The following is a 54,262-nucleotide window of genomic DNA, read 5'->3' on the forward strand; positions in this document are numbered from 1 at the left end:
TACACCGTCTGCGTTTTCGATTTTAGCAATGATGCGGATTTTGTGGCAATCGTGCTTCTCAAGCTCTGCACGCAGATCGAGAATATCTTGGGCTGTACGTGTAAAGGAAGCCGCGATAAAGTCAAATCCTTGTTCGACACCAAAGGCAATATCCTCCCGGTCTTTATCGCTGATAAAGGGCAGGGAGAGATGGGCGCCCGGCACATTAATTCCCTTGTGGGAAGAAACTACGCCACCATTGACAACCGTGCACACGATGTCTGTGTCGGTACAGGATTCTACGCGCAGTTCAATCAAACCATCGTCAATCAGAATTTTGGATCCCTGCGAAACTTCCTGTGGTAGGCGTGGAAATGTGATGCTGACAATGTTTTCATCGCCAACTACGTCACGTGTCGTCAGGGTGAATGTATGTCCTTCTTCCAACGTGACCTTAGACTTAGAGAAATTTCCGGTGCGGATTTCCGGGCCTTTGGTATCCAGGAGAAGCGCAATGGGAAGTTTCAGTTCTTCACGAAGTTTTTTAACCATGTCGATACGAACTTTTTGCTCTGCATTGGTTTGATGGGAAAAATTTAGTCGAGCGACATCCATACCCGCGAGCATCAATTCCCGCAAAACAGATTCATCATCCGTCGCGGGGCCAAGCGTACAGATAATTTTTGTTTTTCTCATAATAACGCCATCCTTATTGTTGAAAGATCGGATTTCAAAATTTTTTCAATATATAGTATACAAGATATGATGTCAAGAAAGCAATCCCATTTTACTTTTTCCATTTCCTGTACAAGGAAACGCAGTTTTATTGAAAAAATTTGGAATTGGCGTTACAATAGAGTATAAAAAGACTAAAATGCCAGAATGAAGGAGCGGAAGGGATGCGCAGAAATAAGGGAGAAAAAGTTGTAAAAACGCGTGCAAGCTGGAGAAAAGCGGACCAGGTGCGCAAAATCAAAATTGTAATGACATTTGTGGTAGTTGCCCTATGTATTTCTGTGGCAGCCGGAGCAGTTTTGGCTTGGATTGAGATTCAACATCCTTTTGATACCTCTTCGAGCAGTGTTCCAGTCTCTTCACAGCCATCAGTCTCTTCGGAGACAGAATTGCCGGTATATGATAATACATTTAATCTGGTGGTTGTGAATGCAGATTCACCACTTTCTGAAGACTTCGTGGTGCAATTAGAAAAATATGAAGGGGTGCCTTTTGAAGAACGAATTGTGGAGGCACTTGAGCGGATGGTTGAAGATGCAAGAAATGCTGGTTGCACACTAAAAATTGCCAGCGGTTACGTTTCCAAGGAAGACCAGGATGCACAATACCATGCGAAGATTCAGCAATTGATGGAACAGGAAGGGTACAGCCAAGTGCGCGCCGAGGATCAAGCGCAAAAGACGATTGGACGTGGCGGTTACAATGAGCATCAAACGGGGATGCTGGTGGAGTTTGCAGCTTCGGAGGAGGGTGTTCCGTTTGAACAGTCACAGGCATATCAGTGGCTGATGAAGAACAGCGTAAATTATGGCTTTGTACTCCGCTATCCAGAAAATAAAACCAGCATCACTGGGACCGATTATACGCCGTCTTGCTTTCGTTATGTCGGAACGGACAATGCGATCAAAATGCGGGAATATTCCATGTGTTTGGAAGAATATGCACAGTATGTTAGACAGCAAGCGGCAAATTGAAATACAGAAAAATTGTGCCGGAACTACTTGCATTTTTAGTCGTTCTATGTTAAAATTCAAACGTTAGGTTGCAGTTTGGGTGAAAGAGGTGACATAAATGAAGGAAGCGATCCATCCGAAGTATAAAGAAACGACGATTACCTGCGCTTGTGGCAACGTGATTGAGACGAGATCCACGAAGGAAAACATCCGCGTTGAAATATGCTCCAAATGCCATCCGTTCTTTACCGGTAAGCAGAAGCTGGTCGATACGAGCGGTCGTGTTGATATGTTTAAGAAGCGTTATGGCATGCAGGACAAAAAATAATTCGGGTTTCTTTTTGATGAACTGGGCGGCGCAAAGAGATTTTGCGTCGCCTTCTGTTTTGTCTGAACCAATCGGAGGCGCATTATGACAGAATATAAAACAGTCTTAAAACGGGCGGAAGACGAATTTGTCGAACGCCGGTCGCGTTTTATTGGCCATGCAGCCCCTGTAAAAACAGAAGAAGAAGCAATTGCCTTTATCAATGAAATGAAGGCAATTTACTGGGACGCCACCCACAATGTTTATGCCTATTCTTTGCGCGATGGACAGATCAAACGTTATTCGGATGACAGTGAACCGCAGGGAACGGCAGGAATCCCGACATTGGATGTACTGCAAAAATCCGGCGTTACCGATGTAGTCGTTGTTGTCACGCGCTATTTTGGCGGTGTTTTGTTGGGAGCAGGCGGCTTGGTACGCGCTTATTCGCACGGAGCGTCCATTGCATTAGAAGCGGCGGGGATCGTTACGATGCGCGAATGCATCTTATCGTCGCTTTCTTGTGACTATAATCAGTATGGACGTTTACAAGCGCTGATTCCGGAGTGCGGAGGGATCATTGACGATGCAGACTTTGGCGAGCGTGTGACCATAAACTTCCATATGAGCGATATAGATTTGGATCGGATGCGGCCAAAACTGGCGGACGCAACCTGTGGTTCCGTGGAGATCCAGGAGGAAGGAAAAAAATTTTTTGAGATTTTTAAATAATGATGCAGGAAATCCGCACTTTGCCGCATATATAATCAATAACGACAGGTTCTTTGAAACCGTGTGCGCTCTGTAGAAGAAAGAAACAGAATTCTGCGCAATCTTTCATGGAACCGGTCAATCTTTTGGGAAAGAAGGTGCGCCGAATGATGAATGTTAGAGAACGAACGCAGCAGATTGAAGAACAGATTCTCTCACCCTATGCCTCCCTTTCACGCAATACTAAGGGCAGAGACCGACCGGAAGAGGAATGTGATCTCCGGACTCCCTATCAGAGGGATCGGGATCGAATTATCCATTGTAAAGCATTTCGCCGTTTGAAACGAAAAACACAGGTCTTTTTGTCGCCAGAAGGCGATCACTACCGGACGCGCCTGACCCATACATTGGAGGTCGCACAGATCGCGCGTACAATCGCCCGGGCATTGCGGCTGAATGAGGATTTGACAGAGGCAATCTCCTTGGGACATGACTTGGGGCACACGCCATTTGGACATGCGGGAGAGCGCGCATTAAACGAAATTTTTCCTGGGGGTTTCCGCCATTATGAGCAAAGTGTTCGTGTAGTGGAAAAACTGGAAAAAAACGGCTTGGGCCTTAACCTTACAAAAGAGGTGCGTGACGGGATTCTGCACCATACACATGGCCAGGAGGCTTCCACATTAGAGGGGCAAATTGTGCGCTATGCCGATCGCATAGCGTATATCAACCACGATATTGACGATGCAGAGCGCGCAGGCGTGTTAGAAGAATCCCAAATTCCAAAGGAGATTACCAATCTTTTGGGAACAAGCAAATCTGCAAGAATCAATTGTTTGGTCAATGCTGTGGTGGACAATAGCCAAGACGGTCAGATTCGTATGGACCCAGCGTGTAAAGAAGCCTTTGATGAATTGAATTCTTTTATGTATCAGCGGGTTTATTACAATCCTTATGCAAAAGGGGAAGAAAAAAAGGTTCCAACGCTGATTGAAATCCTTTTTACCTATTTAAAGAATCCTGCACATCTTCCGGATGATATGCGGCGGATAGCAGAGGAAGAAGGCTGCGAACGAGCTGCCTGCGATTATCTAGCGGGAATGACGGATCATTATGCGATCCGGCTCTTTCAAAATATCTATATTCCCGAGGCTTGGAGCCATTATTGACAGAAGAAAATGGGGGAATTGCAATTATGCCCTTGCCGGAAGCTTTTCTGCAGGAACTGAAGATGCGCAGCGATATTAGCGATGTGGTGTCTTCCTATGTCGGCCTGCGGCGCAGCGGCAGGAATTTGGTGGGATTGTGTCCCTTCCACAATGAAAAGACGCCGTCCTTTAATGTGTACCCGGAGAACGGTTCGTTTTATTGCTTTGGGTGCGGCGTTGGAGGGGATGTTATCACCTTTATCCGCCGTATAGAAAACTTGGACTATATGGAAGCAGTGCGATTCCTGGCACAGCGCGCCGGTTTGCAGGTCCCTGAAAATCGGGTAGACGATGGGATGGCCAAACTGCGCGCACGGGCACTGGAGATCAACCGTGAGACGGCTCGGTTTTACCACGCGATGTTGATGTCGGAACAGGGGAGACCGGGGCTTGCTTATCTTCAAGGCCGTGGATTGACGCAGGCGACCATTCGTCACTTTGGGTTGGGGTATTCCCCGCCCTCCCGCTATGCTTTGGTGGACTACTTGGCTCAGAAAGGGTACCAACCGTCGGAAATGATTCAAGCGAATGTCGCTTTTAAAGGACGTAGTGGCCGTGCGGTAGATCGTTTTTCCGGCCGGGTCATGTACCCGATCATCGACCTGCGGGGTAATGTCATTGCCTTTGGCGGGCGGGTGCTTACCGATGCCAAACCCAAATATTTAAATACTTCGGATACCCTGGTTTTTCGGAAGAGCGATGCGCTCTTTGCGCTGAACTTTGCAAAAAACCAAGGAAGCCAACAGTTGATTTTGGCCGAGGGATATATGGATGTAATTGCGTTGCACCAAGCGGGATTTTCCAATGCAGTGGCCACGCTAGGAACTGCATTGACAACGGATCAGGCGCGATTGATGTCCCGTTATGCCAAAGAAGTGGTCATCTGCTACGATGCCGATGAAGCGGGACAAAAGGCGACCGCTCGAGCGATTCCGATGTTGCGCGATGCGGGATTGCTGGTGAAAGTGCTTAACATCGTAGGAGGAAAAGATCCGGATGAGTACATACGTTCCTATGGCGAACAGGGCCCGGCCCGGTTTAAACAGCTTTTGGATGCCTGCGGAAATGATGTCGAGTACCGCCTAGCGAAAATTCGAAGGTCCTGCAATATGGAAAGTGCGGACGGACGAGTTGCCTATTTGACGGGGGCGGCAGAACTGTTGGCAACCTTGGAAAGCCGGATGGAACAGGAAGTTTATGCAGGAAAACTGGCGGAAGAGATCGGCATCGATCGTTCGGCCATTATGATGCAGGTGGATAAAAACAGCAAGAAGCGCCAAAAACAACAGCAGCAGAGACAATTTCGCGCATTTCAACAGCAGACAGCGGGGATTGGCGACGACATCAATCCTGACAAGGCAAAGAACTTGCGGGCTGCTAGTGCGGAAGAAGCGTTGCTTGCGTATCTTGTCAAATATCCGGATCGTGCAGAGGAGATTTATGGACGTTTGCCGCCTGAAAAATTTTCCACTTCCTTTAATCGCCGCGTATATCAGGTGATTATGGGGAAAATTATGGATGGCAAGGACTATAGCCTTACAGATATTTCGGGGGAATTTTCCGTCGATGAGATCGGCGCGATTGCCCGAATTTTTGCCAAACATCACGATGCATCCGCCACTTGGAAGGATGCACAGGAATATATAAACGTGATTGAAGAAGAACATGCAAAACTCCGTGTGGAGGATGTGGCCGCCGTTCCGACCCAGAGTATCGAAGCATACCTGGCGGAACTGAAGGCTAAGAAGAAATAGGGGGATGTACAATGGGAACTGGAGCAACACCGGACAAAAAAACGGTCATTCGAGAATTGATTGAACAAGGGAAGGCGAAAGGGCAGCTCTCGACAAAAGAGATTCTCGATGCTCTTGGAGAGCTGGACTTTGAGCCAGAGCAGATCGAAAAGTTCTATGATACGTTGGAAGCGCAGGGCGTTGAGATCATTGAAGATTTTGCAGACGCTCCCTTGGACGACATCGATTTTGCCGCAGAGGCCGTCTCCGATGAGAATTTGGAGTCCAGCCTAAGCACGGAGGGCATTGCGATCGACGATCCGGTCAAAGTGTATCTCAAGGAAATTGGCCGTGTGCCGCTGCTTTCTCCAGAAGAAGAAATTGACCTTGCGATTCGAATCAAAGACGGCGACGAGGCGGCTAAAAAGCGTCTTTCGGAGGCGAACCTGCGTCTGGTTGTCAGCATTGCGAAGCGTTATTTGGGGCGTGGAATGCAATTTTTGGATCTGATTCAAGAGGGAAATCTGGGCCTTATCAAAGCAGTCGAGAAGTTTGATTATACGAAGGGATTTAAATTTTCAACCTATGCGACCTGGTGGATTCGGCAGGCGATTACACGCGCCATTGCAGACCAGGCAAGGACGATCCGAATCCCGGTTCATATGGTGGAAACCATCAATAAGGTAAAAAAGGTTTCCAGCCAGTTATTGCACACGAACGGCCATGAACCGAGTGCAGAAGAAATCTCTGCGGAGTTGGACATGCCGGTGGATAAGGTGCGGGAGATTATGCGGGTGGCGCAGGAACCGGTTTCTTTGGAGACGCCGATCGGTGAAGAAGAGGACAGCCATCTGGGGGATTTCATTCCTGACGACGACGCGCCTGCTCCACAGGATGCGGCCTCCCATACGCTTTTGAAAGAGCAGCTTGCCGATGTACTGGATACGTTGACTCCCCGTGAGGAGAAGGTGCTCAGTCTACGTTTTGGCTTGGAGGATGGCCGTTCGCGCACTTTGGAAGAAGTGGGTAAGGAGTTCAACGTGACCCGTGAACGTATCCGCCAAATTGAAGCAAAAGCACTGCGCAAACTCCGCCATCCGAGCCGCAGCAAAAAGCTGAAGGACTTTTTGGACTAGGAGTGAAGAATCATGCACATGACTTTGGAGGCGGATTATGCGGTGCGGATTGTAGAGTTTCTTGCGTCGGCCGACCAGAAGGTGGATGCGCGTACAATCGCCGAAGAAACGCATGTGCCCCTGCGCTTTGCTTTGAAAATTTTACGAAAATTGGTTGCAGATGATATTATGATCTCTTACAAAGGGGCGCGCGGGGGATACCTGCTGGCACATCCGCCGGGGGAAATCACATTGCGTCAGGTAATCGAATCGGTAGAAGGCCCTTATGTAATCAGCCGTTGCCAGCAAAGAGAATATTCCTGTACGCATACAGCGAGTTGCCGGTTTCATGAGATCTATTCTGAAATTTCCAAAATCGTACGGGAAAAGCTGGATTCCTATACATTTGCTGATGTCTCTGGGTTTGATCGTTTGCATTCCCGAAAGTTTTCAAAGGAATCCATACATACATCCAAGGATTCCAAGAGAAAAAATGGTGGGGAATAAGGTGTATTGATAAGAGTGTTCATGGAAACATGTGGAAATCGAATGGGGCGCACCTACTTATTTTCATACAGATAAAAGCACGGGCGGGCTCATTCAACGGTTTATCTTGCTATGTGTGCTATCGTCCAGCGGCGGGTTGGGTGTGATGAAACCGCTGAATTCTTACGGTTGCGTGGCATGGAACGATTTTTGGAGCACTGGCTGGACAGGATATACTGTACTTTAAAGAGAGACGTTTTTTGATAGAAGTCGAGATTGTGTTCTGTATGAAGAAACTGAAAAGAGTGTAATCCAGTGAAAATGGAGTGGTACGGAACTTGATCGTTCCGAGTTCTAAATGCAGCCGAGAAAATTTAAGATAAGCACAAAAACCGGGGCAAGATTTGGTCGCAACCAAGATCTTGTCCCGGTTTTTAATTGTGAATTGTAGGTGTCTTATATCCAACCAAAAACGAATTTGGTGCAGATCACAGTCTGTCATCAAGTTACAATGCACTCTGAACCCATAGATCAGACAGCCACAGCTTTGAAATAGCATATAAATTATTTATTAATTAAAATGGAAACGCATCCTTAAGTAGATGTCAGCTTTCGTGACTTCGACTTGCAGCTCAATTACAACGTGAAATCATATGGCTGCCAATTTTCTGCCCGATTTTGCTCCTTACACAGATGTCTTTTTGTCTTTCAGGGAGTACAGGCAGAGACTGGTGGAATGCCACCGCATGAGTTAAGTAGGAAAATTTAGGGAATGGGATAGTAGAATCATATCAGAACCAGTTTGGTACAAGATTGCGTCTGGCAATGACGTCCCACCTTATCAGTCTTTTAGCTGCTATACAGAAAATTTTTATAGAGAGGCTATAAGGGCAACACAAAAAAGCCCACAGAAAACTGTGAGCAAACATGCTGAAATGCTCAGATAGAATCTTGAATCACATCGATCAGGTGTACGGGATGTAATTGCCCCCTTGTACAACGCTGTGCTAGTTTGGCCACAAAATTGTAATCTGTTGAGACATCCGATATGGAGTCGATTTGTTTCCATCCGTGTTTGACGAACTGAAGAATAGCAATTCCAAAAGAATGATAAACACCTATGGATGGAGAAAAAAGAGACTCTTCAAAGGGAACGTACCGGAACATGAGCGATCATTTCCTCCTTGTAATCTTTGATATCCAAGTCAAAGAAGTAGACAAGGCGAAGAAATGTTTCTATACCGGGCAATCTGTCTCCTTTTTCGATCTTTTGATATTCGTATAACGAGATAAAAACAGCATCAGCAGTCTGTTGTTGTGTCAATCTACGGACGTCCGTACGGGCGTGAAAAATATCATAGGAAAAACGTTTTTTAAGAGACATGAATATTCCTCCTCGAAAAGAAGAATATTCCAATATTCATGAAAAAACGACGAATAATCATTCACATTATCAAAGATGCCATAAATTATAACAGTATTTTATAAAATATGCAGAAGGAGCCATGGGCGATTGATAACCGAGAAAGGATGATCGAAGGAAAAAAGAAAAGAGGATTGCAACTCGCAATCCTCTTTTAAAATTGGTGGAGCATAGCGGGATCGAACCGCTGGCCTCTACACTACCAGTGTAGCGCTCTCCCGAACCATCAGGTATGCACCCCTGATGGCTCGGGAAAAGGTTTGAGCGGCATATAATCAACCGCTCCCAAGCAAATGTGTCCAGATAAATCGATTTTAGCGCGGAGGGTATATGTTGTTAGCTGGACATACCTTTACGATATGCATCCCTCGCCGTGATTGCGGCAAGGGTGAGAGCTTATTGCGCCATCGACAACTCATAGGTATCGCATTCGTCGATGCCGTCGATGCCGTTCAGAAACTGTTCCACATTGATGTTGAATTCAAACTTGACCTTATAGTCCCGGAACACCGAAACCTTTTTGATGATGTAGCCGCAGATCATTTTCTTGACCTCCATCGGACTTTCATCAAAAATCTTGGACCAGGACACGATCCGGTTGAACTTGGCCTTCATCTCCTCGATCTTAGAGTTTCCATCATTCCGCTCCGCATGGAGGGTCGTAATGCGTTCATTGGTGGATAGCACCTTCTGTCGGGTATTCTCCAGCATCTCAGTCAGCACATCTTGCGGCAAGGCGCTTTTCCCTGGATTGCCTTCAGCACTTCAGCCTTGAGGGATTCATATTCCTTATTGGCCTTGGTGTTCTCGGCTCTGGCCCGCTGCAGTTCTGAGCGTATCATGGCCATCTGCTTTTGAACCGGGTATTGTCCGGGTCAATGACGCGCCGCACATCCAGCCAACCCTCCGGGGGGTGGGGCTGGAGAGGGCTGGAAAAGTCCAGCACAATGGTGGAGCAGGGGCAGGCCCAGATACAGCCGGTGACAGCCAGCAGGTCAGAGCCAAGGTCGTAGTCGGCGCTGGTCCAGATGAACACTTCCTCGGCTTTCTGCCCCGCCTCCGGGTAGACACAAGCTGGGACATAGTGCAGTTCCTGTCCACTCTCTACCTCCAGAACGCTGTATCCATACAGTTCTGTGCGGAAGATCAGATAGTGCTTTCCACTGCGGTGGCGAAACATGGAGCAGAATTCACCATCCGTGTCCAGATTACGCCAAGCATATCGCACCTTGCCCGCCTTGTCCAGAAGTTCGCTCTCACTGCCGTTCAGGTGAAGATCGCCGTTATAAAAGTAGGCTTTGGAACGGACGGAATATCCGTCCACCAGCGGGAACTGCTCGTCTTGCTGAGGGAATCGGTTCTCCGGTGCAAACATGGTATCATACTGCGCACGCCAGTCCCAATAGCGTTTTTCATAGGCGATATTTTCAGTGCTCATTGAGATACCTCGCCAGTTTCTTCTCCAGCAGTTCTGTCATATCATCGCAAAGGCGCTTTAGCTTGTCCTGCTCATGGGCGTAGTACCAGATGGTTTCCTCACCGGGGTGGAGCAGGAGCTGGTCGCCGTCCGCTTCCTTCCAGAACTCGCCCAGTACGCAATACCGCTCTCCATGAATGGTCAGATCAAACATCCCAGAAAGGGAAAGGATCACACCTGTGGATACATGGATGCCCGCGGTCAGCAGGAAAAACTTCCGCGCTTGGGCCGGAAGTGTGAAGTCCAGCACTCTTTCTTGATCTGCGATCTGCTCCTCAGTGGCGGTGAGCTTGATCGCATCAGATGGGTCAAGCACCTTTGACAACGCCTTGGAGAACTTGGGGTATCGGCAAAATAACTCCGGGTGGTTGGCCTTGAATTCCTTTTGCTTTTCCCGCTGCACTCGCTTTTGCTCCTCACAGAAAGCGTCCAGCTCCACCAGATACCGCTCCTGGTAGAGATTGCTGGCCTCAAATGCTGTGCCGCTCTTTTCCAGAATGGCGATGGCTCCCTTTTGGCTGGTAAGTACCGGAACCCACTGGAAACCATGCTGGCAGGGCTTCAATTTCAGAAATTCTCCCCGATTGAGCAGGGGCTCCAGTTCCGACTCATGTTTGTCCCACCAGCCCCGCCAGCTTTCGGGAGTCTCTCGCCCCTCGGCCAAGTCCAGGAGTTTTGCTGTCAATGTTTCTTTGTTCATAGGTGCGACACTCTCTTTCCCAGCCGTCACTATACTTGTGATTCCATGACTTCGCTATCATCGTTGATGTAAGTGTAATGAATAAAATCCTCATCCACAAGTAACAGGTACGGACTGAAAACTTCCCATTCATCATGATCGCCCATGATGTCAGCATATTTTCCAAATATATAAATCTGAAATAAGGCGGCTGTTCCCATCAAAAAGCACAAGTAGACATTCCTGTGGGGATATGGGCAAACTTCTTTGATTGCCAGTTGCCCCGGCTGTTCAAAATCAAGTTTTGAGATGAAGGTTTCGAGTTTGGCCAATTCCGATTCATCCGCATACCTGTATTTTCTGGAAAAATGTTCGACGCTTTTCGTGAGATGGTCTTTGTATTGCAGTATCTCTGCTCTTTTCTGCTGTATCTTGAGCTGCACTTTTTTCTGTGCCAAAAGCTCTTTTCTATCATGATCCATAGTCCATTCCTCTGTTTCAGAGAGCGCAGGAATAGATGCTCATGGCCCCATAATCAGTGTGCAGGACAAGTCCGCACCCCGTAAAGGCAAAATTCGTCTGCCGCACCACAAAGGGATCGTCAATGGAGGCCAACAGCTGGCCGCTGCTGGTATCCCACAGCTCTATGGGTGAGCTGCCCCGCTCCTGCTGAATGGCCATCAGGCAGCCCCTTGTCCGCACCATGCAGGTATCCGAAAAGCTCAGTCCCTGCTGGACAGAAAACGGGAAGGGATTGGCCATTTCCTCTCCGGTCTGGGTCAGATAGAACTTGCCACCCACAGAGAAGCACTGGTCATCTGGGGAGAAGAAGGGATGCCAGCCCTCATTGGGGATCACTACTTTTTGGGCGGACTTCAGATCAACCAGCACATACTCGCCTTCGGTGACGTGGTATGCCGCTTTGCTCTGCCGGGGAGAGAGCATCCCAAAGCAATAATAGGCAAAATTCGGGTCTTTCGACTTCCTGCATTTCACGGCTTCCCGCCATACCTCAGTGTTGCTTCCAAAGTCAAAGACGACGATCTCCTCGCCCGTGTACCACAGAGCCAGGTCGCCGCTCTGATCCAGCATCGTCTTCATGCTGTTTTTCTTGTTGGCAAAGGGCGTAATCTCATGGGTGCGGAGAGAGAACTGCTGGAGAAGATAGCTGTTGTTCAGCAGCAGGGTATCATTGGGGCAGAGAATCTGCTCATAAGTCATTCTCTTGGCGCCCAGGGAAACCGTTTCGAGGGGTCCCCCGTTGCCATCGAAGTGATAGAGGATCTCGTCCTCAAAATCGCCGGCCACCCTCGTCAGGAAGAAGTCATCCCGTGTGAGGGCAGTAGCCAGTGGCATGAAGCCGTTGCTGTCCTTTCCGACAAACCGGTGACACCGCGCTTCTCCAACGGCGGCGTCCAGATTCTGATAGACAAATCCTTTCCGCATTTGGCCCATCATGGCGCTGGCCGCCTTGCTTTTGACCTGAAAGGCGGAGTCGCACAGGATCTCCTTGACCTTCCCGCCATTCAAGCAGGTTCGGATGGTTTGATCATCTATTTCAATTCGCCACTGTTTGTTCGTGGCGGGGTTGATAAAGGTTTTTTCGATCATGGCTTTGACTGTTCCTCCCTTCGGATCAGGATGCTCTTTCCCTCGGCGTTGATGCCGTATAGGTCGTCCAGATGGATGTGGAATCCATCCTCACGAATGGTTTCCGCCATACCCAAAACGGCTTTCGCCAGCAGGAGCAGCCCGGCTCGGTTGCCCGTCAGCTCTAACTCATTACTGCTATCATGGATGGTGAAGGTGAGATGAGCACCCGGTTCCGCTGGGAGGATAGGCAACTATTCATCATTCAGTTGAATGGTCAGTGTTTTGGTTTTCATCGCTTGTATCTCACCTGTTCTCCAGTCATTGTTCCGAACTCAGTCGAAATCTCCGCATAATTCTCAGCAGTACCTCAGCTTCCCGGATCTCCTCATTGAGCAGGTCGTCATAGTTCTGCTTCAGCTGCTCCGCATGGTCGGAGATCCAGCCGAACTGTTCCTGTGCCTGGACATATTGCTGATGGACAAGCCAGTATTCACCCAAAAGGCAGTGGGCTTGGGCTTTGCTGACGGTATCCTCATCCTGGCAGGCAAGAGCCGCCAACAGGCTTTCCAGAGCCTTTTCTTCCAGTCCTCTTGCTAATTGCATTTCTGCTTTTTGAAGATATAACTGTGCGGTCATAGGAAAACTCCTCAATCAAAATCCATCCAGACCAGGTGCCTTCCGCAGTGGAGGCACTGGAACAGATAGCATTGCAGATGCCCGCCATTGACAGATTCCTGAATCATTTTCTTCTGCTCATCGTCCCACATGGGATCGTTCAGTACCTCCTCCAACACACCCAGTGCCCGCAGCTCTCTGGCCCCTACATAGCCCAGAAAGGCGCAGTAGTCGCCGCAGTGGGCGCGCCAGTATTCCTGCTGCCAGCCGGAGTAGCCGGGGGTGCGGTGGAGGAGCTCATCCAGTTTCTCCGGATCGTCTACACCGTCGTCCACGGAGTAATCGTCCTGAAAGCTGACGCCATACTTCCGGGCCGCCTCACCGCTGGCGATACACACCGGGCACAGATACGCAATTTCCTCCACAGAAAAGAATGGACTGGTATAGAAAATATGAGTTGTCTTGCCGCAGCAGTAGCAGACAACGCCCTCCTCGGACTGCTTAAAAGCGCCGGTATCCAGAGGGTCCGGGTGATATCGGAAGGCGGGCAGGCCCAGCTGGACCCGCCGCTCCTTCTCGCGCTGCTTTTCCTCCGGCGTTTTGGGTTTGGGGAGGGCGTAGTGGTTGCCCCAGTTTTCCGCATAGTCCTTCAGTGTGCCCAGCCGCTTGAGGGTCTTTTTATCGGAGCGATCTCCGATTTGGCAGAGAAGCTCGTAGGCATCCTTCTTAAAGTCCAGCAGATCATACACATCCACCAGCACTTCCTTGGCCTGCTTATCCTCATTCTGCTCCAGTTTCTCCTTGAAGTCGTAGAGGGCGCGGACACTGTTCGAATTTCCTTCCGTTTCTTGAAACTGCTTTTTCAGTTCGATATATCTCTTCAAATATTCATTCATCTGCGCAGCCTCCCATCAATCCCACCAGAGATACCAAACAGTGGACTGCCGCAGCACGTCGGCCAGAGCGCCCACGGTGGCATCTTCCGGCCCCTGATCGATCACATCAGGGCAGAAGCCGTACAATTCCACCGCCGCATCCATGGCCTTCTCTTCGGGAACAGGAGCCGGGAGCAGGAACTCCAACTCATCATGGCTCATGGCGGCAGGCACCGCGCCGTACCGCTCGAACCAGTATTTTGCCGCCGCCATCAGCTCCTCCGTGCCGGGGCACTCGTTCCAGTTTCCGAAGGGCAGGTATGCGAAGATCTCCCAGGGGTTCTTCACCGGGATCTTGGCCAGGATGAGGGGATAGGTCATCTCAGTATCATCATCCCAGTAGCTGGAGAAGCGGTCATTGTCATCGCCGCCCTCCATCTCGCCCAGGATCTCCTCCACCCAGTCCATATCGTCATCCTCGGCTTCTTCCTTGCGCTGACCGATCAGTTCCTCCAGGACTGCCTTCCCGTCCCAGATGGGGGCGGACAACATCTTCTTCCGGTATACCGCCACCTTGTCCGGGTCAAAGGTATAGTCGTCCGCGCCGTCATTGTCCGGATCGGAATTCATAATAAGGCATTCCCACAGGACTTCGTCATCTGCCTTGATGAGCACCGGCACAAAGCCTTCCTGGGCGCTGTCCCGCTTGGCATAGCTGTAAGCTGCCATGATGGGGTCATCGTCCTTCATAGAGGGGAAATAGGTGCATTCACAGTCCAGATACTCCATCATGGCCTTGGCCAGATCTGAAGGCTCCAGCGTGTCCTCGTCAAAATCCTGTCCTTGCCAGTTGATAAAGCGTTCTTCGATCACCTCTGCCATGGCCTGATAGTAGTCCTCGTCAAAGGGGATGAATAGGTACGCCTCGTCCTGGATCTCGTCGGAGTAATTGCGCTCCTGCCCAATGACACCAATGGCGTAATCGTCGATGTCGCTGAGGAAATAGGGGCTGTTCGCCTCCCCATAGTAGTAGGAGGCAAAGGCTCGACCAATCTTGTTGAACATCGGGCCGGCCAGCTGCCCGTCCAGTTCATCTCGGATAAACTCCCGCAGGTCCACGCTGGCAGGATCAGCCTTGACCTTTTCTACTACCTCTCCGTACTCCGCAAGGAAATCTTCGCCCATCAGGTCATGCTCCATGCACCAACGCAGGTAAATGGTCAAGTGGTTATAGGCGTTGAGCTCATCCACCGGCAGGTTCTTTTCCTGAATAGTTTCCAGGTGCCAATCGGCATCGTCCATTTCCATAACACCGTCGTCCTCAACGCTGCCGATCGTGCCCATGGTAATGGCGTTGGGACGGGTATTGTATGTAACAAAGCTAATGCCGTCCATTTTGTCCAGCAAGGCGTCTGCGTCATGGGCCATCTTATATTCCAATTCGTCCCGGTAGAGGGGAATCACCTGATAGAAGTTGACCTCCTCGCCGCCTGGCAGTACGCAGACCTCACTGCCGTCCTCCGTATCCTGGGGGCCGGTCAGAATGGCAGCGCAGAGCTTTGTGCCTTTTGCAAAGTCTTCCTCATTGTCCATAGTATGGCCAAAGCCAAGCCAGGTATCGCTGACAATGGGCAGACGGGCCAGAACCTTCAGCAGGCGGATGGGCCAGTACCACCGCTCGTTCTTCAGATCCTCATACTTCAGCTTCCAGTCCTTCGGCAGAGCGATGGCCAGCTCCGCCCGCTCCAGTTTGTATTCCGCCAGTTCCTCCGGTACATTCATCCGGTGAGCACCCATGCCCATGGTGACCAGGGTATAGTAGTCGTGCTCCTTGGAGGGCGGCACCACGCAGATGTCCACATGGATGTCCGGGGATGACAACTCATGGAACACATTCTCGAACTTGCCGAAATACTGCTGGATGTGCCCCTCGATGGCCTCCATGTCCTCCTCGGTATAGACCTCTGGAACGCCTGATTCCTCATCCTGGGGTTCTTCGCCGTCTGAGTCATCCTCGCCGTCATCGTCTGGGTCGCCGTCCGATGACTCCCAGGAGATCTTTAGGGTCATCTGCTCCTCCGGCAGGCCGACGCCAGAGCTGCGGGTAATGGCGTGCTTATCATCTGCCGAGAAGCCGATGGTCTCTCCGTCGTGGAGTTCCACATCATTCTCCAGCACATAGGACGCCAGGCTGGCCAAAAAGTCCCGCAGGTCGTTGGGGTCTGCGCCGGTGCCCAGCACCTCCATCTCATCCCTGCCGAACGCATCCATGCCGTATGTGTAGCCGTTCAAGCCGTTCTTATTTCGCCAGAGGCCGAACCAGATCCAGTTAAAGGTGGGAAGCTCATCTTCCTTCATCATGTCGGCAAAGCCCTCATAGAAGCGGGGCTCAAACACCACGCCGCTGGTATAGATGCCAGTGGCATATTTCTGGCGGCAGCAGGCGGCCACCAGTTTGGTATAGAGTTTGCCCTTTTCCAACAGATCTTCTTCCTTGCCCAGTACCGCCACCAGGATATGGGCGCGGTGCTCCTTGGCCACCTTGACCGCATCTTCCCACATATAGTTGTTTTCCGCGTTGGTTTCGGCCTCGCCGCCAGGGATGGGGTAGGAGGCCAAGCTGACGGCGGCGAGCATGTCGCCCACCTCGAACACCAGGGCGTCGTCGCTCTTGTCCTCGCTCGCGTCGTATTCCTCCACAACGATGTCCCATTTTTCTTTCATGTCCCGGATGAACTGCTGTTTGTCCCATTCTCCCTTGGACAGGAGGACAAAGCCAGAAAAAACGCCCGTGTGGTCTGCCTCATTTTCGTCCTCATCCGCCGCCCCGGCGCGCTTGGCAATCTCTTCCTGGCACTCCCGGATCACTCCCTGGGCATCTTCATTCTCCGGGTCCAGTTCCGCCCACCGCTGGGCATAGGGGACGGCTTTCTCCTCCTGTTCATAGAGATACTGATAGGCATACGCCATCCGCATATTCCACTCCGCCTTGTCCTGGCCCTCCTCCCGGACGGACTCCAGCACCTCGATGGCACGCCGCAGGGCCTTTTCTCCTTTGTAATAGGGGGTCCCCTCCTGATGGTCGCCCAGGATGGCGTAGTTCTCCAGTGCCCGTCCCAGGGCGTAGGAGGTGCGGTAGTTTCGCCAGTCCTCCGGGATGGCGTTCAATGCCTGAATGCAGCGGGTGTACTCGTCCTCGTCGTTCCACTGCTCCAGCTGTTGGAAGAATTCTTCCTCGTTCTGCGGGGTGTAGAGGATGTAATCCATACCCGTCAGCGTCTCCTCCAACTCGTTGGCCTGCTCCTCGTCGTCCGACTCCTCCTCGGGCAGATTTTTCAGAGCCACCGTGCCGGCCTCCCGGCGGAAGGTGTGGAAGTTGGCCCAGGGGATGCCGCTGTCCTCGAAGAACTCCTTGGCAATTCTGAGCGCCGCCCGGATGTCCCAGGCGATGAAGTCCACATAGCCATAGAAGAGGCCGGTGGCCCCGCCGGTGAGGGTGAGCACCTCCGGGCCGTCCCCGGCGGTGAGGGCCTCCTCCAGCTGGTCCCGAAAGTCGAAAATCTTCTGGGTCCCTTCCTCCTCCCGCAGGGTGTCCAGGGGATAGCAGAAGAAGCCTGCCACCGCGCCGTCCGCCTGCAACTCGTCCGTGAAGTCGTTGTCCGCGTTCAGATAGCCGTTGATCAGCTGGGCACAGCAGGTGGAGCCCGCCATGGTATCCAGCCGCCAGTCGGCGTCCGGGTCCTCGTTGGGTTCCAGCTTATAACCGAGATAACTCGCCAGATAGCTCTCCGGGCTAGTGGACAGGTCCAGACCCTTTTCCCGCAACTTGTCTGGTAGCTGGGACATGGGGATGGACGGCTCTGCCTTGGGTTCCTCCAGCACATCAAAACTGTCTATGTACCGCATATGCGGGATCTCGCCCAGCACCTGGTCGGTGAGGGTGGTGAGCATCCACCAGGCCCGGCCCTCCCCCTCCCGGAGCATGGGCAGCAGCTTTTCACAGTAGGCGGAGATGGCAAAGCTGTTTTCGCCCTGCTCCTCCAGCCAGATCCGCACATCCTCCCCGGAGATGTCCCATCCATCGTCGGTCCGCAGACCGATGTTCTGGAAGGGCTGACGGCCCACCAGGATGTTCCAGTGCTCCAGCACCTCCTTTGGAGCGTGTTTCTGGAAGTAAACCAGCTCGAACAGCTTGACCTTGTCGCCCTCCGGGGTGAGGATCAGTTCATATTTTTCGCCATTGAAGCCCATCTCGAAGGAAATTTCGTCAAATGCCTGGTTTAAAATCTCCTCACACTGATGGATCAGTTCCTTGCCTCGCTCGTTGTTCTCATCCGCGTCCATGATCTGGCGCAGCTGGCCCTCCTGCTCGGCAAAATCCTCCCACGCAGATTCCGTCCGCTCCCGGAAGCACTCATGAAACTGCGGCAGGGCAATGCCTTTCTTGCACGAATCAATCAATTCTTTGGTATCCTCGTCATCGGGGCGGGCTTCCAGCGCCTTTTCAAAGTATCGCACGGCGCGGCCCTCCTGATCCAGATGGTAATAGGAATAGCCCATGCGGAAGTTCCAGAAATGGTCACCCGCAAAGTATTCCTCGTGGAGCTCCAGCAGAGCGATGGCCTTTTTGAGTACATCCCGATTGGAGCGGATTGCCCCCCAGTTGTTATAGGCTCGGGCCAGTTCGCTGTCCATTTCAGGGGTGCGCTCCTCGGCGGGAATGGCCTCCAGCGCATCAATGATTTTTTGGTACTTGTCCTCCTCATGCCATTTTTGGCACTGCTCCAAAATGTCCATATCCGGTTCCTCCTCGTCCTGTTCCAGCTTCCAGTCTTTGATCTGCTGGAACACGCCATTCTCATCCCGCTCGAAGGCGCAGGGGGCGGGTGTATGCAGCAGCGGAATGATGTCGGGATCGTCGTTGCAGATGGAGTTGAGATTGTAAAGCCCGGCGTTGTTGGGGTCGTCCATATACTCGTCGCTCTCGACAGCGGCGGTAAAGCGCCAGCCGCTGTCCCAGTCGCCGTCCGGTTCCTCCCGGTAGCAGTATCCCACCTTGCAGCCCTCCACCGTGATGCGGTTGGTGGCGATGCAGCCTTCGGCCCCTTCCCAGTCGGGGAGCAGATCCTTCATGTTTTCCGCCTTCACATGGTAGTCCCGATTGCGGCCGGCAGACTTGTACAGCTCCTTTCGCAGTGCCTCCACATCCCGGGCCATCTCCTCGATCTCCTCGTCGCCCATCATTTCATGGAGGTCATAGGGCAGGGGATCTTGGGCGAAATCCGCCAGGGCCTTGTCCATGGCATCGTGTTCCTCCGCCGTGGCGGTGACGCGGATGCGGCGGGAGGGCGTGCTATACTCGTCCAAATCATGGAGATTCACACTGCCGCTGACGCTGCACTCCAGCAGAATGGCGGCCAGATCGGTGATCACATCAATGGCGAAGTGGAAGTCCATCTCCACGCCATTGGAGTGAGTGAATTCCAGATATTCCACGGTCTGGTGAAAGTCCCAGTTTTGTTTATCCAGTCCAATCTTGGCAAAGATCTCGCTGAGGGAAATTTCCTCTTTCTTCTGGTCTTCCAAAAACGCCACAAGATTCAAACTGTCATCGGAACCTCCAATAAAGTTGCCCCAGTATTTTTTGATATACATTTGTCACGACTCCTTTTATTCCGGCCACTCAACACCGTCACAACAGCTGATGAAGTCATAGTGCAGGCTCTCAAAATAATTGTTGGGATAGGATTCACCGTCCTGATGAAGCTCCAGCCCCTCCAGATCCATTATCTCATTGATATACGCAAGGGTATCGTGAATACCCGCAATATGTTTGTCCTGAGCAGCTCCGCCAGCACTTCTTTCTACTCCGGCGTCAGTGCTGCGAGAAGTTCGTTTTTGGCCTTATTGTCACCCGTCTGGGGGAAACCATCGCCCCTCATCCACCGGGCGGTCATACTGTCTCTCCACTCCACAAGGCTGTCGATAAACGCTTTATAAAGTTCCTTGCTCATATTCTTTTCTCCATTCACTTGATTTTGCGCGAAAGGTTTACTTACAGTTGCTTTCCACAACCATAACGCCGGTGTGGGTCAACGCGGTTTCAATCCACCCCAGAATGGAGAGGAGGAAGGCTGATTCCTCTGCTGTCATACCCGTCAAGCTGCCCCGGACAAGGTGCATCCAGCGTTCCCAGTCCTCTTTCCCAATCCAGTTGTCAAAACAGAAATCAAATTCATTATGCAATCTCCATTGATGGGGGGCTTAGACGGGAAAAATCTGCCCCAGCGTGGGGATCAGCAGCCGCTCGTTTTCTGTATCCACTTCATAGAGGATGAGCGGCGGTTCTCCCTCCGGCGCGTCCTCCCAAAAGAGCTTGATGTACTCCATCTCAATACTTCTTCCTCACAACGCGGCGGGCTGCTTCGAGGATGGCTGGATAGTCGGCTTGGAATGGTTCCGCCAGTTCCTTGTCCAGCTGCGCCTGAATGTGCCAGAATACCTGCCGTTCCGCCATGTCTTGGAAGATGCCCTCAGCATCCTCCAGCCGGCGGAGCAGGTCGCACAGCATCAGCAGTTTGTCGCGAGACAATGTAAAGTTCACGGTTTTTCCTTCCCATGTGCCATATCCAGATAAGCCCGCATCGATTTTTCATCGGCACAGGCCGCCCGGATCATCTTGGACAGCATCATCAAGTCGTCGATGAATTGGGAGTACACGCAGAACACATCCTTGTCGGAGTCGAAGTGAAACAGATCCCGACCGCTGTTGTTTTCCTCGAACTCCTGGATCACGCCACGGACCAGCCGCTCCCAGTCCCCACTACTTCCGACCAGCCCCAACCGGCAGAATTCTTCTGCCCGGAATCCGTCACTGATCTTCAGCAGAAGGGAGATCGCATAGGGGTGGTGGGGAATGAGAAAGAATGGCGCGATCTGCTCCGGCTTCACCCAAATTTTGAAAGGCGGGCGCGGGTCAGGTATCCAGGGCAGGATCTCCCATTCGTTATCCCGCCGATTTCCGTATTGGCATAGTTTTTTCATGGCTTCACCTCCTGTTCCAGTCTCTTTCTACATTTCTCAATGTGGGCCCGCTTAGTGGCCATGATCTCCCGCACCGCTTCCATCTTCATCCGCAGCAGGAGTGCGATCTTCTCAACGAGCATCCCGTCCGCAGCCAGCATGCAGAGGATCTCCTTCTGTGCGGAGGCTTTGCCAGCTGCAAAACCGGCGTCATAGTCATGAGACAGCAGGGCAAAGAACTGCTCCGGTGTCAGGGCGGAGATCAGTTCCTGCTCTCCGTGATAGATACTGTTGCGAAGCGTTTCTAATTCATCTGCTAAGAGTTTTGGGGCAACTTGCTCTCTTTTTTCCAAGCGGCCTGAATGAACGCTTTCAGTTCCTCTTTGTTGTACCAGAACTCCTCGCCAGCGTCCATCGCCATCAAGGTCAAAATCAGTTCCCGGTCTTCCTCATCTTTTGGCATGTTGGCATAGTTATCAAAGGCAAAGGCGGCCGCGGCCTCACGGTCTCCTGTTTCTGCAACGGGCAGAAGAACACGATAGAAGGCATCTCGATTTTCATATCTGTCCCGCTGCATAAAGATCTCCTCTTTTCATGAACCGATCTGTCCCGCATTTGCCGGGCGAAAGATGCTGCGGCCCGCCAGCAGCTCCTCCAGCTTCTTAGCCAGCGCCTCCACAATGGCGTGGCAGGGGTTTTCATAGCCCATGATTTCCAACCTTTGCAGCTCAACGCAGTGGAGTGTTCCGTAGAAGCCCAGCACAAAGCTCGTCAATTCGGCAATCATCTGGTAGCCATCCGTATTGTCCACATCTGTCTGCCCCTCTTTGGCGGTCATCAGACCGATGATCCCTACCGCCACGGTGAAGGCGCCGCAGCAGGACTGCTCCGTCTGCATCCCAAGGCCCATGACGGAGAACATCTTCCGGGCCTCCTCGGACAAGTTCAGATGGTAATATTCATTGCAGGCCATGAACATCGCCTCGGCGCAGGTCAGTTCCGTGCCGATGTGATAGTGGTTGACCAGTTCATAGAGCTTCATTGTCCCCATACCATACTCCAATCGCACAGCATTTCATTCTCAGTCACCCGGCGCAGCTCGTCCCGTACCTCCATCAGCGCAAAGCCCAGCAGGTTTTGTCCCCGCCACTTCATCGGGTCCTGGGCCTCGGGGGAGCTGGCCGAGAGCCGGATGCCCCAGATGCTGTCATAGGGGCTGGCCTCCACCAGCACACCGTCCCCGGTGGAGAGGAGGAACTCCCGCAGATCACGGTTCTGGCTGAATTTGCACCAGTTTCCGCTGAGCACAATGGCGTATTTGAACCTGTCCCACACCTTCTGGTCAAAGCCCCGCACCTTACGGCCCAGGGGCTTGATCTGTTGAGGGTCGCTGCACGCCAGGATCTCCTTGCGGATCTTCTGATCGCCAAACAGCTCCGCCTTGCCCGCCATCGTATACTGCTCTATACAGAGATAGGAGTCGGCGATGGAATAGAAATCCTCCATCCACCACTGGCTGAGGCAACTTTTTGTAATGCTGCCATCCTGGACAGGCTGATGGCCCCAGAACAGGCACAGTTCTCGCTTTCTCCCAGCAGCAAACTCCTGTTGGAGCCACTGCCAGGTGTACTTGGGCCTGCCCTCCGGCTGCCACGTATCCACCCAGAAGTTGCCATGCTCCAGCACTTCGCCGCTGTCCTCATTATCCCACCAGCCTTTCCAGGTCACCGGCTCAGGAAAGAGGGAGCGGTATTCCGTCCGCTCCTCAGATGAGAGGGTGTCCAGCCAATGGCCAAATCGGACTATGTAATCCTCCCCATAGCCCATGCGCCAGCCAATGGAGTACCGCTCGATCTCCCGATGTGCCAGCCAGGGGGGAGGCATCATTTTCTTATCTTGTAGTGCCATAGGGTTTGTCCTTTCCTGTCAGAGCTGCTTCTGGTTCCATTCATCTTCCGTCACTCGCTTGTTCTGGATATAGAAGTGCTTGGCATCCCTTGAGAGCGCCTTTTGCGCGTCTACGATGTGCCAGGATTGCAGGTCGACTCCCTGCAGCAGATAACCGTTCCAGAAGATGGACTTGGCATCCCATGCGAAATAGCCGTCATTCTTGGAAACGAAGGTAGCAGGGTCAGCCTTTTTCAAGACCTTAATCTTACCGGCGAAATTCTCATAGTATACGGTTTTGCTGTCCTTGGCATATCCATAGGGAATCTGTACCCGGACGGGCCGCAGTGTACCATCGATCATGGTCTGGATCTTTTCAATCAGTCTCACTCCATCATCACAGACAACGAAGGAGCCGATGTCCTCCGGCTCAAACCGGCCGCCGGTTGTCCAGACACTTTGATGGTCCTTGGCGTAGCAGTTGTTGAGCACCGTGAAAGAGGCATGATCCACATTCCGCAGCTTTGTATTTTGGAGAAAGCAGTACTTGCCGTCCTTGGCAAATCGTCCATTGAACCATACAAAATGCTCTACATCCTCGGACACCTCGGAAAACCGCCAGTAGACCTTTTTCCCGTCCGTCTAATAGCACAGGATCTCCTGCGTGTCCTCAACATAGAACAGCGGGTTGTTGTCGATGTCAGGCAAAGTCCGATAGTCCACATCGATATACTTTGGCGGCTTGGGGAGCAGGCTTGTGATAGGCTCCTTCATGGTGTTCACCTCATTTGATGTCACTCAGTTCTTTTTTCACATCCAGTGGAGCGCCGTCCAGCGATGTGATTTGTGCCAACTCTGTTTCAGATAGATTTTTCAGAAAAATGCAGTATTCATCTGGGTATCCGCCCACAAACGCCATTTTTGGCATTCCGATTTGCTTAGGATCAGTGATCCACAGGCAGGGCTCTCCCGTCCCCAAAAACCGTGTCAGGGTAAGAACTTGGCCATTGTAAAGAACTCTTTGTTCCATTCTCACCCCTCCTCAAAAATCGCGAAGTTCTTCAAACTTTTCCAACAGAACATCCTTCTGGAGCGTGTTTTCTGGCAGGGCATCCAAAATCCCGCACAGGGCCATGTAGATCTCATCCCGCTCCTCGGTTTCAATAAAGCCCATCTTGTTAAAGGTCTGGGTATAAGCTGCTACCGCCTCCAGCGCCCAGGTCTGGGCGTCCCCGCCTGGCTGATTGGCCAGCTTCATCAGCAAGGCGCGGGTCTTGCGGTATTGGCTGGCCGCTTTTTTCGCGGAGGCAGCGGGGATCTGCTCTGCGCCGTCCCAGCCCCGAAAGGGATTGTCCAGATTTTGTGCCAGCCACTCCGATTTTCGAGGCTTGGTGATCCGCAGGTCCATTCCCGGCTTGCTTTTCCAGAGTTTCTTTGCCGCCTTTGCCGCGTCCTCCAGCAGGCTGGTCATCCAGAACCAGCGAAGCGCCGGCATCTGCTCCGGGGTGGGAATGTCTCCCGCGCCAAAGCCGAACAGGTCATAGGTGGAGAGGTCTGTCAGTTCCCGGAACTGAGTCACCGCAGAGAAGTTTCGCAGGTTTCCCGGCGCGCCCCAGAGCCGCAGCTCCTTCAGGCGGGGATGGGCAGCGGGAAGGCCGGACAGGTCAAAATCCTTCAGTTGGATGCCGTGCAGTCCCCACAGGCCCGGCAGCTCTGGGTGAGGGCGGTATTCTCCAATGAATTGAAGGGTCAGCCTACTGCCATCTCCGGGGGCGTGGATGGTGCAGGCGTCCGGCCCCTTGTTTTGGAACAGGAGCTGTTCCGCTTCCTCGCCCAGCCACAGTTCCCGAAGGCCGGTCATATCCAGCATCAGCTTTCCAATGCTGGTCCCCCGCAGATCAAGTATTTTTTGGCCGTGGTTCAGTAAGGTCAGTTCGTGGATGAAGGGGTTTCCCCGCAAAAACTTCGGCAGATCCGGGTGCCACCGCTCACAAATAAGGTCCGAGAGGCAGGGCAGCACCTCCAATTCCAGCGCCGAGCCAAAAGGGATGTATTGGTCCATCACCCGATGGCTGCACTTCTTCACGATTTGGCCGCCGATGGTCACTTCCTCACGGCTGCCCGCAGCCTCCTTGAAGGCCCGCCGCCGCTCCTCCGGGATGGCCTGCCACATCATCTGGCGGTACACGTCATAGCCGTCGTTCCATCCGCCGTAGGAGGGGCAGGACTCGTCGGTGAAGGGCGGCAGAGTGCCCACCAGCGTGTACTGGGGCGGGACTTCCACCGGCACCCGCAGCAGATGGAGCGCACGGGGCCAATACATGAAGTCCTTGTAGAGCGGGCGGAGACGAGGCAGTTCCTCCGCTGTCAGAGGGGCGTCGCCTACCCAGTCCAGGGAGAGGATCACCGCCCAGGACTGGCTGCTCACCGTGTCCGGCGGCGCAATGTAGGCCACCTGACAGGCGGTGTAGCGTTCCAGGTAGTTGTTGTAGACCGTATAGACCTCTCCGGCGCTGGCTTTCATGGGTTCACGCTCCTCTCATCAATTCTTCTCCAGATAAAATCCCCATATGCAGTTGGAGAACTCTCCAGCGGCAAAGCGGTAGACCTGCCCATCGATCTCTACCTGCCAGACCTCAAAGATATGGTTCTGGTGATAGATAGGGTCTTGGACTTTTACCTGCCTGCCGGTGGTTTTCCAATCATAGTCAAAGATATTCACCCCGAACAATCTGCATTGACCGTCCGGGCTAAAGGTTTCATATTCCCAAGCCATAATTTCGATCCCTTTTCAGCGACTTGATATACTCGCTTTCGGAGCCGTCCCAATGGCAGTTCACACACCGGCCATTCTGGAAATGGTGGGGACAATTCGGGTAGCCATAGAGAATATGGGCGCATTCCGGGCATAGCCCCAGCATCTGTGAGGAGCCCCTGAAAAACAGACCGCCGCACTCATCACAAACAACCAATTCTTTTTCTGCCATGGGTTTCACCAGTCTCTTTCCCGGATGGCCTCCTCGGTGTCAATGGGGATGCCAAACCACTCCAGAATGTAGGCCACATCTGCCGCGATGCACTCCCGCGCCACCGTTTCGATCTCACTGTCGTTCTCATCAAATTCCTCCTGGAGATCATTGATGCCGCAGACCGCCTCGTCCAGCGCTTCCTGCACCGCTTCGGTGTCGGTTTCGCCGCTCTTCAGCAGGTCGATGACCTTCTGGAGCTCATCCCTTACCTTGTCCACCAAAAAATCTGGATAGTATTCGTCCTGGTACATCTCGTCCAGCAGTTTATAATCTGGGTCAAAGACTTTCATAGGGCTTGCTCCTTTCTTCGTGCTCGGTTGTGACGCCCAGCTCGATCTCATCGTCACTATAAATTAAGTAGAGCCCATGAGGGGCTTTTCTATCGAAATGCAGTTCAATGTCTTTATATTTGAGGATCAAAGGTTTCCCACCGCTTCTCATCGTGGAAACGGTATCAGGCTTACCGAAGATCTCTATGACCTCACCCTGCGACATTCCGAATTTCAGCGGTGAAATGTCCTGGGGATTTTGCAATATCTGATTGCGCCAAATACAGAAATCCACTTGCTTCCCTTTCTATTCAAACATCAGGCCGTAGGATTCGGTCAGGCTTCCGTCGTCCTCATGGAAAACACACTGATACAGGGGCTGGCGCTGTGTTGCTTTGCGAAACCGCTCCAGAACAGGGGCCAGCTCCTTGTCCACAGAAATCCCCAAGACATTGGCAACCCGCCGCCAGATGTCCACATCAATATCTTCTAAGTTGATAACGCGCTGCTTCTGCCCATATTCCTCCAATGTTTTGGAATCCAAATACTGCTTTGCGTCACAGCAGTCCTGCCAGCAGATACAATTTACAAGCAGAGAAAAGAGCTCGTCCATATTCTCTGCCAGACGGCCCGTTTCACCTTCACTGCTGTTATAGCCGATGGAGCCATCCTCCAACAGATGGTATTCCCCGCCGGAGCCATCTCTAGCAAACGCCATGCCGGGCAGGGAAAAGGTGCATCCGCCGTCCGCGTCATCCCGTGGGGATAGTTCATCCAGCAGGAAGAAGTCAAAAAGAGAATCAAATTCATCCGCTAAATCAGGGTCTTCACGCAGTATCTTCAAATAGTCCATAGCTGTTTTTCCTTCCTTTACGGTTGTTGGGTCATCTCGCGCAGCCATTCCAGCCAAAGCAGTTCCTCTATCCTCTCATCGTTCCGGTAAAAATGGTCTTTGTCACGGGCCAGATGGTCGGAAAGCGGGGGAGCGTTCAGCGGGGTGCATACCGCAAAACTGTCCCGATCAGCCCCCTTGATCTCCCGGTTGAGGTAGTACACCCGCCTAGCGTCCCTGGAATACCAGTGACGAAGCAGTTCCCAGAATGCCAGATCCGCCTTGGGAAGCTGCTTTCCATAGGCATAGATCCGTTTATGATCTCTGGCAAAGAAGGTATCGCCCAAGGAGCAGAATGTGGGAACTTCCGCACCCTTGACGATTTTCACCCTACCGTCCCCATTGTGGAAGTAGATCTGCCGGCTGTCCTTTGCATAGCCCTGGGGCGCGCCCGATTCGTTCCGACCATTGTCTAGCACCTGAAAGGCTGCCAGATCTACATTAGGGATTCTCCCGCTGGTGGTGTAGACTGCCGTTTTGTCCATAGCGTAGGCAAAGTTTAACACCTGAAAAGATGTGGGGTCCGCCCCACGCAGGCGGATACCGCCCAGAAAGCAGGCCGTAGAAGATCTGCCCCAGTAATGCCAACAGCAGAAGTCTTTGGGCGCAACACCTTTGAGCAGGCCGTTTTCATACAGGCCGGAGAAATAAACAGCTCCATCCCGAAGGAAGAACTCGTTGTCCACCGGCTCTGTGTTGGTAATAGGGCGCAACATTTTGGTCGCTCCTTAGCAGCACTGGAGAATCAGCCATACACGGTCAAAGCGGCGGGCGGCCAGATCCTCTTTGGTGATGTAGAAATAGATGTGCCCGCAGTCCCCGAACATCAGCTCAAAGTCGCCGCACTCCACGGTATCCAGCTGGAGCAGCAACATCCAGCGGTCAAGAGCGCTCTCCTTTGCCCGTTGGCTGACCTCTTTCGGAATCTTGATCCAGCCGTTGCCCAGATAGTAGCCCTGGGTCACCAGATCACACTCACTGAACATACTGTTCTGGATCACATCGGGCCAGCCCAGCAGCTGGGAACGGTCCTCCGGGTCCTCTGGGTCCTTGCCGGTCAGCTCATCCCAGGCATTGTTGAAGGCGTCGTCATCCTTCTCGTCCGGGAACACCTCGCTGAAGTCCTGCCAGGAAGGATAGGAGGGTTTTGAATCCAGCTTGATCTTGACCATAGGAAACTTGAAATCTTCCTCCATATCCGCGGGAAAGCTTGCGGCGGACAGCGCGGAACTGTCCTCGAACCAGTAGACGCGGGCGCAGCCCTTATCTTTGGGGTCGTAGCCCCAGCACTGGGTGTCCGTCTCATAAAAGAAGGAGAGCAGGCCGTGGTCAGGTAGAAGATGCTCCGCGTCAAACTGGGCCAGCTCCGCACAGTTCAGCTGAGCCAGGAAGGTGAGGGGGCGGTCCTTCACCACATGGTCGTAGCTCTCGCCCTCATAGGTGGGCCAAATGAAGTCCGGCGGTACATCCGGTTTCCCGCCGAAACGGGTGGCGCCCAGCTTATATGTTTCTTTTCTGGCGATTTTCAGCTGAATGCTATTTTTGCCCAACGACTCCAGTTTTTCTTTTATGCTCATGGCGGTTCCTCCTTGTTGCGTTCTCACAGCTTTCCATCCAGTGCCTCCACGGTTTTCATGGCGGCGGAATTAAATTTGCACTGCCGCAGATCCCGTTCGATCAGGGCAAACACATCGGGAAAGCATTCAATTTCGTCCTGGTACTCATATTTTGCGTACAGTTTCCCATACTCCGAAATCCAGACCTCTGCCGGGTAATAGTAGCCGATATGACCAATGGGCTGGCACTTCTGGCCGACAGCCTGTTCGACCTCTGCCAGCTCGCATCCGGACATATCCCGGAAATAGGCGTCCTCCAAATGGTTTTTGATCCCGTTGACCAGGTAAGGGAACAGAGCGAACTGAAAGTCAGCCGCCCAGTTTAGTTTTTTCTGCTCCAAGTACCACTCACAGCACAGGCCGAAATACTTGCGGTAAAACCGCTGGGTGGCTTTCATCATAGGGACGCCGTGGGTAGTGTAATACTGCTCCGCAATGGAGATGTCCACTTTTCGTCCTTCCCGCCATCCGGCGTACTCCATCAGCTGCCTGACCTTGCTTTTGAGATCGCCGGAGATGGGGATGCGTTCTTTTGTCATAACAACCTCCATTATTGCTCAAGCGGGTAATACCAATCCTCCGGGCCGTTGTAACTGATCTCAAATGCATCTGCATCAACTTTCAGTTCTGATTTGACTGTTCGATAAGCTACAGCGGCGACCTGTTTCAGAATCGGGGTGGCCTCCTCCCAGTAGATGGATGACGCCTCATCTTCCAACTCGGAATCTTCGTCCTCCTGTTCCTCCTCGAAATCCAAAGAGAAGGATTCATTTTGAATCTCTGCGTAGAATGGAAGTTCAAAATCCGCAGGATTGGTAATCCGAATTTCTCCAGTAGGGGCGTACATCTCAGCCATACCCGGATTGCCAGCCTGTAAATACTTCTGATACTGTTCTGCTTCCTTTTTGAGATACCGCTCTGAGGAGGCTCGGCTGTCAAAGTGGACGGCGCTCACCCCGGAGGTGAAGTCCGTTGTCAGGCTCATGGTGAACACTTCGTAATCCGGATGTTCCGCTTTCAGCTTTTTTATAGCGGCATTCACAAGGGACAGCATTTCAAACTGGTAAAGGATCGGATTGAAATTTGTATCCATCATCGCGCTCTCCAATCATTCTATCAAAGTTCATTTGGATACCCGATTTTATCCAGACCCATCTTGATTTCCTCCCAGTCGCTGCGCTTGGGATTCAGCGCGGCGGCCAGTTCCTTTGTCACCGGCGCCCCGTCCGCGAGCTGGCGCACAGCTTCCAAGGGCAGGTCGGCGGGATAAAACCATTTCCCGTACTCCACATAGGTCTGGGGATCGCCGTCAACCATGGGGAGCAGGTCTTTGGAAGCGTCCTTGCCGTCCATGGGATTGCAGCGCCAGGTGACTCCGTCTTCCGTCCAGACGCAGAAGGTACTTTTCATCTTTTTGACTTCCCGGCTGGACATGAGCTTTTGCAGAACAGGGGACATTCCATCTGTCAGGTCTTCAATTCGTGGGAGTTTTTTCTCCCAGTCGTAGAGTTCGGAATCCACGCCGTTGATAACACAGCCTTCCGGTACAAACATAACAATCATACTCTGATCGCTACCATCGGTGGCAAAGAAAGCCTCCTTGCCTTTTCGCCATGCAGGATTGTAGGTATAGCGGCGGATGAAGCTCCATTCCTCCTCCAGCATGATGATATCCAGGGCCGCAAGCCCTTTGCAGAAGGTTTTCAGGCATTCCGCATTGGGCAAATTGGATAAATCTTTTGTGGAAAGCATCGTGTGATCCACCTGTCTTTCGTTACCACAGCCGGTCGATTTGTGTATATACCTTACTGGGTTCTCTGTCCATAAAACTGGTCAATGCGTTGGTGGGGGCTGCAGGCAGGAGCACATTCAAAATATCCAGCGCATAATACCAGATCCCGGTATCCCAGTCCCGGAACCGCCCATTGCAGATGGCCCGCCCATAATCGCCGGGGGACAAATCCAGTGCCAACTCAAGGAGCGGGAGCTTCTGCCCGGTCTTATCATAGGTATATCGCTCTGGAATTGCGCCGATGTGCCAGTCATAGCGGTATCGCACCTGGACTCCGCTCTCCCGCTGGGTGAGTTCAAAGGGCTGGAGGCGCATTGTGCTGTCCGCCTTCCACTTTATCAGCCTGCGGCAGTCCTTTTCGATATGAAACCCGTCGGGCCTTTGCACGACAGATGCGAAGTGTATGGGCAGTCCAAAGGGATAATAGGAGAAGAAATTCTTTGGTAGCCGCATGGCTCTGGGGTACTGGTTCCGCTGCACAGCGGCATTTCCGCCCCGGCAGTCTTTATACCATTGCAGACGGACCTGCTGGACCAGAAGCGAGGGCAGATCTTTGGACCAATTGCCATTCTGTTTCATCGCCGCGCCTCCTTCTTGGCGCCATTCTACGAACGGTTGGCCTGCTCCAACCGCTCCATCAACAGCGGGATTGCCGTAGCCTGCCAAAAGTCTCCGCTTACCCAGCCAGTGGACATTCCCACATGCGTTTTGGTAAACTGCTTAACATAGTACTGCTTGCCCGGCGCAGGCAGTTCGCCGGGCAAATCCGCAAAGATGCGGAGGATCTCCTCCCGGAGAACTCTGGGGGAATACGACAGTTCCATTGTCTGATACCGCTCCTTTAGAAGCCGCCACAGAAACGGGTCGCCCCGCAGCCCCCACTGGGTAGGCTCCGGATCGAAAATACAAGCAACAAATTTAGCTTTCATGGGTGATGCAGAAAATCTCCTTGTTCAAGTCAAAGTAGACCACCATCAGCTCGTCGGTGATCTCCGGGTTGAAGGAAAGGTCTAGAATAAAAGCCTGCTGCTCGTCCTCGCCATCCACCAAGCTGCCAAAACGCTTGAGCCGCAAAAAGTCCACCATCTCGGCAAAGGACAGCTTGGCCGGGTCGGTTCCCGGAAAGAGCTCTGCCGCGATATCGGCGTCTACTTCGTCCCGGTGGAACTCCATGAAAAATGTCACGATGCCGTGGCAGGGGCTGTCCTCGTCCGCCAGTGCCGCTTTGAGGGCGGCCTTGGCCTTTTCCGCCAATTTCTCCGCCTCGTCCAGCATTTCTCCCACCGCATCCATGGAGGCAGGATTGTCGGTCAGTTCCTCCTCTACATCGAAGAGGAAGGGCAGTCCCGTGTCCTCGGGAAAGGTGAAGATCTCCTCACCAGGCGTGTATGTAAAATCAATGCGTTTGCAATTCAGTTTCATAGATACACCTCCTCATTGGTTTTCCAGATGGGGCAATGGAATTGGCGAATAGACTACCGTATCGCCGTCATGATCCATCTTGAGAATGATAGCAAATTCCGCCGCATTGCTTTCCTGGCCCTTGGGGAGAGGAAAGATCATTGGGGGGCAGCGCAGGGCAGCATGGTTCGCGGTTTCATTCCAATCCTCCATGGCAGCAGATAAAATGGCATCAATGTGTGCCAATACTTGCTCAATGGAACCCGCTGAAATGTTGTAAAAAGCGGGGTTTTTATGATACTGCTCTGTGATGAAGCTTTTATAGGCTTATACCGGCATAAAGCAGAATTCCCAATCAAGGGGATGCAGCCCAAGCCAATACGCATATAGTTTCATAGGCAATCCCTTACCCCTCAATGTAGGCATCTTTGACGCCCTTTTTCATGGAGCCATAGACCACCACCGCATGGTCGGTGAACATCTCATCGCAGTCAAAATAGGCGGTGAAGCTGCCGCCGGAGGTGACGGTCAGGTCGATCAGGCTGATTCGCCGGGCAAGTTCTTCCTCTGTGATGGGGTCTGTTTCCGGATTGCGGGGATTTTCCTCATCCTGGGAGAGCCAGTCGTTGGCAAGCCCGGTCAGACTCTTGGCCGCAAACTCCCGCATGGCCTTGTCCCAGGTTTCACAGTCAGCCAGCAGCTTCTTGGCGGCACTGCGGGCGCGGGTCCAGGAGGGCTTACTCTCAGCATTGACTTCCAGAGAAAGATTCACATCTTTTCCGCACCACTGTATCTCGCCCTCAAAGGCATCATAGTCCTTGTTCAGCGTCAGCTCACCCAGCACCTCGTCCTGGAGAACCACCGGCTTGTAGTATTCGTCCAGAATGGCTTGAAGCTCCGGGCAGACCTCATGGGCCTTGACCACCTGGGAGATACACCAGGGCCGCACCACCAGACCCTTTGCCCATTCTTCCTTCATCCGGCGGATTTTGAGGCGGCAGATCTGCTCGCTTTGAAAGCGTCCCCAGCCCTTGTCGCTATTGCGTTCCTCATCGGTGACCGGCCAATCCAGCCGCTCCTCTTTGGTGATGACCTTGCCGGTGTCACAGAACACCATGCCCAGTGTCACAACGGTCATTTCCCAAAAGTTGCCTTTCCAGTTATATCCGCCCCCAATGCAGCGATTGATCAGAGCGACCACTTCCTGCTCCTCGGGTTCGTACATCTCATAGAATTCCTCAAACATCGGCGCAACCTCCTTTACAGCCCTTCCAGAACTGCCGCCATCTTGGGGGCAAACTCCGGAGAAACTTCCTGCTCCAGTGCGCCCCGGTAAGCCAGCACCGCCTGCCAGGAGTAGTAATAGAAGCTGTAAAACAAGTCCGCGGGGAAGACTTCGTCCTCCTCGTAGCGCATCTCGTCTTCTTCCTCGTCATATTCCTCCGACCACAGATATTCTTCCTTCAGCAAGTCGGAGAACAGAGGCAGCGGGTCGGCGTGTTCCATCCTATCTCCATCGTGGAAGCACTGAAGGATACAGGCAAAGAAGTCCAGCAGCTCCCCGGCAAGGAAATGGGCTACGGGGTTCTGGCCGCTCTCTGTAAGGGCCTTCTCCAGAATCCGGCTCAGGAACACCATGCCGAAAGGGGTGGCGTGCCACAGGGTACTCTGGTGCTCCATATTGGCGGTGAGCTTGTAAAGGGCCTTTTTGACTGCTTTCGGATTTTTCATCTGCTCCAGCACCGCCAGGTGAGCGGGAAAATCCGTCCCCCGGCCATAGGCTGTGGTGAGCCGATGCCACGGGACATCAGCGACCTTGAGATGGGTGATATAGGTTCTATTTTCTTCTGTCATGCCGCTTTCCTCCTTATCCCTCTGTCTGGCTGCGGTATTCCTTCTCCAGCGCGGTGTACCACCGTTTCAGCATGATTTCCAGACTGGTTTTCCCGTTGCGATCTGAAAAAGCAAGGAATTTGTGCAGCAGTCTGGGAAACAGATATTTGCCCGCTTCTGTCAGGTCCTGGTTGATATAGACCATCCGAAGGATACGGCCCTGCCGGTCCAGAGGATTCTTTTTCAGTAGTTCCTTTTCAAAGCAGAACCGAAGGAACACCACATTCTCATCGTAGAAGTCCTCCACCACAGCCGCGCCGATGCTGGTATAGGTGATGTCATACACCAAACGGCTCCAGTCAAATTTCTCGGCATAGAGCAGTTTCAGCGCCTTCTCCCAATGTTCCTCTGGAATCACCAGCATCCTGTGTTGGGCGGTGCTGGAGTAGCCGCGGTAGATGGGGTCCGGCCGCCCCAGCAGTTCGCTCACACCATTGGCATAGACGAAACACAGCTCCTCATCGAACAGGCCGCCGATAAAGTTGCCGTTGCAGTACAGCATATAGTTCTTGGACTTGGCCGGTGAAAAAGAGAGCCGGTATTCCTGCGAATCCAGGCTTTTATGTACCTTGTTCAGAAAGTCTATTGATGTCATGGCCTTGCTCCTTATTCCTCAAACTCACCCTCAACCATCCCATTGAGATAACGACCGGGGTTTGCAATAAAGTCGTCCCATTTGGCCAGGGGGTGGAATTCCTCATGCTCGATATCCAGATACCACAGCTTTTTGTCCCTGGGGCTCCACAGCAGCAGGAAGTCGCTGTAGTTGTCCATCTTCACCATGAGGGAGAGCAGCTTCTTCCGCTTCCAGGTCATTCCCTGCACATCCATGAAGGAGTAGAGCTCCGCCCATTTCACCAGTTCCTGTTCCGGAAATTCCAGCCGCAGGGGACCGGCCTTTAAGTATTCCACCAGCTTGGCAGGCAGCTTGTAAGGCATGAGCTGCCGGACCTTTTCCTGTTCGTTGTGCCAGTCCTCCGGTTCCAGGGCCTTTAGGTAGTCGGCCATCTCCTGGTCCTTCTCCTGAACCGCCACGGTGTAGGGGCGGTCACCATACTTGTCGGCAATGGTGATGTCCGCCCCTTGTTCGACGAGCCAACGCACCATGGGAAAATCGTTGGAGCGGGCGGCCTCGGTGACGGGGGTGGAGGCGTAAGGAAACACCATGTCCGGCTTGTGGTAATTGATGTCCGCCCCTTTTTCCAGAAGCAGCTGGGCGAGCTCGGCGTATCCATCGGACACAGCTGCCCGGAACGCCTCGCCGCCGAACTTAACCACCGTGATCCCGGCCTGCTCCAGTACGGGGATATTCTCCGGGCGCTTGCCCCAGCGAACTTCCTCGAAAGCCCGTCGTTTCTGGTCGGGAGTGAATTTTGTGGCCTGCCCAGCAAAAAGGGATGCCACATCCGGAGCACAGCAGCGAATGGCGGTGAGCAGCAGTGGCTGTTCCACTGCTAGGTCGGGGTCAGCTCCATGTTCCAGAAGGAAGTGGATCATCGGCACATCATTCCGGAAAACCGCGATCTCCAGAGGCATCAGCTTGATATATTCGCTGAGCTGGATGGGAGCATTGAGATTCAACCCGCCTTGGAGCAGTGCCTCCAGCTTGGGAGTGTCATGGTCACAGATGGCGGCCGCCGTTTCCGGGAGGGTCTCCCAACGGCCAATCGTTCCAATTTCATACATAGGGCGCCTACTTTCTCCGTTGCTTTACTTTATAGGGAACGGTTCTGCCCAGCACCCGGCCTTTGCCAATGGCATTGGCCCCCTCATAAATCAAGAATTCCACATTGTTTTCCAGCGGGCCATAGTCCACAGTATCCGGGTAGAGGGGTTGGGCATTCCCAAAAGCCGGTTCATCAAACGCACATTCAGTCCCATCCAAGAAGCATACGCCCAGATATTCAGTGGTTCCTGTGGCTACAAGATGGGGACTATACTTTTCGCTGGCCAATCTGGGGGGAGTCTTTCGCTTACCACTCCAGAAGATGACCTCCACATGGAGTACCGCCCGGTTTTCATCTGTCCCGATCATGCCAGTTCCTCCATTCCTGCTTAATCTCCGAATCGCTCGGCAGCATCCTGGTAAACGGTGACGCTCTTTGCCACCTTCTTTTTCTGACCGCGGATGCGGAAGTAGTCCCGCAGAACACGCTTCAATTCTGGGTTCTCCACCTTGCGGGGCAGCAAGCTGATGAACATTTCGTCGTAACTTTCGTACAGAACACCGCCCCGGTTGTAAGTCTGCCATGTCACAATGGGCTTGCGGCCCTCCGGGTCTTTTGCCAAATCAAAGAGCCACCGCTCATCCAGACATTCGACATGATATGGCTGCCCATCCATTTGCCCTTGACCAGCTTGGCCCAAAGAGGGGCGGCGGGTGCATACTCCAGCTGAGCCAGAGCCTTCTGAGCAGCTGTTTTGCACTTGCCCTTTTCTGTATTCACAAGCTGGAGAAGCAGTTCGCCGTTGGCTTCCTCCTTGCCCAGCTCCAAAATAGCCTGTTCTCGCTTTACGCCCTTCGGGGGCAGTTGCTCCAAAGTCATCATCTGTTTCCTCCTATCCCATAACGGTTATTTCCTTGACAGTCAAATTTTCAAAATCCATGGCGATTAGCTGTTCGGCGGCCCCCGGGGTACACATGAACCAGGTGCTCATGCCCCAGGAATCCATCCTTGTGACGGTAAAAAAGTCGGTTTCAGCGGGAGTCGGATTTCTTGCGTCAAGATAGTGGTCGGAGTAGAGGTACACCAGATCCACCTCTCGCTCCGGCAGCCATTTAGCCCGATGGGCACGGGGCTTGCCATTTTTCAGCGTTTTCTCTCTGGGGTTCTCGAACCATTCCAGCTCCTTGATCTTCAGTCCGGTGAAGGTATCCATGAGCCGCTGGGCGATCTCCCGGTGGGTAAACACCCCGCAGTTCCAGGCGCCCATCAGCCATGTCTGTATAAAATTGCCCACCTTGCTGCCGGGAGCAGGTGGCCCGTAGACGCTCTCATTCGCCCACATAACTTCCATTTTCTCGCACGGATCCGGCCGGGGACAGGACTGCTTATTGCCATAGCGGTACATGATATTCACATAGCCGAAGTTCTTGCTGCTTCGGTCATGTCCGACGGCTTCTATATAAGCGGTGATTGACATTGTATTTCCACCTCCTTAGCCAGCACAAATCCACACAGCCCAAGGGAGGCGTCGATGACGAATGACCGGATTTTCTCCCGCTCCATCCGCTCCCGCAGTTCCTCAATGCTGCAACAGCCAGGAAATCCGTAAGGGATGGTCCCGTCCAGCAGGTCTTTGTACTGCTCAAAAAATCCTTCTGCACTAATTTCATCTATTCCAAAGAGGATGTTGTCCTGAATCACATTCTCAAACCAATGGGCCAGCAGGCCGGTGAAGTGAACGGATACTTTCTCTCCGGCCTCGGTCTGGGTATCCATGTACAGGGTATGGGCTTCAAAGTCAGCGCAGTAGCGCAGGACCCTGTTGTCGTGCAGGCCATCAAAAGAGCAAATCAGCGTATTCACAGGGATTCCTCCGCATCCAAGAGCCGCTCCTGCGCTTCTTTGGGCAGGTCATTCCACAAAATATCGTATGTGAACTCCCGGATCTCCGGATAACACTCCCGTGCGGTCTTTTCCGCCGTCTCCCGGTCCAAGTAGTGCATCTCCTGGTGGAAAAACCAGTTGAGCTTTTCCATGAGCCGGTAGAGACGGATCTGTTCTTCTTGAGTCATGGAACACCTCCTCGGATTGTCGAAGAATGGAATGGCTGTACTCATGCCAGCTCCGCGTCCAAAATCTGGACTTGTTTCCCTTTCTCGTCCACATAGTAAAGCGCAATGTAGTCGATGCCGTCCCGCTTGACCTGCTCCCAGGGCATCCGCTCACCGTTGATCAGTTCCACGGTATCTGCCTCGTCCGGCTCGAAGTCCTCTTTTTCGTCCTCATAGTCAATGCTGTAACCCAGCTCCAGCACCAGCTTGGAGGCAGGGACCTCATACCGCTTGAGGGGACGGTGTTCCAGTTTGGCTGGATCGTGTTCATCGCAGAACAGATTGTCATAGCCATGCCGCCCGCCATCGAAGATGACGAACTCCTCGCCGCTCTCCGGGTCACGGGCTGCCACCAGTCCGGGTGCCTCATCACTATCTGCAATATAGGGTTGGGGCTCTCCGTTCACCGTGAGCAAATCTCCGTAATACCAAACCTCCAGCAGTTCATTGCCAGTGGCGGAACACAATGTTACGGTGGGCAGTCGCTTCTCCGCCCATTCTTTCACATGGCCGGTGAGCCAGGTGGGATATTTTTCAGTCATCGTTTCGTCCTCCTTACAACACCCAAGACATGATACTGATCACAATCAGCACGATCCCCAGCAAAAAGAAATGCACCCGGCGGGAGCCACGGCCATAGCGGTGGGAGTCCGGCTTGCCGGCAGGGTCGCACATCCAGTTCCAATTCAGAATTGAGCCAGCCACAGACACAATACCCATGATCAAAGTCAACCACTCCCAATGTGCCTGCAAAAAAGCTGTGATCTGTTCGCTGTTCATTTAGGCTTCTTCCTCACCTTCGTCCTCGTCTATCACTTCATACCATGCTCCATCTTCACCAAGCATCTGTGTGGTACCATAGGGCAGGTTCAGAAACGGGATAATGTCCGGGTCGATACGGCAGATGTCCCGGATATCGTAGTAGCCGCAGTGCGACTTATAGTATTCATTGCCTTCGCCATACACTTCGTCCTCATCTCCAGAGTAGAGGGCCCAGCCACTCTCCCAGCCCATATCCTCGCGCTCGGGGAACAAGCGATCTATGAGCCGCACCTTACACCCATCCTGAGCGACCCGGTCGGAGGCGTAGCAGACGAGAGGGCCATCCCAGTCAGAAATGACGGCGGGTTTGCCTTTCGCCGCCTGCGCGACACGCTCCTCTGGGTCGTCTACAAATTCTGTCTTCAGAAACGCCTCGAACCGCTCATCCAGAAGCTGCTCTATACTCCAGCGGTTCTGCTCCGTATAGGACAGGAACAGGTAGGCCGCTTCTTCTTCCGCGATGCTGCTCCAGGTGCGGCCCTCCAGCCCGGCCAGGGCGATGTTCCGGCAGTCCCGGCGGTAGACATAGGGGTTGGAGCGGTTGTCCTGGGCATACCACTGGGCAAAGCCGGAGCCTCTCCGGTCAAAGAACTGGGTGGACAATTTCCCATTCAGCTCGTCCCGGATGAATGCCCGCAGGTCCAGTCCTTCTCCGGACCGGACCGCCTCCACCACCTCCCGATACCGGGAGAGGAACGGGTTGCTCATCTGGCCCCGTTTCATAGTCCAGCCCAAATAAAAGGCCATCAAATTGTAGGCCGCCAGCTCGTTCACCGGCAGATGGAGGTCTTGAATCTTTTTCAAATGGGTTTCGGCGTTGTCCATCTCTGCCGGATCATAGCCGATCTTCTCCCAGTCGGTGACCACATTCAGCCGGTGAGGATCGATCACTTCCAAACTTTCGTCCGGACAGAGGTCCAGCAGAGCGTCCGCACCGCGTTCCAGCTTATACTGGATCTCCTCGCGATAGAGGGGGATTACCTGATAGAAGTTGACTTCCTCGCCGTCTGGCAGGCAGCAGGCAAAGGCGTCCTGCCCAAACGGACCAGGCCAGAGCAAGATTGCGCCCCGCAAGTCCGTGTCCTTCGCAAAGGGGACGCCATCCTCGCCCTCCATCAGCGTGGTTCTGGATTCCAGCCCCACCTCCGGGTCCTCCATGGGGAAGCGGGCGGTGGCCAGCAGCATCCGAATAGGCCAACTCCACCGCTCCTCCCGGCAGTCCGCCTTTGTCAGCTTCCAGTCCCGGGGCAGGTTGATGAGCAGCTCCGCACGCTCCAGCTTTTCCTCCCGCCGCTCCTCCGGAAAATTCATCCGGCACCGGCTCAGGCCAATGGTGACCAGTGTGTAATAATCATGCTCCAAGCGAGGGGCGATGATGACAATATCCAGAGGATACTCTGGGTCAGAGTCATCATGGATCATCTCTGAATAGACGCCAAAATACTGGTCAATATGTAACCGCACAAAACCAAGGATGTCATCATCGGGGGTTTCCTTCCGGATGATCTCCGTCCGTTCTTGCAAATCAAGTTCCAAGGCTTTTTCCTCCTCCAGATATTTTTCGCAGTCCAGCACCAGCTTTTGAGCATCCGGATCATCCGGGGCTAAGGCCAGCCAGCGTTTGGCATATTCATAGGCGGTGGCGGCGGAGCTGTATGCCATCAGGCAGGAATATCCCATGCGGGCGTTCCAGTAGGGGTCGTTCTCACCCTGGGAGCGGATGGACTCCAGCAGCCGGATGGCGTGCCGGAGAAGTTCCCCGTCCACTTCGCCATCCTCGCCATGGGCGCTGTTGTCGCTCAACACGGCCAGATTGCTGTATGCCCGGCTCAGTTTGAGAGTCAGCAGATAGCCTCGCTCCTGTTCCGGAATGGCTTCAATGGCGTCAATACATCGGGAAAACTCGTCCACATCATTCCACCGTTCGATCTGCTCCAACAGTTTTGCTTCTTCTGCCTGATTCATAGTTTCACCGCCTTTTCCATGTCATTCCTTGCCTTTTTTGAAGTGTCCGCTGCCTCGCCAGGTGTTGACCACACAGGTGAAAATCTGCCCACAGTGCTTGCACCGGATCATGTGGAGCATGATCTCGTCCGCCCAGCCATCCTCCGTCTTTACCTTCTCCAGCGGACAGGTGGATTCCTCTGGCAGCAGTTCAAATTCATCCTTCGCTATCAGTTGCTGAATGTAAGCAATGCAAGCCAGATAGTCCTTTGGGGCGTCAAATTTTCTCCATGTTTGAATGTCTCGGCAGTACTCACACAAGATGGACGTCTCCTTCCTACAAACCGCTTGTGGTCAGCCCTGCATATCCGCCCGCAGAGGGCCCTTTTTCAATGTCCCTTCCACGGTGATCACATGGCCCCAGAACATATCATCATCCTCATACCAGGCGGTAAAACTGCCGCCCGGAGATACTGTGAACTCGGTAAGGAGGATGCGGCGGGCGAACTCCTCCTCGGTGATGGGGTCTTTCTTCGGGTTCCGGTCGGTCTGATCATTGTCCGCCAGCCACTCGTTGGCCAGAGTAGTAAGTTTCTGGGCAGCCAGTGTTCGCAGAGACTTATCCCACACCTCTTGATCTGCCAACAACTTTTTCATTACAGTTCGAGTACGAGTCCAGGACGCTTGCTTTTCAACATCCACATCCAACGAGAATCGAACATCTTTTTTCATCCACTGACATGTCCCGTTGAAATAACTCATTTCACGATCCAGCGTGAGCGTTCCCAGCACTTCGTCCTCCAGAACGACAGGCTTTGTGTACTCCGCCCAGAGCTCCTCCAATGCCGGGCAGGGCACACCCTCCTCCAACACCTCCGTGACATACCACCTCGGTTCGCTGAGTACAGTACCCTTCCAGTCCCGAGCCTTGATCCGGTAGACCTTTCCTTTGGCAAACTGCTTGGAATAGTCGCCGGCTTCCCGCTCCTTGTCCGTAAGCGGCCAGCTCAGATAACAACGGCCGGAGATCACCTGTCCGGTCCGGGCATCCGCCATGGCAAGGGCGTGGGTCTGGGCCTCCCAATAGCTGTCCATATAAGACCGGCTGGCGCTGATGCCACTTTGGATCAACACCAGCTTTTCCTCAGCTTCCGAGGAGTAGAGGGCAATAAAGTCCTTTGCTGTTCTCTTTTTCATGGCGTTCTCCTTACGCAAATACCTGCTGGTATTTCTCTTTCAGTTCCTTCGGCGCCGCCTTGATGACCTTACCGCCGTTCTCGGAGGCCGAGCCCCAGATGGCCCAGAGGATATCCCGCCAGAGATACTCCCGCGCTCGCTTGTCATGCGCTCCCTCTTCGGGCAGATAGTCCTCCAGATGTTCCCTGATCTCCAGCAGAGCGTCCAGGCTCTCCTCGTTGGCGATCAGGGTGCGGAACTCCTTGATGGGCCTCAGCTCCTGCATGGACTGTACGCCGTGGACCAGCACCGGCAGGGACTGGGCGGTAAAGCCGAACTTTTTGAACAAGACATGGAGGAACTTTTCCTGTAGGGAGGAGTGTTCGTCGTCGCAGCGATCCAGATAATCGCACACCAGCCGCCACCACTTCGGCCCTTCCAGCCCCAGGGCGAATACGGCGAAGGTGCCGGGCAGGGCGCAGAATTCACCCGCGAGGTTTTGATACCACTCATCCTCCTGCATGGCCAGCCGAGCATAATTCTCCATCCGGACATGGAGGCGGGGGTACCGTACCGCACAGGCAAAGAGCTGATGGACGCCCTTTTTTGGCAGACCGGGGATGAGCAGGTAGAGCTTCTCCGGCCCACGAAACTCGATTGAGTAGCTGCGGGGGAACTCCGGCTGCTCCAGCACCTCACACAGATAGCTCAGCGCCTCGTCGCAGCATCCCTCGGTGCTGTCCCTGGCGGTGATGCGGATGGTGGCAAAGGCATCGTTGGCCGAGGCGGTCAGGTGCTTTGTTTTTCGCTTTTGAAGGTCAGGGGGCAGCTTGCCGCTGCCATTGGTTTTCAGTTCCTTCACCATATTCGGACGAAGCTGGGAAACCAGATCGAGGTAGTGCTTGGTTATAACGGTATTATAGCTGGCTCCATATACCGTATAACAGACCGCTACATAGCAGGCAAAGCGCAACAGGCCGTCATCCACATCCTCAGAACACAGATCCGGGGAAACGGTGCAGGGCGGGTAGACGGAAAAACGGTCCTCTTTTTCTCCAGCCTCAAAATATCTCTCTTGCACCTGGTGTTTGATGTATTGTCCCAATGTGTAGCAAATCTCGTTCCAGCCCGCCAGCTGCCGCATGGCATCGCATACAGCAACAGCATCCTCATAGGGAAATCCCTTCAGCGGCAGCCGGGAGAGATAACGTTCCAACAGGTGGCTGGGGAGAAACGGTGTTCCGTTGTGGTTCCGCACCACTGTCGGGTAGGCGGAATGATTTTCGCGAGCAGTTCCCTCCAAAATGTCCTGGATGCACTGATCTGCGTGTTTCAGCACTTCGGGGTCCGTATCTGGTTTATGAATCAGATAATAACGGCCATTCACGCCGTCGCATTTCGGTAAACTCATAGCAGGCCACCTCTTTGTTCCATGTTCTCCGTTACCGGAATGAAGATCTGCCGGTACCGCTCTTTCAGTTCTTCCGGAGCTGTTTCCACCACTTTCTGACCACTCTTGGCGCTGGATTTGCCCCAGATCACATAGCAGACCGTCTCCCATGCGTATTGCAGCACTTCCTCCGGGCTGGCTTCTGTTTCCTGGGTGGGTTCCTCGTCCTCGTCGTCATCCTCGTCGGAGGAAAAACCGCTTGGGACGATCTCAGACAGATGAACTTTTGCCTCCAGCAGAGCGTCCAGGCTTTCTGCGTTTGCCATCCATGCGGCATAGTCCTTGGAATATTTCATGTTCTGCATGGACAGCACACCCCGGACAAAAATAGGGACTGTATCAGCGGTAAAGCCGAACTGTTTCACATACTCCCGGAGGAATTTTTCCTGTAAGCGGGAGTGCTCATCATCACAGAGGTCAAGATAATCCCATATCAACTGCCGCCACTTTTTTTCCAGCATTCCCAGGGCGAATACGGCAAAACTTCCAGGGAGAGCACACTGCTCATCGCTGAGATTGGTGTACCGCTCATATTGCCGCATAGCAAGGCGGGCGTACCGTTCCACCAGAGGATGAAGGGACGGATATTGAACGGCGCAGGCACAAAGCTGATTGATTCCCTTTTTGGGCAGTCCTGTGATGGGCAGATACCTCTTTTCCGGTCCTTTGAACTCCACCGCATAGCTGCGGGGAAAATCCTCCTGCGAAAGAAGCTCGCACAGGTAGTTCAGCACTTCGCCGTAACATTCCTCCGTGCTGTCCTTGGCCGTAATGCGAATGATGGCAAAGGCATCGTTGGCCGATGCCGTGAACTGCTCTGTTTTCCTCTTTTGAAGGTTGAGCGGAAGCCTGCCGGTCCCGTTTTCTTTCAGCTTTTTCACCATATCAGGCCGGACCTTCTCAACCAATCCTAAGAGATAATTGGTATCCAGATACTGAAAGTCCAAACCATATACCTTATAGCTCACCGCCACATAGCAGGCAAAGCGCAGCAGCGGTTCAGGGACCTCCTCTGCACGGATGTCTGGTTTCAGCGAATACTCCCGATTCCAGGGATGGTCATCTTCACGGCCTGTCACTACAAAATACTTCTCCTGTAGCTCCCGTTCCAACAGACCAAGTAAATGGTAGTCGATCTCACCCCATCGGCTCAGGCGGCGCAGGTTTTCGCTGAAGGCAATGGCCTTTTCCGCATCCAGGGTTTCGGCCCGCTGTACTTTGGCCCAGCCCATCATCAGATCGTGTACTTCAAAGGGTGCGCCTTCGCTGCTGACCACCACCGGAGGCCAGAGAGAATCGGGGCGGGTAATCCTGCCATCCATGGCATCCTGAATGCACTGGTCAAAGAGCGGTTGCAGCTCCTCTCGTACATCGGGCGTCATCCAGTAACAGCGCCCATCTTCACTGTTGCGCTTTGGTAAATTCATCTCAGGCCACCTCTTTCCAAACAATAAAAAATGCCCTGCGCCGTACTGTCATAACAACAGACTGACACAGGGCATGAAAAGGCCGCATGGGAAACACCACATCCACCAGCGGATGTGGTTTCTTCTTTGGATAAAATCAATTTTGCATATTTGAACAGAGCAGTTGATGGCTGCCCCAATTTTTCTTCTTCCATAGCAAGACCTCTGATTACACGTTCCAAATGGGTAAACTTTCACTATTTTATTATAGCACANCCCACGAAACTCGATTGAGTAGCTGCGGGGGAACTCCGGCTGCTCCAGCACCTCACACAGATAGCTCAGCGCCTCGTCGCAGCATCCCTCGGTGCTGTCCCTGGCGGTGATGCGGATGGTGGCAAAGGCATCGTTGGCCGAGGCGGTCAGGTGCTTTGTTTTTCGCTTTTGAAGGTCAGGGGGCAGCTTGCCGCTGCCATTGGTTTTCAGTTCCTTCACCATATTCGGACGAAGCTGGGAAACCAGATCGAGGTAGTGCTTGGTTATAACGGTATTATAGCTGGCTCCATATACCGTATAACAGACCGCTACATAGCAGGCAAAGCGCAACAGGCCGTCATCCACATCCTCAGAACACAGATCCGGGGAAACGGTGCAGGGCGGGTAGACGGAAAAACGGTCCTCTTTTTCTCCAGCCTCAAAATATCTCTCTTGCACCTGGTGTTTGATGTATTGTCCCAATGTGTAGCAAATCTCGTTCCAGCCCGCCAGCTGCCGCATGGCATCGCATACAGCAACAGCATCCTCATAGGGAAATCCCTTCAGCGGCAGCCGGGAGAGATAACGTTCCAACAGGTGGCTGGGGAGAAACGGTGTTCCGTTGTGGTTCCGCACCACTGTCGGGTAGGCGGAATGATTTTCGCGAGCAGTTCCCTCCAAAATGTCCTGGATGCACTGATCTGCGTGTTTCAGCACTTCGGGGTCCGTATCTGGTTTATGAATCAGATAATAACGGCCATTCACGCCGTCGCATTTCGGTAAACTCATAGCAGGCCACCTCTTTGTTCCATGTTCTCCGTTACCGGAATGAAGATCTGCCGGTACCGCTCTTTCAGTTCTTCCGGAGCTGTTTCCACCACTTTCTGACCACTCTTGGCGCTGGATTTGCCCCAGATCACATAGCAGACCGTCTCCCATGCGTATTGCAGCACTTCCTCCGGGCTGGCTTCTGTTTCCTGGGTGGGTTCCTCGTCCTCGTCGTCATCCTCGTCGGAGGAAAAACCGCTTGGGACGATCTCAGACAGATGAACTTTTGCCTCCAGCAGAGCGTCCAGGCTTTCTGCGTTTGCCATCCATGCGGCATAGTCCTTGGAATATTTCATGTTCTGCATGGACAGCACACCCCGGACAAAAATAGGGACTGTATCAGCGGTAAAGCCGAACTGTTTCACATACTCCCGGAGGAATTTTTCCTGTAAGCGGGAGTGCTCATCATCACAGAGGTCAAGATAATCCCATATCAACTGCCGCCACTTTTTTTCCAGCATTCCCAGGGCGAATACGGCAAAACTTCCAGGGAGAGCACACTGCTCATCGCTGAGATTGGTGTACCGCTCATATTGCCGCATAGCAAGGCGGGCGTACCGTTCCACCAGAGGATGAAGGGACGGATATTGAACGGCGCAGGCACAAAGCTGATTGATTCCCTTTTTGGGCAGTCCTGTGATGGGCAGATACCTCTTTTCCGGTCCTTTGAACTCCACCGCATAGCTGCGGGGAAAATCCTCCTGCGAAAGAAGCTCGCACAGGTAGTTCAGCACTTCGCCGTAACATTCCTCCGTGCTGTCCTTGGCCGTAATGCGAATGATGGCAAAGGCATCGTTGGCCGATGCCGTGAACTGCTCTGTTTTCCTCTTTTGAAGGTTGAGCGGAAGCCTGCCGGTCCCGTTTTCTTTCAGCTTTTTCACCATATCAGGCCGGACCTTCTCAACCAATCCTAAGAGATAATTGGTATCCAGATACTGAAAGTCCAAACCATATACCTTATAGCTCACCGCCACATAGCAGGCAAAGCGCAGCAGCGGTTCAGGGACCTCCTCTGCACGGATGTCTGGTTTCAGCGAATACTCCCGATTCCAGGGATGGTCATCTTCACGGCCTGTCACTACAAAATACTTCTCCTGTAGCTCCCGTTCCAACAGACCAAGTAAATGGTAGTCGATCTCACCCCATCGGCTCAGGCGGCGCAGGTTTTCGCTGAAGGCAATGGCCTTTTCCGCATCCAGGGTTTCGGCCCGCTGTACTTTGGCCCAGCCCATCATCAGATCGTGTACTTCAAAGGGTGCGCCTTCGCTGCTGACCACCACCGGAGGCCAGAGAGAATCGGGGCGGGTAATCCTGCCATCCATGGCATCCTGAATGCACTGGTCAAAGAGCGGTTGCAGCTCCTCTCGTACATCGGGCGTCATCCAGTAACAGCGCCCATCTTCACTGTTGCGCTTTGGTAAATTCATCTCAGGCCACCTCTTTCCAAACAATAAAAAATGCCCTGCGCCGTACTGTCATAACAACAGACTGACACAGGGCATGAAAAGGCCGCATGGGAAACACCACATCCACCAGCGGATGTGGTTTCTTCTTTGGATAAAATCAATTTTGCATATTTGAACAGAGCAGTTGATGGCTGCCCCAATTTTTCTTCTTCCATAGCAAGACCTCTGATTACACGTTCCAAATGGGTAAACTTTCACTATTTTATTATAGCACACTAGCCATGTTCTTTGGAAGATGGATTTGCTTATCAGCCAGATTTGTGATATGGATTTTTCCTTTTCGTGTTCCTGTCCCAGCATACTCCAGCAGTTCTCTGGCGTTGCTTGCCGGATGCCATACATAAGCGATCAGGTAATTACTGCACTCCACCATATATTGGTTTGCGCGGATGATGGCAGCTCGATTGGGGACGGTTTGCAGATTTGGCGGATAAAACAGGGTGTCAAATCCCTCCGGCAGCTTCACCGCTTTGCGGACTGGATAATATGGAGTCATCAGTATCAGCGTAATTCTGGGGCGCCGCCTCTTGGATTGCGCCAGCACCCGAATCACCAGGCGGTCAAAGCTTCTACCACATTTCTTTTATATTTCGTCTTTTAATATACAACAAACAAAAAAGCGGAGATTCTACTGTAGAATCTCCGCCTCGATAATTATATTGACTTTTCCGGGGGAGGGGAAGTGAATTGGATGTCAGGCCCTCTCTGTGTTTTCGTATGGATAAAACAATGACTCACACATTTAACCTGTGTGAGTCATTGTTTTGGTGGAGATAAGCGGGATCGAACCGCTGACCTCTTGAATGCCATTCAAGCGCTCTCCCAGCTGAGCTATACCCCCATATTGCCAGAATCTCCCGATTCTGCTGGATTTCCAGGCTGTTCAATTTTTTGACTTTGCTCTCCATCGCAGAGGCACACATCTGGTTGCTTACTCTCCCAGCTGAACTAATGCCCCATACTATTTTCAGACAACTGTCGTAAACAGCTTTTTTATATTAACATACTTTTATTCCCAATGCAAGAGGTTTTGACAAAAAATATTTTGGACTCGCTGGAACTATTCGAATTTTTGACAAGCCATTGGGATAGTTTTCAAATAAACGGAGTGAAAAACAGTAGGGCATAGATTCCTGTTGGAATCTCAAGAAAATGGAATGATTTTTCCGACCGGATAAAGGTTTTCCTATAAAAAGACCGAAGCAGGCAGCAAATCGATAAAAGCGCTCGATGTGGTTACCTGCAACCGAAAATAGCTGCTTTTTCCGGGCCAGGCGCAGAAACTAGCGGTTTGAAAATCGAAGAAGAATCTGATAAAATTGTCCCAATATCATTTTATTTTTATGAAAAAGAGGAGTAGAAAACCATGGTAGGTGCCGACTTTGGCATTGTAATAGGAATTGTTATCTGTGTGTTATTTTCTGGTTATTTTTCCGCATCGGAGACAGCATTCACTACATTGAACCGAATTCGTATGAAAACGGCGGCAGAGTCAGGGGATTCCCGTGCTGCGCTTACGCTTGCTGTTTCAGAGGATTATGATAAAATGTTGTCCACAATTTTGATCGGCAACAATATTGTAAATATTGCAAGCGCGTCCCTGTCGACGATTCTATTTACACGAATGTTAGGGGAAGCTGGCGTATCTCTGTCCACCGCGGTTATGACAGTGGTAGTTTTGATTTTTGGTGAGATCTCACCGAAAAGTTTGGCAAAAGAACACCCAGAGGCGTTTGCACGCTTTAGTGCACCCTTTTTGAAGCTTTTGATGACCATCCTGACGCCGATTAATTTCATTTTTTCCCAGTGGAAAAAGTTGCTCAGTATGGTATTTAAGAAGAAATCGGACAATCGAATGACGCAGGAGGAACTCAAAACCATCGTCGATGAGGCACAGAACGAGGGTGGTATTGACGAAGAAAAGGGAGAACTGATCCGCTCGGCGATTGAGTTCGATGATTTGACAGCCGACGATATTTTGACCCCTCGTGTTGATATTGTTGGCATTGATGAAGAATGCCCATTCCAGGAGATTTCGGATGTTTTCCTGAACAATACGTATTCCCGACTGCCGGTTTATTCGGATTCCATTGACAACATCATCGGTATGGTCCATGAAAAGGATTATTTCAGTGCGCAAAAGAATGGCGTTACGGATATCAAACAGGTGATGAAAAAGGTTCTTTATATCAGCCGGACTGTCAAGATCTCGGATTTGTTGCGTACTCTACAAAAATCAAAGTCGCATATGGCCATTGTAGTCGACGAGTTCGGCGGTACAGAAGGGCTCGTTACCATGGAGGACATCATCGAGGAGTTGGTGGGTGATATTTGGGATGAGCATGACGTCGTAATCGATTATTTTAAACAGGTTGATGACCGTACGTATTTGGTCAATTGCAGTGCGGATTTGCACGATTTATTCGAGGAGTTCGACTTGGGCGATTCGGACGACTATGAGTCGTCCTCTGTCGGTGGCTGGGCAATGGAGCTGCTTGGAAAAATCCCAGCGGTAGGAGATACATTCGACTTTGAAGGGTGGCATATTACGGTCACCAAGGCGACAACCCATCATGCGACACAATTGACGATGGTTTCACCAGAAGAAACGACCGAGGATGAATAAAGTTTGGGACAATTAGCGCTTTTATCTTGGAGAATTTGTGCTATACTGAGAAAAAGCGTTCGGTTTGCAAACCTGCGTTCGGATTCGCTTGGGCAAGGGGTGAGTGTATGCAAGCGATGAGCCTTTCTGTCATTCTTCCGGTGAGGAATGTTGAACAGGAGATTTCTGGGATTTTGCGCTCTGTAGTCCGTCAGACGAATGGAATAGAAACGGAGTTTATTTTGGTGGATATGGGTTCGGACGATGGAACGCCTTTGGAATGTGTGCAGCTCATTAAAAATGAACGGCTACATGGCTTTGTAGTTCAAAATGGTGACAGTGACGTAGCGGCCGCTCTCAATACCGGTATTCAGAAGGCCAGCGGGACCTATGTTTCCTTTGTTTTTGCGCGAAGATTATATGCCGATTTTCTGAAGGGCTTTTTTGAAACCGCAGAACGCACAGGAGCGGATTTTGTATTCGGAAGCTCCTGTGAAGAGGATGCACGTTTGGCGGAGCGCCGTTCACTCAGCAAGGCTGTTCAGCAGCAGTCCGGTGTAGCATATATGAAGGAGGTCATCCGTGGAACGCTACAGATCGACCTCTCAGCGGTTCTCTTACGTCGAGATTTTCTGCGAGAGCAGGGGTTGCGTTTCACAGAGGGCTGCCGGTATGGATATGCACAGGAATTTTTGTTCCTTTGCCTCTTGCATGCGCAAAATATTGTGCAGTCTCCGACGCTTTTAAAACGAAATTCGGTATTTGAGCTGAAACGTGGAAAAATGAAACCCATCGGCAAAGATATTTTTCAGGCTGTGGAGGCGCTTCAGCGGGTCGAATTCTTGTTGCAGACCAGCTTTAAACAAGAACCTGAATTGGAAGTTCTGTTTACACAGGAGCTGCTTCCTCGTGCTGTGATGAACGGCGTGGATATAATGCTGCACGAAGGCAACGGGTATAATGCGGTGCGCGGTATATTGCGGGTTTTAGGGTACGATAAACTGCTTAGAGTTGGGCGGCGTACAGAAAAGAATCTCAAGCGCCGGATTCGTACATGGAACTTGGTTCCCTGGATGTATAAGACGAAATGAAATAGGGCTGTGTAGATAAACGTTTTCTACACAGCCTTTTCTTGACAACGAATACTATGCAATATATAATATAATTTGATAGGAGGTATCGGTTTGGACATACAATTGAAAAAGGGATTGTTGGAGGTCTGTGTTCTGGCGGTCATCGATCGTGAGGACTCCTACGGTTATCAGATTATGAAGGATCTCTCTGCTTGTGTGGAAATGTCAGAATCGACCTTGTACCCTATTTTGCGCCGTTTGGAGGCAGGGGGCTATCTGACAACCTATTCCGTTGCACACAATGGACGTCTTCGCAAATACTATCGCACAACGGCACAGGGAAAGAGAAGGCTATATGATTTTTGGGATGAATGGAAGGAATTGGAGCGAATTCATGCCTTTGTTCAAAAGGCCGTATACGGAAGTGAAAATCTGAATCATCATGCGGGAGATCAAACGGACAAGGAGGAAACCATGCTGTGAAAAAGGAGATCTATTTCCAAAAACTGTACCAGCTTTTACGAGCGCTTCCGGATTGTGATCGGAATACAATCGTAGCATTTTATCAAGAAATCGTAGAAGATAAAATGGAGAGTGGGTTGTCAGAAGAAGAGGCTGTTGCCAGTCTAGGGGATGTCAATCAACTGGCACAGAAAATCTTGCTTGAAAATCCACAGCGGCGTCCTAGTTTAAAACCGATTTGGATTGCATTAGGAGTAGTCGTTGCGATTCTGGTGGTATTGGGCGTGTGGACGGCGCTCGGAATAGTGACCTATCAAGAATTACAGACGAATTCCGTAGCAGAGCAGGTTTTACCCTCAACAGGACATTCAGAATCTTTTTCTTCAATGTCTGAAGAGATACTGCAGGGAGATGAAAGAGAGACTTCATCGAAGAAGGATACCGTTGGAAAGCATATGGAAGAATACCGTGCGTCGGTACAGGAAGTGGATGCGATGAAAATTGAAGCCGAAAACAAATCCATCGCCTTTGAAGCTGCTGATACAGAAGAGATCGTGATTTTTTATGAGACGGATGGCACACAACTTTATACCGTGGGACAAAAGGGAAGTACAATCCATTTGGAAAATAAGGACCAGAGAGAGCAGGAGCGGAAAAAGGGTACCTATCGTATTTTGGTGCAGCTTCCTACATCCTACTTGGGAGGGCTTGATGTAAAAATCGACAATGGGAAAATTGAGGCAAAGGATTTACAACAACTTACGTCATTTTCCTGTGAAACGCAAAACGCAACCATTGACTTCGATCATCTAGGCGTGGAGAACCTATGTACAAAAACGAGAAACGGGAAATTAATCCTTCGTGCGATACAGGCCGATCAACAGATTGAGCTTAGCACAAGCAACGGAGCCATCCACTTGGAAGACTGTACTTCCGAGGGGATGGACCTTGAATCAAAGAATGGACACATTGCGCTGCACGCTGTTCAAGCAACGCAGGCGATCCAGGCGGAAACCACCAATGGTGCGATTTCTTTGGAAGGACTGCAGTCGCCGGATATTCAGCTAAAAACCGTAAATGGGGAAGTTGCCGGAACGATCTATGGAAACCAGGAGGATTACCAAATTATCACGGAGCAGAGACTTGGGAAAAAGAACCTGGAGAATAAATCCACAGGGACCAAAAAGTTACAAGTAACCACCGATCTGGGCCGTATTCAGATCACTTTTGATACCAATAACGCATAAAAAGAGCAGAAGCCAGTTTTTTCTCAAACCGGCTTCTGCTTTATTTTGTCTTTATTCTTCTACTGGTTTTGCAGCAAGGAACAACTTATCGTTGGGGTCATTTTCAAAGAAATCATACATGGTCCAATTGTAGAAAAAGCGTTCCGCTGGGTAAACACCATAGCCATCCTGGTTATGGTCGGTTGTATCGTATGGATCTGCCACAATGATGACATCGTCCGCGAGCGTTTCTGTCCCCATTGTGTCATAGCCGATGATTACTTGCCAGTGTCCACCCCAATCGTTCCACGCGATCATTACCGGAACGCCGTCCTTGAGGTAGTCTTGGATCATGGTCAAATCGATCTGTTCCAAGTCTTCGAAATCGTAGGTGGTTGTATATGTAAATCCACCAACACCATCAAAAATATCCATCGCCTGCCGCAATGTAGTAGCACTGGGCGTGTTATCCCGACGTAGTTCGGCCAGCGATGCTTCATTCCAATCGCCAAGTTTTCCGTAGTAGTTCAGGACCATCATTGCACTGGTAACGCCACAGCTCCATTCCGACGTTTGTTGGATCGTTTGGAATTTTGGAAGAATGGTTAAGGTGTCCGTGGAGGTCATGTTATAATAGTCATTGCTTGTAAAATAGGGGGAATTCTTTACATCCGCCTGCCGTTCCACGGAATCCGCTCCATCGTCAGGCGAAAGGTCGGCAGCATAAGCCATTTTCATTTCATCTGTAAAGTTCCCGGTGGAAGTCTCCGCTTCCATGCTGCTCTGAGAGCTGGTCTGGTTGGCATCCTTCGAGGATGGGTCTGTCCCCACAGGCGCGCCTGCCGTACTGCATCCTGTTAGTAAATTCATAGCCAACAGCAGGGAAAGCGCCAGAGTTACAGTTTTTTTCATTTCTCGATCTCCATTTCTACATTCAATTTTATGCCGTTTTTTGGCATAATGGGTTTAGTATAACGAGAGTAGGGGCCTGCGTCAAGAGCATTTTTGTTTATTTTTGACTTTTATAATTTTTCGGAATAAAAACATATTTTTTGTAAAAACAAGAGAGACCTTGCGAGAGTATGTACAATATGGTATAATGACACGAAAACCATACAACATGGGGAGGGCTAACCTTTTGGCAGAATTTTCCCAAAAACAATATATAGAGGATGTTGCACAGATTATGGCAATCCGTGCGCGTGGTCCCCAGCCAATGGCATTTGTACACACTTATGGTTGCCAGCAAAATGTGGCGGACGGCGAAAAAATCAAAGGCCAGTTGGAACAGATGGGATTTGATTTTACGGACGACGTCAATGAAGCGGATTTTATTCTGTTCAATACTTGTGCGATTCGTGAACACGCCGAAGATCGTGTATTTGGAAATGTGGGCGCTTTGAAAAATATCAAACGCCGGCATCCGTCTGTTTTAATTGCCCTATGTGGATGCATGATGGAGCAGGAGCATGTGGCAGAGCGCATTCGAAAGAGCTTTCCTTATGTGAATTTGGTATTTGGCACCCATGTGATTCATCGTTTCCCGGAACTGATGTTCCGGATGTTGACAGATGGGCGCCGTATCTTTGAGCGTGGCGACGACAGTGAAGATCAGCAGATTGTGGAAGGGTTGCCCATCCACCGCGACGGGAATATCCGCGCTTGGTGCACAGTGATGTATGGCTGTGACAATTTCTGTTCCTATTGCATTGTTCCATATGTGCGGGGAAGAGAGCGGAGCCGGTCTCCCCAGGCGATCTTGGAAGAGTTCACCGGGCTGGTTCGGTCCGGCTATAAGGACATTACACTGTTGGGGCAGAATGTAAATTCCTACGGCAAGCATCGGGAGGAAGGGGTTAACTTCTCTGCGTTGTTGCGTATGCTCGATGCTGTGGAGGGGGACTATCGCATTCGTTTTATGACATCCCATCCCAAGGATGCAACGCACGAGCTGATCGATACCATTGCCCAAGGGACGCACATCAGCCATCATTTGCATCTTCCGTTCCAGTCTGGCAACAACCGTGTTCTGCGGGAGATGAACCGCGGATATACGCGGGAAAAATATTTGGATCTGATT

The 54,262-nt window shown here is 52.0% G+C and carries 72 protein-coding genes, 1 tRNA gene and 1 pseudogene (2 of these 74 running past the window's edge); 12 read left to right on the forward strand and 62 right to left on the reverse strand.

Annotation, left to right across the window (positions count from 1 at the left end):
• On the reverse strand, nt 1–675 hold the 5' end (the start) of the coding sequence (gene pyk, locus B9Y59_RS05310; RefSeq protein WP_054323127.1) for a pyruvate kinase. The gene continues 1,074 nt to the left of window position 1, outside the view; the window shows 675 of its 1,749 coding nt (coding positions 1–675); the start codon lies at nt 673–675; its stop codon lies off the left edge, out of view.
• 203 nt (nt 676–878) lie between these two features.
• On the opposite strand from pyk, the gene B9Y59_RS05315 reads away from it, so the two are divergent.
• From B9Y59_RS05315 to B9Y59_RS05345, 7 genes are all read left to right on the forward strand, one after another.
• Entirely contained in the window at nt 879–1,688 is an 810-nt protein-coding gene (locus B9Y59_RS05315) for a M15 family metallopeptidase (RefSeq protein WP_054323126.1), read from the forward strand.
• Between the two features lie 97 nt (nt 1,689–1,785).
• Complete coding sequence (rpmE, locus tag B9Y59_RS05320; RefSeq protein ID WP_054323125.1) at nt 1,786–1,995, forward strand: 50S ribosomal protein L31; 210 nt, start codon at nt 1,786–1,788, stop codon at nt 1,993–1,995.
• Between the two features lie 84 nt (nt 1,996–2,079).
• Nucleotides 2,080–2,706, forward strand: coding sequence for a YigZ family protein (locus B9Y59_RS05325; protein ID WP_085532217.1), 627 nt, complete (start codon nt 2,080–2,082; stop codon nt 2,704–2,706).
• A 149-nt stretch (nt 2,707–2,855) separates the two neighbouring features.
• Nucleotides 2,856–3,854 carry a deoxyguanosinetriphosphate triphosphohydrolase gene (locus B9Y59_RS05330; RefSeq protein ID WP_054323178.1) on the forward strand — a complete coding sequence of 333 codons (999 nt, stop codon included), beginning with the start codon at nt 2,856–2,858 and terminating at the stop codon, nt 3,852–3,854.
• Nucleotides 3,851–5,647 carry a DNA primase gene (gene dnaG, locus B9Y59_RS05335; protein WP_242967253.1) on the forward strand — a complete coding sequence of 599 codons (1,797 nt, stop codon included), beginning with the start codon at nt 3,851–3,853 and terminating at the stop codon, nt 5,645–5,647. The genes B9Y59_RS05330 and dnaG overlap by 4 nt, the downstream gene beginning before the upstream one ends.
• Nucleotides 5,648–5,658: 11 nt before the next feature.
• Nucleotides 5,659–6,762 carry an RNA polymerase sigma factor RpoD gene (gene rpoD / locus B9Y59_RS05340; protein ID WP_085532220.1) on the forward strand — a complete coding sequence of 368 codons (1,104 nt, stop codon included), beginning with the start codon at nt 5,659–5,661 and terminating at the stop codon, nt 6,760–6,762.
• A gap of 12 nt (nt 6,763–6,774) precedes the next feature.
• Nucleotides 6,775–7,248 carry an RrF2 family transcriptional regulator gene (locus B9Y59_RS05345; RefSeq protein ID WP_082402054.1) on the forward strand — a complete coding sequence of 158 codons (474 nt, stop codon included), beginning with the start codon at nt 6,775–6,777 and terminating at the stop codon, nt 7,246–7,248.
• Nucleotides 7,249–8,166: 918 nt separating this feature from the next.
• Here the strand turns inward: B9Y59_RS05345 and B9Y59_RS16755 are convergent.
• From B9Y59_RS16755 to B9Y59_RS05645, 60 genes and pseudogenes are all read right to left on the reverse strand, one after another.
• Nucleotides 8,167–8,394 (reverse strand): DUF6514 family protein, encoded by a 228-nt coding sequence (locus tag B9Y59_RS16755; protein ID WP_054323124.1) that lies wholly within the window; start codon nt 8,392–8,394, stop codon nt 8,167–8,169.
• Complete coding sequence (locus B9Y59_RS05355; protein WP_054323123.1) at nt 8,372–8,611, reverse strand: helix-turn-helix domain-containing protein; 240 nt, start codon at nt 8,609–8,611, stop codon at nt 8,372–8,374. Before B9Y59_RS05355 ends, B9Y59_RS16755 begins: the two co-directional genes overlap by 23 nt.
• A gap of 435 nt (nt 8,612–9,046) precedes the next feature.
• Nucleotides 9,047–9,385, reverse strand: a complete 339-nt coding sequence (locus tag B9Y59_RS05365) for a hypothetical protein (protein ID WP_242967254.1) — start codon at nt 9,383–9,385, stop codon at nt 9,047–9,049.
• A 103-nt stretch (nt 9,386–9,488) separates the two neighbouring features.
• The gene (locus B9Y59_RS15670; protein WP_158088954.1) at nt 9,489–10,088 is read right to left on the reverse strand and encodes a hypothetical protein; all 600 of its coding nucleotides are present in this window, start codon (nt 10,086–10,088) and stop codon (nt 9,489–9,491) included.
• Nucleotides 10,078–10,827, reverse strand: a complete 750-nt coding sequence (locus B9Y59_RS05375) for an SMI1/KNR4 family protein (protein ID WP_085532224.1) — start codon at nt 10,825–10,827, stop codon at nt 10,078–10,080. Before B9Y59_RS05375 ends, B9Y59_RS15670 begins: the two co-directional genes overlap by 11 nt.
• A 29-nt stretch (nt 10,828–10,856) precedes the next feature.
• A complete protein-coding gene (locus B9Y59_RS05380) occupies nt 10,857–11,288 on the reverse strand; it encodes a hypothetical protein (RefSeq protein WP_085532226.1) in 432 nt (143 codons plus the stop codon).
• 16 nt (nt 11,289–11,304) lie between these two features.
• Entirely contained in the window at nt 11,305–12,417 is a 1,113-nt protein-coding gene (locus tag B9Y59_RS05385; protein ID WP_085532228.1) for a hypothetical protein, read from the reverse strand.
• Nucleotides 12,414–12,650 carry an Imm32 family immunity protein gene (locus B9Y59_RS05390; RefSeq protein ID WP_242967255.1) on the reverse strand — a complete coding sequence of 79 codons (237 nt, stop codon included), beginning with the start codon at nt 12,648–12,650 and terminating at the stop codon, nt 12,414–12,416. The genes B9Y59_RS05385 and B9Y59_RS05390 overlap by 4 nt, the downstream gene beginning before the upstream one ends.
• A 67-nt stretch (nt 12,651–12,717) precedes the next feature.
• The gene (locus B9Y59_RS05395; RefSeq protein ID WP_085532230.1) at nt 12,718–13,035 is read right to left on the reverse strand and encodes a hypothetical protein; all 318 of its coding nucleotides are present in this window, start codon (nt 13,033–13,035) and stop codon (nt 12,718–12,720) included.
• Between the two features lie 11 nt (nt 13,036–13,046).
• Nucleotides 13,047–13,910 (reverse strand): CbrC family protein, encoded by an 864-nt coding sequence (locus B9Y59_RS05400; protein WP_085532232.1) that lies wholly within the window; start codon nt 13,908–13,910, stop codon nt 13,047–13,049.
• 15 nt (nt 13,911–13,925) lie between these two features.
• The gene (locus B9Y59_RS05405; RefSeq protein WP_085532234.1) at nt 13,926–19,544 is read right to left on the reverse strand and encodes an immunity protein Imm33 domain-containing protein; all 5,619 of its coding nucleotides are present in this window, start codon (nt 19,542–19,544) and stop codon (nt 13,926–13,928) included.
• Between the two features lie 15 nt (nt 19,545–19,559).
• Nucleotides 19,560–19,676 (reverse strand): DUF6547 family protein, encoded by a 117-nt coding sequence (locus B9Y59_RS16570; RefSeq protein ID WP_330395892.1) that lies wholly within the window; start codon nt 19,674–19,676, stop codon nt 19,560–19,562.
• 77 nt (nt 19,677–19,753) lie between these two features.
• Complete coding sequence (locus tag B9Y59_RS16145) at nt 19,754–19,903, reverse strand: DUF6547 family protein (protein ID WP_242967256.1); 150 nt, start codon at nt 19,901–19,903, stop codon at nt 19,754–19,756.
• A 37-nt stretch (nt 19,904–19,940) separates the two neighbouring features.
• A complete protein-coding gene (locus B9Y59_RS05415; RefSeq protein ID WP_085532236.1) occupies nt 19,941–20,135 on the reverse strand; it encodes a hypothetical protein in 195 nt (64 codons plus the stop codon).
• Between the two features lie 18 nt (nt 20,136–20,153).
• Complete coding sequence (locus B9Y59_RS16400; RefSeq protein WP_256366513.1) at nt 20,154–20,279, reverse strand: hypothetical protein; 126 nt, start codon at nt 20,277–20,279, stop codon at nt 20,154–20,156.
• Nucleotide 20,280: 1 nt separating this feature from the next.
• A complete protein-coding gene (locus tag B9Y59_RS05420) occupies nt 20,281–20,493 on the reverse strand; it encodes a hypothetical protein (RefSeq protein WP_143255244.1) in 213 nt (70 codons plus the stop codon).
• Nucleotides 20,490–20,933 (reverse strand): immunity 51 family protein, encoded by a 444-nt coding sequence (locus B9Y59_RS05425; RefSeq protein WP_085532238.1) that lies wholly within the window; start codon nt 20,931–20,933, stop codon nt 20,490–20,492. Before B9Y59_RS05425 ends, B9Y59_RS05420 begins: the two co-directional genes overlap by 4 nt.
• Entirely contained in the window at nt 20,930–21,265 is a 336-nt protein-coding gene (locus tag B9Y59_RS05430) for a hypothetical protein (protein WP_085532240.1), read from the reverse strand. Before B9Y59_RS05430 ends, B9Y59_RS05425 begins: the two co-directional genes overlap by 4 nt.
• Complete coding sequence (locus B9Y59_RS05435; protein ID WP_085532242.1) at nt 21,229–21,489, reverse strand: hypothetical protein; 261 nt, start codon at nt 21,487–21,489, stop codon at nt 21,229–21,231. The genes B9Y59_RS05430 and B9Y59_RS05435 overlap by 37 nt, the downstream gene beginning before the upstream one ends.
• A 15-nt stretch (nt 21,490–21,504) precedes the next feature.
• On the reverse strand, nt 21,505–21,963 hold the full coding sequence (locus B9Y59_RS05440; protein WP_242967257.1) for a C-GCAxxG-C-C family protein: 459 nt from the start codon (nt 21,961–21,963) through the stop codon (nt 21,505–21,507).
• Nucleotides 21,951–22,820, reverse strand: coding sequence for an NADAR family protein (locus B9Y59_RS05445; RefSeq protein WP_085532244.1), 870 nt, complete (start codon nt 22,818–22,820; stop codon nt 21,951–21,953). Before B9Y59_RS05445 ends, B9Y59_RS05440 begins: the two co-directional genes overlap by 13 nt.
• Before the next feature lie 18 nt (nt 22,821–22,838).
• A pseudogene (locus B9Y59_RS05450) lies at nt 22,839–23,426 on the reverse strand (DKNYY domain-containing protein); the annotation flags it as partial.
• A 15-nt stretch (nt 23,427–23,441) separates the two neighbouring features.
• Nucleotides 23,442–23,573: a hypothetical protein gene (locus B9Y59_RS16405; protein ID WP_256366514.1), complete on the reverse strand. Its 132-nt coding sequence runs from the start codon at nt 23,571–23,573 to the stop codon at nt 23,442–23,444.
• Nucleotides 23,574–23,583: 10 nt separating this feature from the next.
• A complete protein-coding gene (locus tag B9Y59_RS05455; protein ID WP_175055198.1) occupies nt 23,584–23,829 on the reverse strand; it encodes a hypothetical protein in 246 nt (81 codons plus the stop codon).
• Nucleotides 23,830–23,841: 12 nt separating this feature from the next.
• Entirely contained in the window at nt 23,842–25,323 is a 1,482-nt protein-coding gene (locus tag B9Y59_RS05460) for a hypothetical protein (protein WP_085532248.1), read from the reverse strand.
• A gap of 18 nt (nt 25,324–25,341) precedes the next feature.
• Entirely contained in the window at nt 25,342–25,575 is a 234-nt protein-coding gene (locus B9Y59_RS05465; RefSeq protein WP_054323106.1) for a hypothetical protein, read from the reverse strand.
• Between the two features lie 216 nt (nt 25,576–25,791).
• The gene (locus B9Y59_RS05475) at nt 25,792–26,118 is read right to left on the reverse strand and encodes a DUF5713 family protein (RefSeq protein ID WP_085532252.1); all 327 of its coding nucleotides are present in this window, start codon (nt 26,116–26,118) and stop codon (nt 25,792–25,794) included.
• The gene (locus tag B9Y59_RS05480) at nt 26,105–26,392 is read right to left on the reverse strand and encodes a hypothetical protein (protein WP_054323103.1); all 288 of its coding nucleotides are present in this window, start codon (nt 26,390–26,392) and stop codon (nt 26,105–26,107) included. The genes B9Y59_RS05475 and B9Y59_RS05480 overlap by 14 nt, the downstream gene beginning before the upstream one ends.
• Before the next feature lie 12 nt (nt 26,393–26,404).
• Nucleotides 26,405–26,950 (reverse strand): hypothetical protein, encoded by a 546-nt coding sequence (locus tag B9Y59_RS05485; RefSeq protein ID WP_085532254.1) that lies wholly within the window; start codon nt 26,948–26,950, stop codon nt 26,405–26,407.
• Nucleotides 26,951–26,967: 17 nt separating this feature from the next.
• Nucleotides 26,968–27,705, reverse strand: coding sequence for a DKNYY domain-containing protein (locus tag B9Y59_RS05490; protein ID WP_242967258.1), 738 nt, complete (start codon nt 27,703–27,705; stop codon nt 26,968–26,970).
• Nucleotides 27,706–27,717: 12 nt separating this feature from the next.
• Nucleotides 27,718–28,566, reverse strand: a complete 849-nt coding sequence (locus B9Y59_RS05495) for a YwqG family protein (RefSeq protein ID WP_085532256.1) — start codon at nt 28,564–28,566, stop codon at nt 27,718–27,720.
• 23 nt (nt 28,567–28,589) lie between these two features.
• Entirely contained in the window at nt 28,590–29,144 is a 555-nt protein-coding gene (locus tag B9Y59_RS05500; protein ID WP_085534523.1) for an SUKH-3 domain-containing protein, read from the reverse strand.
• A gap of 11 nt (nt 29,145–29,155) precedes the next feature.
• Entirely contained in the window at nt 29,156–29,701 is a 546-nt protein-coding gene (locus B9Y59_RS05505) for a hypothetical protein (RefSeq protein WP_242967259.1), read from the reverse strand.
• Between the two features lie 20 nt (nt 29,702–29,721).
• Complete coding sequence (locus tag B9Y59_RS05510; RefSeq protein WP_085532260.1) at nt 29,722–30,357, reverse strand: hypothetical protein; 636 nt, start codon at nt 30,355–30,357, stop codon at nt 29,722–29,724.
• Nucleotides 30,358–30,379: 22 nt separating this feature from the next.
• The gene (locus B9Y59_RS05515) at nt 30,380–30,976 is read right to left on the reverse strand and encodes a hypothetical protein (protein ID WP_054323099.1); all 597 of its coding nucleotides are present in this window, start codon (nt 30,974–30,976) and stop codon (nt 30,380–30,382) included.
• A 26-nt stretch (nt 30,977–31,002) separates the two neighbouring features.
• Entirely contained in the window at nt 31,003–31,326 is a 324-nt protein-coding gene (locus B9Y59_RS05520) for a hypothetical protein (protein WP_085532262.1), read from the reverse strand.
• Nucleotides 31,316–31,819 carry a DUF2004 domain-containing protein gene (locus B9Y59_RS05525; protein WP_085532264.1) on the reverse strand — a complete coding sequence of 168 codons (504 nt, stop codon included), beginning with the start codon at nt 31,817–31,819 and terminating at the stop codon, nt 31,316–31,318. Before B9Y59_RS05525 ends, B9Y59_RS05520 begins: the two co-directional genes overlap by 11 nt.
• A 12-nt stretch (nt 31,820–31,831) precedes the next feature.
• Nucleotides 31,832–32,044 (reverse strand): hypothetical protein, encoded by a 213-nt coding sequence (locus tag B9Y59_RS15985; RefSeq protein WP_198945596.1) that lies wholly within the window; start codon nt 32,042–32,044, stop codon nt 31,832–31,834.
• A 160-nt stretch (nt 32,045–32,204) separates the two neighbouring features.
• Nucleotides 32,205–33,044, reverse strand: a complete 840-nt coding sequence (locus B9Y59_RS05535; RefSeq protein ID WP_085532266.1) for a DUF2262 domain-containing protein — start codon at nt 33,042–33,044, stop codon at nt 32,205–32,207.
• Between the two features lie 14 nt (nt 33,045–33,058).
• Entirely contained in the window at nt 33,059–33,652 is a 594-nt protein-coding gene (locus B9Y59_RS05540) for a hypothetical protein (protein WP_054323095.1), read from the reverse strand.
• Nucleotides 33,653–33,665: 13 nt separating this feature from the next.
• Nucleotides 33,666–34,286, reverse strand: coding sequence for a hypothetical protein (locus B9Y59_RS05545; RefSeq protein WP_085532268.1), 621 nt, complete (start codon nt 34,284–34,286; stop codon nt 33,666–33,668).
• Between the two features lie 11 nt (nt 34,287–34,297).
• A complete protein-coding gene (locus B9Y59_RS05550; protein ID WP_085532270.1) occupies nt 34,298–35,377 on the reverse strand; it encodes an ankyrin repeat domain-containing protein in 1,080 nt (359 codons plus the stop codon).
• 7 nt (nt 35,378–35,384) lie between these two features.
• Nucleotides 35,385–35,726 (reverse strand): hypothetical protein, encoded by a 342-nt coding sequence (locus tag B9Y59_RS05555; protein ID WP_085532272.1) that lies wholly within the window; start codon nt 35,724–35,726, stop codon nt 35,385–35,387.
• 20 nt (nt 35,727–35,746) lie between these two features.
• A complete protein-coding gene (locus B9Y59_RS16150) occupies nt 35,747–35,947 on the reverse strand; it encodes an addiction module toxin RelE (RefSeq protein WP_242967260.1) in 201 nt (66 codons plus the stop codon).
• The gene (locus B9Y59_RS16155) at nt 35,944–36,240 is read right to left on the reverse strand and encodes a hypothetical protein (protein ID WP_085532275.1); all 297 of its coding nucleotides are present in this window, start codon (nt 36,238–36,240) and stop codon (nt 35,944–35,946) included. Before B9Y59_RS16155 ends, B9Y59_RS16150 begins: the two co-directional genes overlap by 4 nt.
• A 10-nt stretch (nt 36,241–36,250) precedes the next feature.
• The gene (locus B9Y59_RS05570; protein ID WP_085532277.1) at nt 36,251–36,835 is read right to left on the reverse strand and encodes a hypothetical protein; all 585 of its coding nucleotides are present in this window, start codon (nt 36,833–36,835) and stop codon (nt 36,251–36,253) included.
• Complete coding sequence (locus B9Y59_RS05575; RefSeq protein WP_085532279.1) at nt 36,814–37,221, reverse strand: hypothetical protein; 408 nt, start codon at nt 37,219–37,221, stop codon at nt 36,814–36,816. Before B9Y59_RS05575 ends, B9Y59_RS05570 begins: the two co-directional genes overlap by 22 nt.
• Nucleotides 37,218–37,430, reverse strand: a complete 213-nt coding sequence (locus B9Y59_RS05580; protein ID WP_085532281.1) for a hypothetical protein — start codon at nt 37,428–37,430, stop codon at nt 37,218–37,220. The genes B9Y59_RS05575 and B9Y59_RS05580 overlap by 4 nt, the downstream gene beginning before the upstream one ends.
• 41 nt (nt 37,431–37,471) lie before the next feature.
• The gene (locus B9Y59_RS05585; protein ID WP_054323088.1) at nt 37,472–38,011 is read right to left on the reverse strand and encodes a hypothetical protein; all 540 of its coding nucleotides are present in this window, start codon (nt 38,009–38,011) and stop codon (nt 37,472–37,474) included.
• A gap of 13 nt (nt 38,012–38,024) precedes the next feature.
• The gene (locus B9Y59_RS05590; RefSeq protein WP_054323087.1) at nt 38,025–38,249 is read right to left on the reverse strand and encodes an Imm17 family immunity protein; all 225 of its coding nucleotides are present in this window, start codon (nt 38,247–38,249) and stop codon (nt 38,025–38,027) included.
• A complete protein-coding gene (locus B9Y59_RS05595; RefSeq protein ID WP_085532283.1) occupies nt 38,250–40,256 on the reverse strand; it encodes an immunity protein Imm33 domain-containing protein in 2,007 nt (668 codons plus the stop codon).
• Between the two features lie 21 nt (nt 40,257–40,277).
• Entirely contained in the window at nt 40,278–40,556 is a 279-nt protein-coding gene (locus B9Y59_RS05600; protein WP_054323085.1) for a hypothetical protein, read from the reverse strand.
• Between the two features lie 33 nt (nt 40,557–40,589).
• Nucleotides 40,590–41,432: a DUF2262 domain-containing protein gene (locus tag B9Y59_RS05605; protein WP_054323084.1), complete on the reverse strand. Its 843-nt coding sequence runs from the start codon at nt 41,430–41,432 to the stop codon at nt 40,590–40,592.
• Nucleotides 41,433–41,442: 10 nt separating this feature from the next.
• A complete protein-coding gene (locus tag B9Y59_RS05610) occupies nt 41,443–42,822 on the reverse strand; it encodes a DUF6138 family protein (protein ID WP_085532285.1) in 1,380 nt (459 codons plus the stop codon).
• Complete coding sequence (locus B9Y59_RS05615) at nt 42,819–44,288, reverse strand: DUF6138 family protein (protein ID WP_442856149.1); 1,470 nt, start codon at nt 44,286–44,288, stop codon at nt 42,819–42,821. Before B9Y59_RS05615 ends, B9Y59_RS05610 begins: the two co-directional genes overlap by 4 nt.
• A gap of 48 nt (nt 44,289–44,336) precedes the next feature.
• On the reverse strand, nt 44,337–45,311 hold the full coding sequence (locus B9Y59_RS05625; protein WP_242967261.1) for a DUF6138 family protein: 975 nt from the start codon (nt 45,309–45,311) through the stop codon (nt 44,337–44,339).
• Nucleotides 45,308–46,777 carry a DUF6138 family protein gene (locus B9Y59_RS05630; RefSeq protein WP_442856149.1) on the reverse strand — a complete coding sequence of 490 codons (1,470 nt, stop codon included), beginning with the start codon at nt 46,775–46,777 and terminating at the stop codon, nt 45,308–45,310. The genes B9Y59_RS05625 and B9Y59_RS05630 overlap by 4 nt, the downstream gene beginning before the upstream one ends.
• A complete protein-coding gene (locus B9Y59_RS05635) occupies nt 46,774–46,971 on the reverse strand; it encodes a hypothetical protein (RefSeq protein ID WP_054323081.1) in 198 nt (65 codons plus the stop codon). The genes B9Y59_RS05630 and B9Y59_RS05635 overlap by 4 nt, the downstream gene beginning before the upstream one ends.
• A gap of 50 nt (nt 46,972–47,021) precedes the next feature.
• Nucleotides 47,022–47,312, reverse strand: coding sequence for a hypothetical protein (locus tag B9Y59_RS05640; RefSeq protein ID WP_242967262.1), 291 nt, complete (start codon nt 47,310–47,312; stop codon nt 47,022–47,024).
• A gap of 269 nt (nt 47,313–47,581) precedes the next feature.
• Nucleotides 47,582–47,657: transfer RNA gene (locus tag B9Y59_RS05645), tRNA-Ala, on the reverse strand.
• Nucleotides 47,658–48,182: 525 nt separating this feature from the next.
• On the opposite strand from B9Y59_RS05645, the gene B9Y59_RS05650 reads away from it, so the two are divergent.
• The 4 genes from B9Y59_RS05650 to B9Y59_RS05665 all read left to right on the forward strand — a co-directional run bounded on the left by B9Y59_RS05650 (nt 48,183) and on the right by B9Y59_RS05665 (nt 52,203).
• Complete coding sequence (locus B9Y59_RS05650; protein WP_085532287.1) at nt 48,183–49,442, forward strand: HlyC/CorC family transporter; 1,260 nt, start codon at nt 48,183–48,185, stop codon at nt 49,440–49,442.
• A 107-nt stretch (nt 49,443–49,549) separates the two neighbouring features.
• The gene (locus B9Y59_RS05655) at nt 49,550–50,512 is read left to right on the forward strand and encodes a glycosyltransferase family 2 protein (protein ID WP_085532289.1); all 963 of its coding nucleotides are present in this window, start codon (nt 49,550–49,552) and stop codon (nt 50,510–50,512) included.
• A 93-nt stretch (nt 50,513–50,605) separates the two neighbouring features.
• Complete coding sequence (locus B9Y59_RS05660) at nt 50,606–50,977, forward strand: PadR family transcriptional regulator (RefSeq protein ID WP_085532291.1); 372 nt, start codon at nt 50,606–50,608, stop codon at nt 50,975–50,977.
• Complete coding sequence (locus B9Y59_RS05665; RefSeq protein ID WP_085532294.1) at nt 50,974–52,203, forward strand: DUF4097 family beta strand repeat-containing protein; 1,230 nt, start codon at nt 50,974–50,976, stop codon at nt 52,201–52,203. The genes B9Y59_RS05660 and B9Y59_RS05665 overlap by 4 nt, the downstream gene beginning before the upstream one ends.
• A 51-nt stretch (nt 52,204–52,254) precedes the next feature.
• Here B9Y59_RS05665 and B9Y59_RS05670 read toward each other — a convergent pair whose 3' ends face one another.
• A complete protein-coding gene (locus tag B9Y59_RS05670; protein ID WP_054323078.1) occupies nt 52,255–53,094 on the reverse strand; it encodes a C39 family peptidase in 840 nt (279 codons plus the stop codon).
• A gap of 226 nt (nt 53,095–53,320) precedes the next feature.
• Here B9Y59_RS05670 and miaB point away from each other — a divergent pair, with 226 nt between their 5' ends.
• On the forward strand, nt 53,321–54,262 hold the 5' portion of the coding sequence (gene miaB / locus B9Y59_RS05675) for a tRNA (N6-isopentenyl adenosine(37)-C2)-methylthiotransferase MiaB (RefSeq protein WP_242967263.1). Its footprint extends 450 nt past the window's final position; 942 of the gene's 1,392 nt are visible here — the first part of the coding sequence; it begins with the start codon at nt 53,321–53,323; its stop codon lies beyond the right edge, outside the window.

It is taken from the genome of Anaeromassilibacillus sp. Marseille-P3371, from assembly GCF_900169665.1.
Lineage (GTDB): Bacteria > Bacillota > Clostridia > Oscillospirales > Acutalibacteraceae > Anaeromassilibacillus.

Bases quoted from the DNA above. Each gene is read 5' to 3' on its own strand.
- B9Y59_RS05615 (WP_442856149.1), bottom strand. From the start codon at position 44,288: ATGAATTTACCAAAGCGCAACAGTGAAGATGGGCGCTGTTACTGGATG.
- B9Y59_RS05630 (WP_442856149.1), bottom strand. From the start codon at position 46,777: ATGAATTTACCAAAGCGCAACAGTGAAGATGGGCGCTGTTACTGGATG.
- B9Y59_RS05425 (WP_085532238.1), bottom strand. From the start codon at position 20,933: ATGAAAAAACTATGCCAATACGGAAATCGGCGGGATAACGAATGGGAG.
- B9Y59_RS16405 (WP_256366514.1), bottom strand. From the start codon at position 23,573: ATGAAGGAGCCTATCACAAGCCTGCTCCCCAAGCCGCCAAAGTATATC.
- B9Y59_RS16400 (WP_256366513.1), bottom strand. From the start codon at position 20,279: ATGGAGTACATCAAGCTCTTTTGGGAGGACGCGCCGGAGGGAGAACCG.
- B9Y59_RS05495 (WP_085532256.1), bottom strand. From the start codon at position 28,566: ATGAGCATAAAAGAAAAACTGGAGTCGTTGGGCAAAAATAGCATTCAG.
- B9Y59_RS05330 (WP_054323178.1), top strand. From the start codon at position 2,856: ATGAATGTTAGAGAACGAACGCAGCAGATTGAAGAACAGATTCTCTCA.
- B9Y59_RS05580 (WP_085532281.1), bottom strand. From the start codon at position 37,430: ATGACTCAAGAAGAACAGATCCGTCTCTACCGGCTCATGGAAAAGCTC.
- B9Y59_RS05375 (WP_085532224.1), bottom strand. From the start codon at position 10,827: ATGAACAAAGAAACATTGACAGCAAAACTCCTGGACTTGGCCGAGGGG.
- B9Y59_RS05515 (WP_054323099.1), bottom strand. From the start codon at position 30,976: ATGAAACAGAATGGCAATTGGTCCAAAGATCTGCCCTCGCTTCTGGTC.
- B9Y59_RS05380 (WP_085532226.1), bottom strand. From the start codon at position 11,288: ATGGATCATGATAGAAAAGAGCTTTTGGCACAGAAAAAAGTGCAGCTC.
- B9Y59_RS16570 (WP_330395892.1), bottom strand. From the start codon at position 19,676: ATGGATCTGGAGGGGCTGGAGCTTCATCAGGACGGTGAATCCTATCCC.
- B9Y59_RS05500 (WP_085534523.1), bottom strand. From the start codon at position 29,144: ATGACAAAAGAACGCATCCCCATCTCCGGCGATCTCAAAAGCAAGGTC.
- B9Y59_RS15670 (WP_158088954.1), bottom strand. From the start codon at position 10,088: ATGAGCACTGAAAATATCGCCTATGAAAAACGCTATTGGGACTGGCGT.
- B9Y59_RS05510 (WP_085532260.1), bottom strand. From the start codon at position 30,357: ATGCTTTCCACAAAAGATTTATCCAATTTGCCCAATGCGGAATGCCTG.
- B9Y59_RS05455 (WP_175055198.1), bottom strand. From the start codon at position 23,829: ATGGAACAAAGAGTTCTTTACAATGGCCAAGTTCTTACCCTGACACGG.
- B9Y59_RS05555 (WP_085532272.1), bottom strand. From the start codon at position 35,726: ATGATCGGGACAGATGAAAACCGGGCGGTACTCCATGTGGAGGTCATC.
- B9Y59_RS05570 (WP_085532277.1), bottom strand. From the start codon at position 36,835: ATGTCAATCACCGCTTATATAGAAGCCGTCGGACATGACCGAAGCAGC.
- B9Y59_RS05465 (WP_054323106.1), bottom strand. From the start codon at position 25,575: ATGGCTTGGGAATATGAAACCTTTAGCCCGGACGGTCAATGCAGATTG.
- B9Y59_RS05610 (WP_085532285.1), bottom strand. From the start codon at position 42,822: ATGAGTTTACCGAAATGCGACGGCGTGAATGGCCGTTATTATCTGATT.
- B9Y59_RS05445 (WP_085532244.1), bottom strand. From the start codon at position 22,820: ATGGCACTACAAGATAAGAAAATGATGCCTCCCCCCTGGCTGGCACAT.
- B9Y59_RS05605 (WP_054323084.1), bottom strand. From the start codon at position 41,432: ATGAAAAAGAGAACAGCAAAGGACTTTATTGCCCTCTACTCCTCGGAA.
- B9Y59_RS05505 (WP_242967259.1), bottom strand. From the start codon at position 29,701: ATGATGGATACAAATTTCAATCCGATCCTTTACCAGTTTGAAATGCTG.
- B9Y59_RS05460 (WP_085532248.1), bottom strand. From the start codon at position 25,323: ATGAAAGCCAGCGCCGGAGAGGTCTATACGGTCTACAACAACTACCTG.
- B9Y59_RS05525 (WP_085532264.1), bottom strand. From the start codon at position 31,819: ATGAAACTGAATTGCAAACGCATTGATTTTACATACACGCCTGGTGAG.
- B9Y59_RS05405 (WP_085532234.1), bottom strand. From the start codon at position 19,544: ATGTATATCAAAAAATACTGGGGCAACTTTATTGGAGGTTCCGATGAC.
- B9Y59_RS05670 (WP_054323078.1), bottom strand. From the start codon at position 53,094: ATGAAAAAAACTGTAACTCTGGCGCTTTCCCTGCTGTTGGCTATGAAT.
- B9Y59_RS05550 (WP_085532270.1), bottom strand. From the start codon at position 35,377: ATGTATGAAATTGGAACGATTGGCCGTTGGGAGACCCTCCCGGAAACG.
- rpmE (WP_054323125.1), top strand. From the start codon at position 1,786: ATGAAGGAAGCGATCCATCCGAAGTATAAAGAAACGACGATTACCTGC.
- B9Y59_RS05395 (WP_085532230.1), bottom strand. From the start codon at position 13,035: ATGACCGCACAGTTATATCTTCAAAAAGCAGAAATGCAATTAGCAAGA.
- B9Y59_RS05385 (WP_085532228.1), bottom strand. From the start codon at position 12,417: ATGATCGAAAAAACCTTTATCAACCCCGCCACGAACAAACAGTGGCGA.
- B9Y59_RS05590 (WP_054323087.1), bottom strand. From the start codon at position 38,249: ATGAACAGCGAACAGATCACAGCTTTTTTGCAGGCACATTGGGAGTGG.
- B9Y59_RS16755 (WP_054323124.1), bottom strand. From the start codon at position 8,394: ATGTTCCGGTACGTTCCCTTTGAAGAGTCTCTTTTTTCTCCATCCATA.
- B9Y59_RS05315 (WP_054323126.1), top strand. From the start codon at position 879: ATGCGCAGAAATAAGGGAGAAAAAGTTGTAAAAACGCGTGCAAGCTGG.
- B9Y59_RS05655 (WP_085532289.1), top strand. From the start codon at position 49,550: ATGCAAGCGATGAGCCTTTCTGTCATTCTTCCGGTGAGGAATGTTGAA.
- B9Y59_RS05400 (WP_085532232.1), bottom strand. From the start codon at position 13,910: ATGAATGAATATTTGAAGAGATATATCGAACTGAAAAAGCAGTTTCAA.
- B9Y59_RS05540 (WP_054323095.1), bottom strand. From the start codon at position 33,652: ATGACAGAAGAAAATAGAACCTATATCACCCATCTCAAGGTCGCTGAT.
- B9Y59_RS05345 (WP_082402054.1), top strand. From the start codon at position 6,775: ATGCACATGACTTTGGAGGCGGATTATGCGGTGCGGATTGTAGAGTTT.
- B9Y59_RS16145 (WP_242967256.1), bottom strand. From the start codon at position 19,903: ATGAGCAAGGAACTTTATAAAGCGTTTATCGACAGCCTTGTGGAGTGG.
- B9Y59_RS05520 (WP_085532262.1), bottom strand. From the start codon at position 31,326: ATGAAAGCTAAATTTGTTGCTTGTATTTTCGATCCGGAGCCTACCCAG.
- B9Y59_RS05650 (WP_085532287.1), top strand. From the start codon at position 48,183: ATGGTAGGTGCCGACTTTGGCATTGTAATAGGAATTGTTATCTGTGTG.
- B9Y59_RS05485 (WP_085532254.1), bottom strand. From the start codon at position 26,950: ATGGACTATTTGAAGATACTGCGTGAAGACCCTGATTTAGCGGATGAA.
- B9Y59_RS05535 (WP_085532266.1), bottom strand. From the start codon at position 33,044: ATGTTTGAGGAATTCTATGAGATGTACGAACCCGAGGAGCAGGAAGTG.
- B9Y59_RS16155 (WP_085532275.1), bottom strand. From the start codon at position 36,240: ATGATGACTTTGGAGCAACTGCCCCCGAAGGGCGTAAAGCGAGAACAG.
- B9Y59_RS05440 (WP_242967257.1), bottom strand. From the start codon at position 21,963: ATGGGGACAATGAAGCTCTATGAACTGGTCAACCACTATCACATCGGC.
- B9Y59_RS05545 (WP_085532268.1), bottom strand. From the start codon at position 34,286: ATGACATCAATAGACTTTCTGAACAAGGTACATAAAAGCCTGGATTCG.
- B9Y59_RS05490 (WP_242967258.1), bottom strand. From the start codon at position 27,705: ATGTTGCGCCCTATTACCAACACAGAGCCGGTGGACAACGAGTTCTTC.
- B9Y59_RS05635 (WP_054323081.1), bottom strand. From the start codon at position 46,971: ATGGAAGAAGAAAAATTGGGGCAGCCATCAACTGCTCTGTTCAAATAT.
- rpoD (WP_085532220.1), top strand. From the start codon at position 5,659: ATGGGAACTGGAGCAACACCGGACAAAAAAACGGTCATTCGAGAATTG.
- B9Y59_RS05640 (WP_242967262.1), bottom strand. From the start codon at position 47,312: ATGACTCCATATTATCCAGTCCGCAAAGCGGTGAAGCTGCCGGAGGGA.
- B9Y59_RS05595 (WP_085532283.1), bottom strand. From the start codon at position 40,256: ATGAATCAGGCAGAAGAAGCAAAACTGTTGGAGCAGATCGAACGGTGG.
- B9Y59_RS05585 (WP_054323088.1), bottom strand. From the start codon at position 38,011: ATGACTGAAAAATATCCCACCTGGCTCACCGGCCATGTGAAAGAATGG.
- B9Y59_RS05475 (WP_085532252.1), bottom strand. From the start codon at position 26,118: ATGAAAGTCTTTGACCCAGATTATAAACTGCTGGACGAGATGTACCAG.
- B9Y59_RS05435 (WP_085532242.1), bottom strand. From the start codon at position 21,489: ATGCAGCGGGACAGATATGAAAATCGAGATGCCTTCTATCGTGTTCTT.
- B9Y59_RS05355 (WP_054323123.1), bottom strand. From the start codon at position 8,611: ATGTCTCTTAAAAAACGTTTTTCCTATGATATTTTTCACGCCCGTACG.
- B9Y59_RS05325 (WP_085532217.1), top strand. From the start codon at position 2,080: ATGACAGAATATAAAACAGTCTTAAAACGGGCGGAAGACGAATTTGTC.